Annotated in this window: 57 protein-coding genes and 1 pseudogene (1 of these 58 running past the window's edge); 33 read left to right on the top strand and 25 right to left on the bottom strand. The window is 32.2% G+C overall.

Annotation, left to right across the window (positions count from 1 at the left end; translation table 11 throughout):
* The 3 genes from IKZ35_05590 to IKZ35_05580 all read left to right on the top strand — a co-directional run.
* On the top strand, positions 1-650 hold the 3' portion of the coding sequence (locus tag IKZ35_05590; protein ID MBR4893432.1) for a hypothetical protein. 100 nt of this gene lie to the left of the window's left edge; the window shows 650 of its 750 coding nt (coding positions 101-750); its start codon lies beyond the left edge, outside the window; it ends in the stop codon at positions 648-650.
* Between the two features lie 36 nt (positions 651-686).
* Complete coding sequence (locus tag IKZ35_05585; GenBank protein MBR4893431.1) at positions 687-3,695, top strand: S-layer homology domain-containing protein; 3,009 nt, start codon at positions 687-689, stop codon at positions 3,693-3,695.
* Between the two features lie 269 nt (positions 3,696-3,964).
* Positions 3,965-5,074 carry an S-layer homology domain-containing protein gene (locus IKZ35_05580; GenBank protein ID MBR4893430.1) on the top strand — a complete coding sequence of 370 codons (1,110 nt, stop codon included), beginning with the start codon at positions 3,965-3,967 and terminating at the stop codon, positions 5,072-5,074.
* Positions 5,075-5,137: 63 nt separating this feature from the next.
* Here the strand turns inward: IKZ35_05580 and IKZ35_05575 are convergent, their stop codons facing one another.
* Entirely contained in the window at positions 5,138-5,686 is a 549-nt protein-coding gene (locus IKZ35_05575) for a chromate transporter (GenBank protein ID MBR4893429.1), read from the bottom strand.
* Positions 5,686-6,225, bottom strand: coding sequence for a chromate transporter (locus IKZ35_05570; protein MBR4893428.1), 540 nt, complete (start codon positions 6,223-6,225; stop codon positions 5,686-5,688). Before IKZ35_05570 ends, IKZ35_05575 begins: the two co-directional genes overlap by 1 nt.
* Before the next feature lie 210 nt (positions 6,226-6,435).
* Between IKZ35_05570 and IKZ35_05565 the strand changes: the two genes are divergently transcribed.
* Both IKZ35_05565 and uvrC read left to right on the top strand, forming a co-directional pair.
* Positions 6,436-6,699, top strand: a complete 264-nt coding sequence (locus tag IKZ35_05565) for an HPr family phosphocarrier protein (protein ID MBR4893427.1) — start codon at positions 6,436-6,438, stop codon at positions 6,697-6,699.
* Positions 6,700-6,705: 6 nt separating this feature from the next.
* Entirely contained in the window at positions 6,706-8,577 is a 1,872-nt protein-coding gene (gene uvrC, locus IKZ35_05560) for an excinuclease ABC subunit UvrC (GenBank protein MBR4893426.1), read from the top strand.
* 144 nt (positions 8,578-8,721) lie between these two features.
* Here the strand turns inward: uvrC and spo0A are convergent, their stop codons facing one another.
* Positions 8,722-9,543: a sporulation transcription factor Spo0A gene (spo0A, locus tag IKZ35_05555; protein ID MBR4893425.1), complete on the bottom strand. Its 822-nt coding sequence runs from the start codon at positions 9,541-9,543 to the stop codon at positions 8,722-8,724.
* A gap of 240 nt (positions 9,544-9,783) precedes the next feature.
* Here spo0A and IKZ35_05550 point away from each other — a divergent pair, with 240 nt between their 5' ends.
* The 6 genes from IKZ35_05550 (at position 9,784) to IKZ35_05525 (ending at position 16,691) form a co-directional block, all read left to right on the top strand.
* Positions 9,784-11,577 (top strand): efflux RND transporter periplasmic adaptor subunit, encoded by a 1,794-nt coding sequence (locus tag IKZ35_05550; GenBank protein ID MBR4893424.1) that lies wholly within the window; start codon positions 9,784-9,786, stop codon positions 11,575-11,577.
* Positions 11,578-11,594: 17 nt separating this feature from the next.
* Complete coding sequence (locus IKZ35_05545) at positions 11,595-12,272, top strand: ABC transporter ATP-binding protein (protein MBR4893423.1); 678 nt, start codon at positions 11,595-11,597, stop codon at positions 12,270-12,272.
* A 71-nt stretch (positions 12,273-12,343) separates the two neighbouring features.
* On the top strand, positions 12,344-13,456 hold the full coding sequence (locus IKZ35_05540; protein MBR4893422.1) for an ABC transporter permease: 1,113 nt from the start codon (positions 12,344-12,346) through the stop codon (positions 13,454-13,456).
* Between the two features lie 23 nt (positions 13,457-13,479).
* Positions 13,480-15,708 (top strand): S-layer homology domain-containing protein, encoded by a 2,229-nt coding sequence (locus IKZ35_05535; GenBank protein MBR4893421.1) that lies wholly within the window; start codon positions 13,480-13,482, stop codon positions 15,706-15,708.
* Positions 15,709-16,074: 366 nt separating this feature from the next.
* The gene (locus IKZ35_05530) at positions 16,075-16,317 is read left to right on the top strand and encodes a type II toxin-antitoxin system Phd/YefM family antitoxin (GenBank protein ID MBR4893420.1); all 243 of its coding nucleotides are present in this window, start codon (positions 16,075-16,077) and stop codon (positions 16,315-16,317) included.
* Positions 16,314-16,691, top strand: coding sequence for a type II toxin-antitoxin system death-on-curing family toxin (locus IKZ35_05525; protein ID MBR4893419.1), 378 nt, complete (start codon positions 16,314-16,316; stop codon positions 16,689-16,691). Before IKZ35_05530 ends, IKZ35_05525 begins: the two co-directional genes overlap by 4 nt.
* Positions 16,692-16,802: 111 nt before the next feature.
* On the opposite strand, the pseudogene IKZ35_05520 reads toward IKZ35_05525, so the two are convergent.
* The 4 genes and pseudogenes from IKZ35_05520 to nadA form a co-directional block, all read right to left on the bottom strand.
* A pseudogene (locus tag IKZ35_05520) lies at positions 16,803-17,255 on the bottom strand (transcription repressor NadR).
* A 72-nt stretch (positions 17,256-17,327) separates the two neighbouring features.
* A complete protein-coding gene (gene nadC, locus IKZ35_05515; protein ID MBR4893418.1) occupies positions 17,328-18,179 on the bottom strand; it encodes a carboxylating nicotinate-nucleotide diphosphorylase in 852 nt (283 codons plus the stop codon).
* Between the two features lie 15 nt (positions 18,180-18,194).
* On the bottom strand, positions 18,195-19,457 hold the full coding sequence (locus IKZ35_05510; protein ID MBR4893417.1) for an L-aspartate oxidase: 1,263 nt from the start codon (positions 19,455-19,457) through the stop codon (positions 18,195-18,197).
* A gap of 10 nt (positions 19,458-19,467) precedes the next feature.
* Positions 19,468-20,376, bottom strand: a complete 909-nt coding sequence (gene nadA / locus IKZ35_05505) for a quinolinate synthase NadA (protein MBR4893416.1) — start codon at positions 20,374-20,376, stop codon at positions 19,468-19,470.
* Between the two features lie 167 nt (positions 20,377-20,543).
* Here nadA and IKZ35_05500 point away from each other — a divergent pair, with 167 nt between their 5' ends.
* Positions 20,544-21,218: a DUF421 domain-containing protein gene (locus IKZ35_05500; GenBank protein MBR4893415.1), complete on the top strand. Its 675-nt coding sequence runs from the start codon at positions 20,544-20,546 to the stop codon at positions 21,216-21,218.
* On the opposite strand, the gene IKZ35_05495 is transcribed toward IKZ35_05500, so the two are convergent.
* Positions 21,211-21,387 (bottom strand): hypothetical protein, encoded by a 177-nt coding sequence (locus IKZ35_05495; protein ID MBR4893414.1) that lies wholly within the window; start codon positions 21,385-21,387, stop codon positions 21,211-21,213. The genes IKZ35_05500 and IKZ35_05495 overlap by 8 nt on opposite strands.
* Positions 21,388-21,525: 138 nt before the next feature.
* Between IKZ35_05495 and IKZ35_05490 the strand changes: the two genes are divergently transcribed.
* Together IKZ35_05490 and IKZ35_05485 are read left to right on the top strand one after the other, a co-directional pair.
* A complete protein-coding gene (locus tag IKZ35_05490; protein MBR4893413.1) occupies positions 21,526-21,687 on the top strand; it encodes a hypothetical protein in 162 nt (53 codons plus the stop codon).
* Positions 21,688-21,713: 26 nt separating this feature from the next.
* The gene (locus IKZ35_05485; GenBank protein MBR4893412.1) at positions 21,714-22,601 is read left to right on the top strand and encodes a DegV family protein; all 888 of its coding nucleotides are present in this window, start codon (positions 21,714-21,716) and stop codon (positions 22,599-22,601) included.
* A 250-nt stretch (positions 22,602-22,851) separates the two neighbouring features.
* Here IKZ35_05485 and tgt read toward each other — a convergent pair whose 3' ends face one another.
* From tgt to IKZ35_05400, 17 genes are all read right to left on the bottom strand, one after another.
* Positions 22,852-23,982, bottom strand: a complete 1,131-nt coding sequence (gene tgt, locus IKZ35_05480; protein ID MBR4893411.1) for a tRNA guanosine(34) transglycosylase Tgt — start codon at positions 23,980-23,982, stop codon at positions 22,852-22,854.
* Between the two features lie 202 nt (positions 23,983-24,184).
* Positions 24,185-25,210 carry a tRNA preQ1(34) S-adenosylmethionine ribosyltransferase-isomerase QueA gene (gene queA / locus IKZ35_05475; protein MBR4893410.1) on the bottom strand — a complete coding sequence of 342 codons (1,026 nt, stop codon included), beginning with the start codon at positions 25,208-25,210 and terminating at the stop codon, positions 24,185-24,187.
* 11 nt (positions 25,211-25,221) lie between these two features.
* Positions 25,222-26,691, bottom strand: a complete 1,470-nt coding sequence (locus IKZ35_05470) for a SpoIID/LytB domain-containing protein (protein MBR4893409.1) — start codon at positions 26,689-26,691, stop codon at positions 25,222-25,224.
* A gap of 139 nt (positions 26,692-26,830) precedes the next feature.
* Positions 26,831-27,373 carry an AbrB/MazE/SpoVT family DNA-binding domain-containing protein gene (locus IKZ35_05465; GenBank protein MBR4893408.1) on the bottom strand — a complete coding sequence of 181 codons (543 nt, stop codon included), beginning with the start codon at positions 27,371-27,373 and terminating at the stop codon, positions 26,831-26,833.
* Positions 27,374-27,516: 143 nt separating this feature from the next.
* Entirely contained in the window at positions 27,517-28,692 is a 1,176-nt protein-coding gene (locus tag IKZ35_05460; GenBank protein ID MBR4893407.1) for a nucleotide sugar dehydrogenase, read from the bottom strand.
* A gap of 4 nt (positions 28,693-28,696) precedes the next feature.
* Entirely contained in the window at positions 28,697-29,695 is a 999-nt protein-coding gene (locus IKZ35_05455; GenBank protein ID MBR4893406.1) for an SDR family NAD(P)-dependent oxidoreductase, read from the bottom strand.
* Entirely contained in the window at positions 29,692-31,218 is a 1,527-nt protein-coding gene (locus IKZ35_05450) for an oligosaccharide flippase family protein (protein MBR4893405.1), read from the bottom strand. The genes IKZ35_05455 and IKZ35_05450 overlap by 4 nt, the downstream gene beginning before the upstream one ends.
* Before the next feature lie 46 nt (positions 31,219-31,264).
* Positions 31,265-32,233, bottom strand: coding sequence for a glycosyltransferase family 2 protein (locus IKZ35_05445; GenBank protein ID MBR4893404.1), 969 nt, complete (start codon positions 32,231-32,233; stop codon positions 31,265-31,267).
* A 15-nt stretch (positions 32,234-32,248) separates the two neighbouring features.
* Positions 32,249-33,409 carry a glycosyltransferase family 4 protein gene (locus IKZ35_05440; GenBank protein ID MBR4893403.1) on the bottom strand — a complete coding sequence of 387 codons (1,161 nt, stop codon included), beginning with the start codon at positions 33,407-33,409 and terminating at the stop codon, positions 32,249-32,251.
* A gap of 11 nt (positions 33,410-33,420) precedes the next feature.
* A complete protein-coding gene (locus tag IKZ35_05435) occupies positions 33,421-34,404 on the bottom strand; it encodes a glycosyltransferase family 8 protein (GenBank protein ID MBR4893402.1) in 984 nt (327 codons plus the stop codon).
* Complete coding sequence (locus IKZ35_05430) at positions 34,401-35,522, bottom strand: glycosyltransferase (GenBank protein MBR4893401.1); 1,122 nt, start codon at positions 35,520-35,522, stop codon at positions 34,401-34,403. The genes IKZ35_05435 and IKZ35_05430 overlap by 4 nt, the downstream gene beginning before the upstream one ends.
* The gene (locus tag IKZ35_05425; GenBank protein MBR4893400.1) at positions 35,519-36,613 is read right to left on the bottom strand and encodes a glycosyltransferase family 4 protein; all 1,095 of its coding nucleotides are present in this window, start codon (positions 36,611-36,613) and stop codon (positions 35,519-35,521) included. The genes IKZ35_05430 and IKZ35_05425 overlap by 4 nt, the downstream gene beginning before the upstream one ends.
* 12 nt (positions 36,614-36,625) lie before the next feature.
* Positions 36,626-37,468 (bottom strand): NAD-dependent epimerase/dehydratase family protein, encoded by an 843-nt coding sequence (locus tag IKZ35_05420; protein MBR4893399.1) that lies wholly within the window; start codon positions 37,466-37,468, stop codon positions 36,626-36,628.
* Positions 37,468-38,178 (bottom strand): DUF1919 domain-containing protein, encoded by a 711-nt coding sequence (locus tag IKZ35_05415; protein ID MBR4893398.1) that lies wholly within the window; start codon positions 38,176-38,178, stop codon positions 37,468-37,470. Before IKZ35_05415 ends, IKZ35_05420 begins: the two co-directional genes overlap by 1 nt.
* A 19-nt stretch (positions 38,179-38,197) precedes the next feature.
* Positions 38,198-38,830, bottom strand: a complete 633-nt coding sequence (locus IKZ35_05410) for a sugar transferase (GenBank protein MBR4893397.1) — start codon at positions 38,828-38,830, stop codon at positions 38,198-38,200.
* A gap of 149 nt (positions 38,831-38,979) precedes the next feature.
* Complete coding sequence (locus tag IKZ35_05405) at positions 38,980-39,585, bottom strand: cytidylate kinase-like family protein (GenBank protein ID MBR4893396.1); 606 nt, start codon at positions 39,583-39,585, stop codon at positions 38,980-38,982.
* Positions 39,586-39,598: 13 nt separating this feature from the next.
* Entirely contained in the window at positions 39,599-40,948 is a 1,350-nt protein-coding gene (locus IKZ35_05400) for a citrate transporter (GenBank protein MBR4893395.1), read from the bottom strand.
* 282 nt (positions 40,949-41,230) lie between these two features.
* On the opposite strand from IKZ35_05400, the gene IKZ35_05395 reads away from it, so the two are divergent.
* The 19 genes from IKZ35_05395 to IKZ35_05305 form a co-directional block, all read left to right on the top strand.
* A complete protein-coding gene (locus tag IKZ35_05395) occupies positions 41,231-41,962 on the top strand; it encodes a creatininase family protein (protein MBR4893394.1) in 732 nt (243 codons plus the stop codon).
* Positions 41,963-42,263: 301 nt separating this feature from the next.
* On the top strand, positions 42,264-43,208 hold the full coding sequence (locus tag IKZ35_05390; protein MBR4893393.1) for a sugar ABC transporter permease: 945 nt from the start codon (positions 42,264-42,266) through the stop codon (positions 43,206-43,208).
* Between the two features lie 16 nt (positions 43,209-43,224).
* A complete protein-coding gene (locus tag IKZ35_05385; GenBank protein ID MBR4893392.1) occupies positions 43,225-44,142 on the top strand; it encodes a carbohydrate ABC transporter permease in 918 nt (305 codons plus the stop codon).
* A gap of 134 nt (positions 44,143-44,276) precedes the next feature.
* Entirely contained in the window at positions 44,277-44,735 is a 459-nt protein-coding gene (locus IKZ35_05380; GenBank protein ID MBR4893391.1) for a hypothetical protein, read from the top strand.
* Positions 44,736-44,741: 6 nt separating this feature from the next.
* Positions 44,742-45,569: a DegV family protein gene (locus IKZ35_05375; protein MBR4893390.1), complete on the top strand. Its 828-nt coding sequence runs from the start codon at positions 44,742-44,744 to the stop codon at positions 45,567-45,569.
* Between the two features lie 9 nt (positions 45,570-45,578).
* The gene (locus IKZ35_05370; GenBank protein MBR4893389.1) at positions 45,579-46,253 is read left to right on the top strand and encodes a hemolysin III family protein; all 675 of its coding nucleotides are present in this window, start codon (positions 45,579-45,581) and stop codon (positions 46,251-46,253) included.
* Positions 46,254-46,374: 121 nt separating this feature from the next.
* Positions 46,375-46,803 (top strand): DMT family transporter, encoded by a 429-nt coding sequence (locus IKZ35_05365; GenBank protein ID MBR4893388.1) that lies wholly within the window; start codon positions 46,375-46,377, stop codon positions 46,801-46,803.
* Positions 46,804-46,943: 140 nt separating this feature from the next.
* Positions 46,944-47,138 (top strand): hypothetical protein, encoded by a 195-nt coding sequence (locus IKZ35_05360; GenBank protein MBR4893387.1) that lies wholly within the window; start codon positions 46,944-46,946, stop codon positions 47,136-47,138.
* Positions 47,125-48,516, top strand: a complete 1,392-nt coding sequence (locus IKZ35_05355; GenBank protein MBR4893386.1) for a PBSX family phage terminase large subunit — start codon at positions 47,125-47,127, stop codon at positions 48,514-48,516. The genes IKZ35_05360 and IKZ35_05355 overlap by 14 nt, the downstream gene beginning before the upstream one ends.
* Entirely contained in the window at positions 48,517-48,726 is a 210-nt protein-coding gene (locus IKZ35_05350; GenBank protein ID MBR4893385.1) for a hypothetical protein, read from the top strand.
* Entirely contained in the window at positions 48,716-50,251 is a 1,536-nt protein-coding gene (locus IKZ35_05345) for a hypothetical protein (GenBank protein MBR4893384.1), read from the top strand. Before IKZ35_05350 ends, IKZ35_05345 begins: the two co-directional genes overlap by 11 nt.
* Entirely contained in the window at positions 50,244-50,948 is a 705-nt protein-coding gene (locus IKZ35_05340; GenBank protein ID MBR4893383.1) for a hypothetical protein, read from the top strand. The genes IKZ35_05345 and IKZ35_05340 overlap by 8 nt, the downstream gene beginning before the upstream one ends.
* A 2-nt stretch (positions 50,949-50,950) precedes the next feature.
* Positions 50,951-51,787, top strand: coding sequence for a hypothetical protein (locus tag IKZ35_05335; GenBank protein ID MBR4893382.1), 837 nt, complete (start codon positions 50,951-50,953; stop codon positions 51,785-51,787).
* Between the two features lie 17 nt (positions 51,788-51,804).
* Positions 51,805-52,149, top strand: a complete 345-nt coding sequence (locus tag IKZ35_05330) for a hypothetical protein (GenBank protein MBR4893381.1) — start codon at positions 51,805-51,807, stop codon at positions 52,147-52,149.
* 60 nt (positions 52,150-52,209) lie between these two features.
* The gene (locus IKZ35_05325; GenBank protein ID MBR4893380.1) at positions 52,210-52,593 is read left to right on the top strand and encodes a hypothetical protein; all 384 of its coding nucleotides are present in this window, start codon (positions 52,210-52,212) and stop codon (positions 52,591-52,593) included.
* 3 nt (positions 52,594-52,596) lie between these two features.
* The gene (locus IKZ35_05320) at positions 52,597-54,426 is read left to right on the top strand and encodes a hypothetical protein (protein MBR4893379.1); all 1,830 of its coding nucleotides are present in this window, start codon (positions 52,597-52,599) and stop codon (positions 54,424-54,426) included.
* Positions 54,416-55,627, top strand: a complete 1,212-nt coding sequence (locus IKZ35_05315; GenBank protein MBR4893378.1) for a hypothetical protein — start codon at positions 54,416-54,418, stop codon at positions 55,625-55,627. The genes IKZ35_05320 and IKZ35_05315 overlap by 11 nt, the downstream gene beginning before the upstream one ends.
* A 10-nt stretch (positions 55,628-55,637) precedes the next feature.
* Positions 55,638-56,594: a hypothetical protein gene (locus tag IKZ35_05310; protein ID MBR4893377.1), complete on the top strand. Its 957-nt coding sequence runs from the start codon at positions 55,638-55,640 to the stop codon at positions 56,592-56,594.
* Positions 56,595-56,606: 12 nt separating this feature from the next.
* A partial coding sequence (locus tag IKZ35_05305) for a hypothetical protein (protein MBR4893376.1) occupies positions 56,607-57,671 on the top strand: 1,065 nt, incomplete at its 3' end.

The following is a 57,671-nucleotide window of genomic DNA, read 5'->3' as shown; positions in this document are numbered from 1 at the left end:
AAGACGGGCTTACCCAGTCTTTGGATGATTTAAATAAAAAAATGGAAGATGTAGACAAAAAGCAGAAAGACGCATTGGAAAATGCGGGTAATGTAAATGTCCGCCCTCTTAATGAAGAGGAAAAAGAGGAATTTTCCAAAGGTAATTTAACCGAAGAAGAAGTAATTAAAATTATCACAGGTAAAACTACTATAGAAGAAGTTAAAACCAAGAATGAAAATACTGAGGGGCAAAAACCTCAGGATAAACAGGAAGTGCCTGGCGATAAAACCACTGATTCATCTTTGAATCAACCTTCAAAAGAAGATGCTCTCAGCGAGAGAATATCCGAACTTGTCGGTAAAGTATATGTTCTTGAAGCAAAGTTTAAAACTGAGCTTGGGGCATTGGAGCAGTGGGCAATAAATGAATATGTCTCTGTTAAAAGAGAGGATAGACCTGCAAAGAAAAAAGAACTTATAGCAATAGGTTTCCCAAAACTTGCAGCCCTCGAGAAGGAATGTGATATGGGTGTAAATTCCATATTGGAAGAGCTTACAAAAGTTTTAAAAGACGCAGGTCAGAATACTGATTTAGTAAAACAGATAAAAGAATCGTATGTTGAGAAAAAGCAACTTACCAAGTCATACTATATCAGTGAATATATGTAATGTTTTTAAATACACATAAAAGAAAGGGTGGATACTTTGAGTAAAACATTTAAAAAAATTATTTCAGCCGTATTAGTTCTTTCAATGGTATTAACATTATCTGCTATAAGTGTTAGTGCCAACGGATATCCAAGTGAAGAGTACTGGGCAACCGAAGCTCTTAATGCTGGTGTTAAGAACAATATACTTTACGGAAGAAACAACGGTGACCTTGATCCCGAAACTTATCTTACAAGAGCAGAAGCTGCTGCTATGATTGTAAGAGCATTCGGCGCAACCGTTAAAGCAGACATTTCAGGATATTCTGATATGGATAGTTCCAAATGGTATTATGATGAAATTTCCAAGGCTGTTCATATGGGAGTATTTGTAGGCTCAGGCGACGGGAAAATGAATCCTGACAGTTTTATTACAAGAGCAGAATTATTTACAGCTGTTGCAAGAGCATTAGTTCTTTCTTCAAACGATTATTCTTCATTGGATAAATTTAATGACAGTGCCAATGTAAGCGAATGGTCTAAAGAATTTTTATCTATTCTTGTTAAAAAAGGTTATGTTAACGGCGATAATTTAGGAAACCTTAATCCTAAAGCCAACATAAAAAGAGCAGAAATGGCTCAGTTTATGCATAACATTTTTAAAACCTATTTCTCTGAAAAAGGTACATACTCATCTGTTGAAAAAGACAGCGTAATGATTAACACCCCTGATGTTAACCTTTCTAATGTTATAATTGAAGGCGATTTAGTTATCGGGGACGGTGCAGGTTACGGAACAATTGAACTTACTAATGTTACAATTAAAGGAAGATTACTTGTAAGAGGTTCTAAAAAGGTTAAACTTGTCTATGTAACAGTTGGCGAAGATGTTGTTGTTAAGAATATAAATTCAAATGTTCACTTTGATAATTACAGAAGTGAAAATGTATTTAAAAATATAAATATTATTACTTCTGCTACATTTAAACCTACATCAGGCGGAGGAGGCGGCAGCACACCAACACCTCCAACACCACCGACTACTACACAGTATAATGTTAATTTCTATATGTATGATACAGACCTTGTAGATACTGTTTTAGTTGATGAAAACACAGCGTTTGGTGATAACTTACCTGTTTTAGCAGACAGTGATAAGATAGTTAACGAAGGTTATATTAAGAATACTGACATCTCTGATGTGTATACCGAAGAGTCCGTTCACGAAATTGAATTTGGATGGTGGTATAACCCAACTGGCGAAGAATGGTTACCGTTTGACGAAACTGTTGTAATCACACAGGATACAGATGTATATTACAAAGGTAAAAAAATATCAGTATGGGTAAGCGGTCCACAGGTTGGCGGATCTAACCAATTAAGTGTATGGTATGATAACGGTACAAGACTTTATGATTCTTTAAAAGACTTTGTATATATAGACGGAAACAGATTAGCAATCAATGCAGCAAGACTTGCTACAGATTATGATGATAAAGTTATAGATAAACTTAAAGAACTTAATATTATCGATAATAATAACAATATCTTAGACTTAAGTTTCTTACTAAGATTTTCACAGGTTTTAGGAGAAGCAAATGTTGAAGACTTTATTGTAGACAGTGCTAAAGAAATGTTTAGTACCGGTAGTAATGATGCTCTTAATGAAGGAATTGAAGACTTTATTTCAACAAATAAGCAAGGTATGAAAAACCTTCTTTCTGATGTTACTGTAAGCGCTACTGCAAAAGATTACATTGTAAATCTTGCAGAAACAAAATGGAGCGACTCTTTCTTAACTACAATCGGTTGCCCTGCACTTACAAAGGCTCAGTTTATTGATGCAGTAAGAAATAACACTTATGATGCGTATTCTAAGGTTATAAACTATCTTGTTGACCATAGTGATATTACCCCTGATTATATTGTAAATATTGCTGAATATGTTTCTCACGATAGCGACCTAAGAGATGCTGTTGTTGACGAAATTATAGAAGAAGTATATAGAGCAGACCTTGATTTACTTGTATCTCAGGTTATAAACAACGAACAGTTCAGTGTTACAAATAAAACTTTATTTGTTGCAGAAGGACTATATAATAAACTTTATGAAGATTATTCATATAATGATATACTTACTTTAATTCCACAGAAAGATAAGTTATTTAAAATATATCCTGAAAATAAATTTGAAGAAATCTATCAGGGTGCGTTTGACAATCTTGTAAGTCAGATTCCTACTACACTTGCTGACGGTCAGACTGCATGGATAGACTGTGGACTTAAATTTGTAATTCATCCTGTAGAAGATGTATACGCTCCGCTTTATAATTCATTTGTTACTATATTAAGCGGAAACATAGGCGATAGGTTATACTATGATGGAAATAAATATCTTCAGGAAATGGTTAAATTATTCAGCCCTGATGCGTTATTTGCAGGAAATCAGGACCAGTTAAGATCATTTGAAGAATATTATAATATAATGGTTAAACACACAATTTTAAGCGATGATTTAGTTAAATGGTATAAAGGCGAACTTTCTAAAGACGAAGTTGATGCACTTCTTCTTAACTATGAAGATGTGGTATTAAAATATATAAACATCCTTACTTCTTACTTAGAAGGATATGCTGATGGCAGCATCGACCCATCAAACAAGTATTTTAATGCTGCTATGGATATTATTAAATCAAGATTCGGAAGCATTTACAATAAAGTTCTTGACTGGTATTTAACAAGTCCTCTTAACAAAGAATATACATCAAGCGACTATGCACAGTTTAGAAATATTGTTAAAGAGTTATATGATGCAACAGATATTGAAACAGACGGAATATTTGATGATCCAAGAATAGATACTCTTCTTTCTAAACTTGATGGTTTCTTAGTTGAAGAAAATGCTTCTTATGTAGACTTTGCCGGTGCAACACATAATGGTGTTGATATTTACGGTGTAACTGTTAAAGGAATTACAGGCACATTTGCCGTTATAGGCGATGATATGTATGAACTTAAAGTTAAAGACATTACTATCACATTAGTAAGAGAAGTTACAGCATACTAATCAATAGTACACTTAATAAAACAAAAAAATCTCCGAAAATTTTTCGGAGATTTTTAATTTCCATCATTTACATAACTTAAATTTCATATTGATTTATTAGCTAAATTATGATACAATGATTTCATAAAAGATGAAATCAGCGATATAAATTCCTGACGGAATTTGCGATATGCCTTGCGGTGCGATATATCGCACGAACGAAGTGAGTATATCGCAAAAACAATGTTGCTTAAATTGTGCATTGATTTTAATATATAAAGGAGTAAGTTATGAAAAAAATATTATCATTAGTTTTGATTTTTGCAATGATGCTTTCATACGGCGTGGTTAATGCTAATGTGCCTCTTGCATCATATACCTTGACTTTTAATGATGTAGATGCAAATTCTGCTCAGGGCGAGGCTATTTTAAAATTAGTTGAAATGGGAATTTTAGCAGGGTATGGAGATGGTACATTTAGACCCGATAATTTTCTTACAAGAGCAGAACTATGTAAAATAATAAACCTTGCTTTTAACTATACCGAAAAAGCAGAAGAAGGCTTTAGTGATGTTAAGAGTGATGATTGGTTTTATGATTATGCCTTGGTTGCAAAGAAAGCAGGATATATTACAGGATATGAAGACGGAACATTCAGAGGAAATAATCAGCTTACAAGACAGGAAGCATGTGCGATTATTTCAAGAGTGGCAAACCTTAAGGATGTAACATTTACTGATAAAATTACAGATAAGGTTGATGAATGGGCAGTTTTATATGTAAACAAAGTTCTTGGCAATAAAATTATGTCTTTAGAAGCAAACGGAACTTTCCGTGCAACAGAAAAAATCACAAGGGGCGAACTTGTATCAGTTGTTTATGTAACAATAAATAATTCTACCAAACCTTCAACCCCATCTACACCTTCTACACCTACAACCCCATCTAGACCTTCTACACCTACAACCCCATCTAGACCTTCTACACCTACAACCCCATCTACACCATCTGCAAAGCCTAGCACAAAGCCTGAAATAGATGAAGACAAACAGGAAGAAATGGTAGACAACATTAAACTTTTAGTTGATGATATAGAAACAAATCTTAAGAGATTTACACCAGATGAAAAAGAAATTTTAAACATTATAAAAGATGCTATGGAAGATACTTTAAAAGATGCTAAAAAAGATATAGCAATATATGAAGAAAACTATGTAACAAAAACATATAAAAAAGATATAAATAATGCAAAGGCAAAATATGACGCTATGTCAGAAGTAGATAAAGGTGGGTTCAGAAACAGAATAATTACATATTTAAGTACTTATGTAATAGAAGAACTTTCAAACACACTTTTTGGTATGAGCATTGAAGATTTGATTGAAAGTCAGAAAGATTAATAAAATATAAAAACATTCAAGGATAAATTCCTTGAATGTTTTTTGTTTTTCTTAAGTTTTAGATTATAAGAAAAATACTCCTAAAATTCCTGCGCCGAGAATAAAAAATATAGGATGTAGTTTAATTTTTTTCATCAGTATAAAGATAATTATAAAAAGTATAATTTCTTTAAACTTAAAAAAGTTAAAGATGTTTTGTGCATTTAAATTAATTAAAGCAACTTTAACTATCTCATAGGTTGCAGCGCACAGAAGTCCGCATACTGCCGGGCGAAGACCGTCAAATGAATAGTTTACATATTTATTGCTTTTAAATTTATTAAGAATTGTTGAAATTATAAGTATAATAATTATAGAGGGTAGTATAAGACCAAGGGTTGATATAATACCACCTAAAATTCCTGATGCCGAAAAACCTGCATAGGTGGACATATTAACACCAATCGGTCCGGGGGTAGACTCTGATACTGCAATCATATCTATTAAGGTTGCCTTATCAAACCACGGATATTTTTCTGCTATATTGTACAGAAAAGGCAGGGTTGCAAGTCCGCCGCCGACAGCAAAAAGCCCTGTTTTAAAAAATTCTAAAAAGAGGGTTAAATATATCATTATTTTACCTCCTTTTTAATATTTGCTACAATTCCTGTAACTATTGCTGCTAACACGATAAATACAGGGGAAATATCTAAAAATACTATAAGTAAAAAGGACAAAATTGCTATAATAATTCCCAAATAGTCTTTTATGCCTTTTTTAATAAGACCTAAAACCGAAGAGATAACAAGGGCACACACTGCAACTCTTATTCCGCCAAAAGCGCTCTGCACATAGGATATAGATGTAAGGTTTTTTAGAAAAGAAGCTAGTATAAGTATTATTATAACAGATGGGAACACAACACCTAATGTAGCAAATATACCTCCCATAACACCCTTTACCTTATGACCGATAAATGTGGCAGTGTTAACTGCTATAATGCCCGGTGTACATTGACCGACAGCGTAATAATCAATAAGTTCTTCCTTTGTTGCCCACTTTTTATTATCAACTATTTCTCGCTCAAGAATGGGGAGCATTGCAAGTCCTCCTCCAAAAGTCATTATTCCTACTTTGAAAAAAGAGGCAAAAAGGGTAAATAACATTTTCATAAAATCATTCCTTTTTTTTAACCTTTAATATACTTATTCATATACTATAATAACAAATAAATTATAAAAATAAAACTATTATTTTTAATATTTGTGTAAATTGCTAAAATTTTAAAAAAGTGTTGACTTTATTCGATAAATTTAGTATTCTAATAGTAACAATTGAATTGATAAGTTCAGATGTTTATAAGAAAAGGGAGAGGTAAATCTATGTATTCCAAAGAAGTTGTTGTTCAAAATCAGATAGGGCTTCACGCAAGGCCTGCTACTTTTTTTATTCAGAAGGCTAATGAATATAAAGCATCTGTCTGGGTGGAAAAGGATGAAAGAAAAGTGAGCGCAAAAAGTTTACTTGGCGTTTTATCTTTAGGAATTACCAGAGGCACTAATATCACTATTATTGCTGAGGGTGCAGATGAAGAATTGGCTGTTAACGGTTTGGTTGCGCTTATTAATTCAAATTTTGGGGAATAAAATTTTATGGGGCTGTTTTTAACAGCCTTTTTTTATATAGTTATGATGAATGAGATTATTAAAGACAAATTAAAATCGCTTCCTGATAAGCCTGGCGTTTATTTAATGAAAGATAACCTTGGCAATATAATATATGTAGGGAAGGCTAAAATATTAAAAAACAGAGTGCGTCAATATTTTGTGAAGAATTCAAACCATAACAATAAAGTTTTAAAAATGGTAGAAAACATTTTTGATTTAAACTGGATTGTTACCGATTCTGAAATTGAGGCACTTATTTTAGAATGTAATCTTATAAAGAAATACCGTCCTAAATACAATATTTTATTAAAGGACGATAAAACCTATCCGTATATTAAAATAACTACTTCCGAAGATTACCCTCGAATTTTTATGACAAGAAGAATAGACTCAAAGGCTGATAAGTTTTTTGGCCCTTATGTAAGTGGAAGTTCCGTAAAATCTGTTATTGAACTTCTTTGTAAAACTTATAAAATACGCACCTGTTCTAAAGATTTATCTGGTAAATGTAAGGGAAGAGAATGTCTTAACTATCATATAGGTCAATGCTCTGCCCCTTGTGTAGGGTATATAGATAAAAAGGCATATTCTGAGGCAATCAAAGAAATCATAAGGTTTTTAGAGGGTAAAAAAAGCAATATATTAGAAAAACTTGAATCTGAAATGCTAAGTGCAAGTAATGATTTAAAGTTTGAACTTGCAGGGGAGTTAAGGGACAGGATAAACCACGTTAAAGCCATTATGGAAAAACAGAAAATTTCTGCTCCTAAAAACTCGGATATTGATATAATAGGAATTGACTCTGATGATGTAAATACCTGTATAACTCTTCTTTTTGTAAGAAACGGTAAAATGTTAGGAAGTATAAATCACTTTTTTGATGTATCGGATGACAAAAACGAGGTTTTAGAAGAATTTATAAAACAGTATTACGGGGAAGATGCATTTATCCCCAAAGAAGTTATTATACCTTATGAACTAAGCGAATCAGAACTTCTTAAAGAATTTCTTTCAAATAAAAAAGGGTCAAATGTAGTTTTATATAAAGCAAAAAGAGGAAATAAAAAGGAACTTTTAAATCTTGCAAATTCCAATGCAAAAGAAGGGCTAAAACAGAAAAAAAGCAGTATTTTTGCAAACGGGCTAAAGGAATTAAAAGAAGTCTTATCTTTAGATGAAATGCCAAAAAGAGTAGAAGTATATGATATATCCAACACAGGAGGACAGGATATTGTAGGGTTTATGACGGTTTTTTATGACGGTAAGCCAAAAAAGGATGAATACAGAAAATTTAAAATAAAGTATACCGAAAATCAGGATGATTATCTTTCTATGTATGAGGTTATATACAGAAGACTTATGCATTACTTAGAGGACTTAATTAAACTTGAAAATGGCGAAAGCAGGGATAAATTAAAGTTTATAAATCTTCCTGATCTTATATTTGTTGACGGTGGGATAAATCATGTTAAGGTTGGCAAAAGGGCAGTAGATGCATCAGGCTTAAATGTTAGTGTTTTCGGCCTTGTTAAAGACAGTAAACATAAAACCAAAGATATATGTGATGACGAAAAAGAATATGGAGTTAAAAGGTACCAAGGTGCATTTAACCTCGTTTCCAGAATGCAGGAGGAAACTCATAATCAGGCAGTAAAATTCCACCACCACCTAAGAACTAATAACTTAATTAAATCTGAACTTTTTAGAATAGACGGTGTGGGGGAAAAAACAAGAGAAAAACTCTTTGCACATTTTAAAACTATCGATAATATAAAAAATGCAACCATTGATGAACTAAAAGTTATAGTAAACAAAAATCTCGCAGAAAAAATATATAACTTTTATCATACAACTTAACTTAAAAGAGTATTAAGAAATAAATTTCTTAATACTCTTTTTTATTGTAGAGAAACACAACAAGGTTCTTAGAAAAACTCAAACTTTAAGTTCGATAGTTTTTCGTGAGGTTCTTATAGTGCAGTACTACTGCACTATGCAATATCACTTTGCAAGTATGCTTTGATTTTGCAGTCTTAATCTGTCTGCTATCATTGCAATAAATTCAGAGTTTGTAGGTTTGCCTTTATTTGACTGAACGGTGTAGCCGAATATTTTATTTAAAGTTTCTTCTTCCCCTCTGTTCCAGGCAACTTCAATAGCGTGTCTTATCGCTCTTTCAACTCTTGGAGGAGTTGTGTTATATGCTTTTGCAACTTCAGGATAAAGTTCCTTTGTAACAGAATTTATAATATCTTCATCAATAATCGTTTTCTTAATTGCGCATCTTAAATATTTATATCCTTTAATATGAGCAGGAATTCCTATTTTGTGAATAATTGAGGTAACCTTATTTTCAATAATATCTTCAATATTATTTGTAATGTACGAATTTTCGTCAACTACATCTTTATTGACAGTGAAAATACTGTTGTCTTCTATATCGTCGGTAAGTTTTTTGATAATTTTTATAAGATTTGATAAATTGCAGGGTTTTGCAATAAAATAATTTGCACCAAACTCCATACATTGTCTTATAATTTTATCCGTGGTAATAGCAGATGCAACAATTATCATAGGCATTTTTCTTAAACTTAAATTCGATAATTCTTCTAATATTTCAATACCGTCTTTAAACGGAAGAATTAAATCACATATCACAATATCAGGCTGAATGTTTTTAATGGTATCTATAACATCTCGTCCGTCAGTTATATGACGGATAAGTTCCACATCATTTTCCTTTTCCAATGCTTTTTCAAGTTGCTCCTTAAAGGTAATACTGTCATCTGCAAGTAATATCTTGATTTTCTTGTTCATTTTAATTTCTCCTTTTTAATAGTATTTATTGGATGTATTTCCATTATATACCAATTTTTTCGGGAAATCAAGAGAAATTTTACAAAAATGGAAAAAAATAGAAATTATTATTATAATCGTTGAAATTTTTGGATATTTGGTGTAAAATAGAAAAGTGTTTACAGATTGTTAATAAATATTACATACTATTATCACATAATGATATTAGTATAAACTGTGATAAAGTATCTTGGGAGGCTATCTTAAATGAAAATATCAAAAATTACTGACATTAAAGAATATTTTAAATCTTTATTTAATAAAATCAAGTCTTTGGAAAATAAGAAGTTAAAAAAGATTATTTTAATTGTTCTTATAGCATTAATAGTTATAGGCGGGTTTACTACATATGCATTTTTAAAGAAAAGCAAAGAAGCGCAAGGTGCTATTAATACTGCTACGGCAAGAATAGGAAATGTAAGATATGTTATAAGTGCATCGGGTACAGTTGAGCCTAAAAACTTATACAAGGTTGTATCTTCTGTAAGAGGAGATGTAATTAGTGATACATTTGAAGTGGGCGATGTAGTAGAAAAGGGAGAAATTCTTTACGAACTTGACAAGGAAGATTTTTCAGACACGCTTGAAAAAGCAGAACTTTCTATGGAAAAAACAAGAGACTCTTATAATAACACAATGGACTCAGTTTCTGATTTAAATGTTAAAGCGCCTATTTCAGGCGTAATTTCCAATATGTATGTTAAAAAAGGGGACAGCGTGTCAAACGGAGCAAAGATATGCGATATAATAGATAAATCAAAAATGGTGCTTACCATACCTTTTAATATGGCAGACATAAAAGATATATATGTTGGAAATAATGCAGAAGTTATACTTTCTGATTCATTTTATAGATTAGATGGTATCGTTACAAGGGTTTCATCAGGTTCTCTTATAAATGAAATGGGTGTTGCAGTATCATATGTTGATATTGAAGTTAATAACCCAGGTGGAATTACTCCATCTCATAAAGCCACAGCAGTAATAAATTCTATCGGATGTAACAGCGAGGGAACTTTTGATTATTATAATAAAAAAACTGTTACTGCAAAAACCTCAGGAGATGTTAAAAACATAAATTTTGATTTAGGCGATAATGTTACATATAACAGTACAATATTAGTACTTGAAAGCGATACAGTTGATGACAATATAAAAAATGCTAACAGAAGTTTAAGAGAAGCACAGATATCTCTAGATAATACATATGAACAACTTGAAGATTACACAATTAAATCAAAAATTGACGGTACAGTTATCGAAAAAACCATAAAAGCAGGGGACACTCTTGATAATACCAACGGTAATACTACTATGTGCGTAATAGCAGATATGTCAATAATAAGTTTTACAATAAATGTAGACGAACTTGATGTTGACAAAATTAAGCTTAACCAAAAAGTTGATATTACAGCCGATGCACTCCCAGGAAGAAGATTTGAGGGGCATGTTAACAGTATCAACATAAACGGTACAACTGCAAACGGTGTTACTACCTATCCTGTTGAGGTTATAGTGGATAACCCTGACGGAATGCTTCCTCAGATGAATGTTAATGCCGAAATTGTTATAGAAGAGAAAATAAATGTTTTAACCGTACCTGTATCTTCTGTTATGAGAGGCAATTTGGTATATGTTAAAGAAGAAGATGCCAAAAAGCATGAGAACAATAATGAAAAATCAAATGCACAAACTGATAGCAGTAAAGATAGGGGAACAAGTGATACAAAGGCCAAATCTGGCATGATGAATTTACAAGATGTGCCTGAAGGGTTTGTTCCTGTAAGAGTTGTAACAGGCTTAAATGATGAAAATAATATAGAAATTATAAGCGGACTTAATGAGGGGGATACAGTTTATGTTAAATCTGCCCCATCTGGTATGACTAATATACTTGGCATTCACGGAATGGGTGGTATGTCAGGCGGCATGGGTGGTATGTCAGGCGGCATGGGAGGAGCAAACCGTACATTCCCATCAGGCGCCGGTCAAAGAAATTAAGGGAAGGACAGATAATCTTGATAAGATTAGTTGATATATATAAAATATATGAAAGCGGAGAAGATAAAATCCATGCCCTTGACGGAATTAACCTACATATAAAACAGGGCGAGTTTACTGCTATTGTAGGGCAGTCAGGAAGTGGGAAATCTACTGCGATGAATATTATAGGTTGCCTTGATGTTCCTACAAGCGGGGAATATTATCTACTTGGAAAAGATGTAAGCCGTCTTAATGAAGATGAACTTGCAAATATAAGAAATAAAACCTTAGGCTTTATCTTTCAGCAGTATAATCTCATTCCTAAACTTAATTTACTTGAAAATGTTGAACTTCCTTTGGTATACAGGGGAATTCATAAAGATAAAAGAAGAGAAATGGCATTAAAGTCGTTAGAAAGAGTTGGACTTTTAGGAAGAGAAAAGTATTATCCGTCGCAACTTTCAGGCGGACAGCAACAAAGAGTTTCTATTGCCAGAGCACTTGCAGGGGAGCCATCAGTTATCCTTGCAGACGAGCCGACAGGTGCGCTTGATTCAAAAACAGGCAGAGAAGTTTTAGACTTTTTAAAGGAACTTCATAAAGAGGGTAACACTGTTGTTCTTATTACCCATGATAACAGTATTGCCAATGAGTGTAACCGAATAGTAAGGTTACAGGACGGTAAGATTATAGCCGATAATATATTAAGGTAAGAAAGGTAAAAGGCAGGATGAATTTTAAACAATCTTTTATTTTAGCAATAAAAAGCCTTATGGCAAGTAAAATGCGTTCATTTCTTACTATGCTGGGTATAATCATAGGTGTTGCATCGGTTATTATCTTAGTAAGCGTTGTAGAGGGAATGACCAATGAAATAAAAAACACTTTTGAGAGTATGGGCACAAATCTTATAACAGTTTCAGTAAGAGGAAGAGGCTCGTCAAGAACTGTATCAGCAGATGAAATGATAGAATTTGCTTTTGAAAACAGTGATGTTTACTTAGGCTGTTCTCCCAATGTTCAGTTTTCTCAGACAGTTAAAGTTGACAGCGAAAATCTTACAACCCCTGTAATCGGTGTAAGTGAACAGTATAAGGATATAAGAAATGTTGAAGTATCCGAGGGAAGATTTATTGAATATATTGATGTTGAGAAAAAACAGAAGGTGTGCGTTGTCGGTACATATATAGTAAAGGAACTCTTTAACGGGCAGTCGCCGCTTATGAGCAACATAAAAATAGGCAACGATATTTATAAGATAGTCGGAGTACTTGAAGAAAAAGCAGACAGTAAGGAAAACAGCGACGATCATAAGATAATTATTCCATACACCAATGCTTCAAGAATGGCAATGACATCTACTTTTTATTTTAGCGCCAACGGGGAAGATAATGTTCAAAAGGCTATTTCAACTTTGCAGAATTTCTTATATAAGAAGTTTTCCAACACTAATGCATATACAGTATCCTCTATGGATGAAATGGTTGATATGTTAGATGAGGTTACAGGCAAGATGACCTTAATGCTCTTTTGCATAGCAGGTATTTCTCTTTTAGTAGGGGGTATAGGTATTATGAATATAATGTTAGTATCAGTTACCGAAAGAACAAGGGAAATAGGAATTAGAAAATCGCTCGGTGCGATGCATAAGGATATAATGAGCCAGTTCGTAGTAGAAGCGGCAACCTCAAGCGTTATGGGTGGAATTATTGGAATTATACTCGGGGCAATACTTGCATACTTTGCAGGAAGACTGCTTAATTTGACTGTTGTGCCATCCTTTAGTGCAGTTGCTATTGCGTTTTCGGTATCAGCCATAATCGGTATAGCGTTTGGATATTTTCCTGCTAAAAAGGCGGCAAGGTTAAATCCTATTGACGCACTAAGGCACGATTAAATTTTTAGGGAGGGAAGAAAAAGATGAAAAGAATACTGTGTTTTATGTTAGTAGTAAGTATGTTTTTACCATTAGGCCTATTAAAAGTTTCGGCTAAAGAATATACGCCTTATGATATGGCAGACTTTCTTAACAAACTTGATATTATACATGGAGATGCTTCAAAAGGAGGAGATTATGACCTTGATTCTAATCTTACCCGTGCGCAGTTTGCTAAAATTGTAGTAGCATCATCTAATTATAAAAACAGCGTTCCGATAGGAACAAATACATCTCCTTTTGCCGATGTTCCACGCACACATTGGGCAGCAGGGTATATAAAGGTTGCAGCGACAAACAGGCTGGTAACAGGATATCCTGATTCAACATTTCGCCCTGACTCTTATGTGCTTATGGAAGAAGCTGTAACTATTGCCTTAAAACTTATGGGCTATACAAGCGAAGATTTCGGCTCAGAATGGCCATATGGGCAGATAGGCCTTGCAACAAATATTGGAATTTTGGATAATGTAGATGCAAAGGTTGGAGAGCATCTTACAAGAAAAGATGCCATAACTATCATTTATAATACCTTAAATGAAGAGGGAAAAAACGGAACCACTTATATTGAAACATTAGGATATAAACTGATAGAAGATGTTGTACTTGTTTCTTCATACTATCAGGATGCAAGTATTAAAAAAGATACTGTTGTAACATCTTTGGGAACTTTTAATGTAAAAGATAATTTTGATTTTTCTAATATAGAAAGCCAGGGAGATATAATAGTAAAAAACAATAAAGACCTTGTAGGCTTTTTTGCTGACAATAAAAACGAAGAGGTTTATGCAGTAGCAGGTGTACTTAGCGACGATATAATTGTAAATAAAAACGGAAGAAATGAAATTATTAACTTAAGTGATGATGTTATTACATATTATAAAAACAATCAGTCAACATACAGCGCAGTTTTACCTAAAATAACTGTGGGAAACAGTATAAAGGTAATAAAAGACAGTAGTGGGCAGATAAGATATATATTTGTTGATGATGAAGATTTAAAAGGGCCAATCAGAGTATCAGGCGTAAGTATCTTTGCTACCTTACCTGTTAATATTGACAGTGCGACTATATTAAAGGGTGGAAACAAGGTAAATAAAAACGATATAAATATAAACGATATTATCTATTATTCTAAAAATCTTAATACAATCTGGGCATATTCAGAAAAAAGAACAGGTATATTTGAAGAGGCAATTCCAAATCAGGAAACTCCGTCTTCTGTTAAAATTTCAGGTGTAACCTATGAAATAGAGGGAATAGATGCGTATACAAAATTCTCTTCTTTGGGCACTTTAAAGTTAGGTCAGGCAGTTACAGTGCTTCTTGGAAAGGACGGGAAAATAGCCGATATCCTGTCAGGCGGAGCTTCTTTTGAGACAATTTATGCATACGCTCTGTCTTCTGGCTTAAAAGAATACACTGTAAATAATGAAAAGTATACTTCTTATTATATAAGCGTTGCCACACCGGACGGAAACACTTATGAATTTGAAACCAGTAAAACATATGACAGTCTAAGAGGAAAAGTTGTAAAACTTACATTTAAAGACGAGATTGCAACTGCTCAGGCAGTAAATTACGGTGGGGCGTCAGGTTTATTTAACTATCAGTCAGGATATTTTGGCAATTTAAAAATTGCTCCTGATATTTCAATTATTGATGTTAAGGATACTAAAGTATCCGAAAACGGAGAGTATTTAAAAATTTACCCTCCAAGACTTGACGGTGTTACAATAAAAGAGAGCGATGTGTTATATTGCGGTAAAAATGAAAAGGGAGAAATTTCATCTTTAATATTAAAAGATGTAACAGGCGACCTTTACAAATACGGTATGATAATTTCTGCATCCGAAATAGGAGGAACACGCTACCTTGTAGACGGTGTGGAAAAATCAACAGGCACATACTTTACATTTAATGCCAAAACATTTGGAAAATTTGATATAAGAAATAATCAACTTGAAGGCATTTATGCAATGTCATCAGTTGATAATGTAGAAGAACTTTCCTATGGATATTTGTACGACTCAAAAGGGGTAAAACATACTATATCCGATAATGTTACTGTATATACAGTAAATTCTTCTTTTGATTATGTTCTTTCAACCTTAACAGAGGCAGTAACCAATTTCTCAAAATACAGAGTTCAGGCTTTCTATGACGCATCTGACAGTTCTGGTGGAAGAGTACGAATAATTATTTTAAGATAATGGGAGGTTTTGCGGTCTGCGACCGCAACGATATAAATTCCTGCGGAATTTGCGATATACCTTTCGGTGCGATATATTACTTCGTAATGCGATATATTTTTGAATATTCTCGCCATAGGCGAGATATGTCAAAAATGAAAAGGAATTTATAGCATATCGCAACGGAATGAAATGGAGTTATATCGCATTTGAGAGGAGCGAAAATATATCGCACGAACGAAGTGAGTATATCGCTAAATTGATTAGCATCTAAATTATGCAGTTTTTATAAAATTACATGTGAAATTATAGGTTGACATTATCCTACAATTTGTATATAATACAAATTGTAGGATATATTTATTGTATAAAAAATAGGAGGTAATTATGAATATAAATACTGAAACCATTACAACAATGACAGAAGCAAATCAAAATTTTTCGAAGGTTGCTAAAGTTGCGGAAAATAATGGTCAAGCGGTTATATTTAAAAACAACAAACCCAAATTTTTGCTTATTGATATAGATTCAAATTCTTATTTTGATATTACCGACGATGAGAAAATTGATGTAGCTGCAAAGAGAATTATGAATAGATTCAAACCTGCCTTTGAGGAGTTGGCTAAATGATTAAGTTGAGTAAAGAAAAGGTTTTGCTTTTGCATCAATTAATAGCAGAAGAAACGGGAGGCAGTGTTGGCGTAAGGGATATTGGACTTTTAGAAAGTGCTCTTAACAATGCCTATGTTACATTCAGCGGAGAAGAACTATATAAAACAAAAGAGGAAAAAGCAGCAAGTCTTGGTTTTTCTTTAATATCTAATCATGCTTTTGTCGATGGAAATAAGAGAATAGGTGTATATGTTATGCTCACATTTCTGGAAGCAGAGGGTATAAAAATGAATTGCACTAATGCAGATGTGGTTGACTTTGGTCTATCAGTTGCATCAGGTAATATGAAATATGATCATATTTTAGAATGGATAAATAAATTCAAAAGATGATTTTTTGTCCCTTATATCCATTATAAGAAATTTGCTGTTTTTGGCAAATATAACAAAGACGCACTTCTTTAAGAAAGTGCGTCTTTATATGTTGAACAAAGATAAAGTTTTTTAAATTTCAGGTACTAAGTAGTTTGCACTCTTTAGTGCTTCTTCTATTTTGTCTAAAATTTCCTGTGAGTCGGCTTTTACGGTGTGATAATGGTATCCGTCTGTAATATGCATAAGTTCGGATGATTTTCCGCTTTTTATAAGGTCCATATATTTATCTATCCCTGTATGAGAAAATAAATTAAGGTCAGCCTTTACTTTACCATATACTTTATGCCATACAAATACATCTGAAACTATTCCACCACAATTTACAATAAGGGTAAGTTCATCCTTTGTTTTATCGCTTTGATGCCTTACTTTAAAAACGCGTTCAGGAAGTGGACTTTTATTTATAATATACCCCTTATTTGTGGCAATAATATCATACCCCGAAGCCTTTAGCATTGCAATATCAGAAACTATAATCTGCCTTGAGCAGTTTAGTTTTTTAGCAAGTTCACTGCCTGATATGGCATATTTCTTAGAAGTTAAAATTGCAAAAAGCTGTTTTCTTCTTTCATCGGCTTTCACAAATATATCCTCCTATATAGCATGTAAATTTTTTAAGGATAAGTCAAGAATCGGAGCAGAGTGGGTTAGAGCACCACTTGAAATATAGTCTACTCCAATATCTAAAAGAAGTTTTATATTTTCTTTGGTAACATTACCACTGCATTCGGTTTCTGCTCTTCCTTTAGCCATTTTAACTGCTTCTTTCATATCCTCGACACTCATATTATCAAGCATTACAATATCTGCACCTGCATCAAGTGCTTCTTTTAACATATCAAGGTTTTCAACCTCAATTTCTATTTTTCTTACAAAAGGAGCATATTCTTTTGCCATTTTAACAGCATTTGCAACGCTTCCCGCAGCGCCGATATGGTTATCTTTTAAAAGTATACCGTCGCTTAAATTATATCTGTGGTTATTTCCTCCACCTGCTTTAACAGCGTATTTTTCAAAAATTCTCATATTAGGAGTGGTTTTTCTTGTGTCTAAAAGTTTTGTTTTTGACCCTTCCAAAAGAGTTACAATTTCTTTAGTATAGGTTGCAATACCACTCATTCTTTGAAGATAGTTAAGAGCAGTTCTTTCTCCTGATAAAAGAACTCTTATATCTCCTTTAATAATACCTATTAAATCTTTAGGTTTTACTAAATCTCCGTCTTTAAAGAAAAATTCAAATTCTGTGTTTTTATCAAGAAGTTCAAAAACTCTTTTAAATACATCAAGTCCTGCAATTACACCCTCCTGTTTTGCAATAAGTTCTACCTGTCCTTTCTGATAGTGGGGCATAACAGAATTTGTTGTAATATCTTCGCTGGTTATATCTTCTTTTAATGCGTTTAATATAAGGTCGTCTGCATTTAGTAACATAGTGATACTGTTCATATAAATTTCTCCTTTTTAAATCTCATTTTTTATTATCTTTTCATATTCTTCTTTATAGTTATCGTAATCTTTAATGTTAATTTCAAATTTCTTATTCTCAATTTTTTGATAGTTATTATTTATATGGGTTGCCGCTCTTTTTGCAAATACCAAACTTTCTAACAGAGAATTACTTGCAAGTCGGTTTTTACCGTGAACATTGTTACATGCTGTTTCTCCTGCTGCATATAACCTTTTATTTAAGGTGCAACCGTCAAGGTCTATTTCTATTCCACCCATATAATAATGCTGGGCAGGAACAACAGGAATTTTATCTTCTGGTAAATTTATGCCCCTTTCTTTGCAGTAATAGTAAATATTAGGAAAGTGGTTTATAATTTCTTCCTTTTCTATATTTTCTAAAGAAAGCCACATAAAATCTTTCTTTTCTTTTTCCATTTCCTTAAATATAGCATCTGCCACAACATCCCTTGGCAGAAGTTCATCAACAAATCTTTCTCCTTTATGGTTATATAAAAGTGCGCCCTCTCCACGCACCGATTCGGATATTAAAAAACTTCTTTCCTTTTTATCAGTATAAAAAGTGGTAGGATGAATCTGGATATAGTCAACATTTTTAAGAGGAATATTATGCTTATAACATATTGCAAGAGAATCTCCCGTAAGGTGAGGGAAATTGGTTGAATGGGTAAAAAGCCCTCCGATACCTCCTGTTGCAAGAATGGTATAATCAGCATATATTATGTAAAAATTCATATCTAAATCGTGGCATACTATACCGTAACAAGTGTTATCCTCTGTTAATATATCAACCATTGTATAGTATTCCAAAAGTGTTATATTATCTCTTTTTTCAACTTCTGATAAAAGGGAAGAGGTTATTTCTTTCCCCGTTTCGTCTTTATGATAAAGAATACGCGGCTTAGAATGTGCACCCTCTTTGGTATACTCGAAATTACCATCTTTATCTTTATTAAATCTTACACCGTATTTTTCAAGGTCATTTATTATATCAACTGATGAGTTAATCATAGTTGTAACAGACTGAGGACTGTTTTCGAAATGTCCTGCCTTTAGTGTATCTTCATAAAAACTTTCAAAATCATTTTCATCTTTTTTAACGCAGATTCCACCTTGCGCAAGGAAAGAATCGCTCTCTTCTTTTTTTGTTTTAGATAAAATTATTATTTTTTTATCTTTTTTAAGGTTAAGAGAAGCGTACAGACCGCTTACTCCGCATCCTGCTATTACAATGTCGGTATAAATTTCTTTAATCATAACTTAACTTTTAATTCTTTCTTTCAAGCATTCTGTCAAGAGGCAGTAATGCATCCAATATGTCTTCTTTATTTAAAACTACTTCGTTTTCTTCATTTTTAAGCACATTTAATATTTTATTAAGTGTGTTAAGTTTCATATCTTTGCATATAGGCGCAGGGTCTGTAAAATAAAATTCCTTTTCAGGATTATTCTTCTTTAACTGATATAAAACTCCCACTTCGGTAAGAATGATATATTTATTACAAGAATCACTATTTGCATAGTTTATAATATCTAAAGTGCTTCCCAAAAAGTCTGCCATTTTGCATACATCATCATTACACTCAGGATGGGCAAGTATTTTAGCATCAGGGTATAGGGCCTTTAGTTTTTTAACCTCATCTACGCTTATCTTTTCGTGGATAGGGCAGTAACCGTCATTTAATATGATATTTTTATCCTTGATATTATCTTTAACAAATCTTCCTAAATTTTTATCAGGAATAAAAAATATGTTTTTATTAGGAAGTTTTTTTACAATATCAAGAGCATTGGAAGAGGTTACACAAACATCACTTAGTTTTTTTAAAGAAGCAGTTGAATTTATATAGCATACAACTGCAAGGTCTTTGTATTCTTCTCTTAGTTTTTTAATTTTTTCTTTACTTACCATATGAGCCATAGGGCAGTCAGCAGTAATATCAGGCATAAGCACCTTTTTAGACGGGTTTATTATTTTGGCACTCTCGCCCATAAATAAAACTCCGCAAAATACTATTATCTCACTGTCAGTTTCCTTTGCAATTTTTGCAAGATAGAAAGAATCTCCTACATAATCTGCTATTTCCTGCACTTCTTTTGGCGCATAAAAATGAGCAAGAATTATGGCGTTTTTTTCTTTTTTTATTTTATTGATATCGTAAATTATCTGATCCATTCTCCCTAAATCCCTTTGTTTTTCAAATTTATATACAGTGTATAGTATAACAAAGTTGTTTACAACTGTCAAGTCAGGTGTAAAGTTTTAGTGTAAAAAAATATAATAAAAAAAATAAATTATGGAATACTATGGAAAGATAAAAAAATTTTAGGAAGTGTTTCTTTATGGAATTTATAAAAATTTTATTAACCTCTTTGTTATCGGTGGTTTCTTTATTTGTTATGGCAAAAATTATGGGACATAAACAAATGGCTGAACTTGATTTTTTTGATTATATCAGTGGTATTACTATTGGTTCAATAGCAGCAGAACTTGCCATAGATTCAGAAATGTTTTGGAAACCTCTTCTTGCTATTATAATATACGGAGTGGTATCGATAGGACTTTCATGGATTACACTAAGATTTCCCAAAAGCAGAAAGTTTATTAACGGAACGCCTACTATTATTATGGATAACGGGAAATTATACAGAAAGAATATGAAAAAAGCCAAATTAGAATTAAGCGAATTTATGGTAATGTTAAGACAGGAGGGATATTTTAATTTAAATGATATAAATACAGCAGTATTTGAACATAACGGGCATCTTACCATACTGCCAAAAAGCAGTAAAAGACCTATTACACCCGAGGATATGAATATATCCGTTAAACAAGAGGAAATTAACACCGAAATAATTATGGACGGACAAATTATGCATGAAAATTTAAAACGCCTAGGGTTTAATATAGAATGGTTAGAAAAACAGTTAAAAGACCAGAGATTTAAAAGCGCAAAAGAAATTTATCTTGGAATATGCGATAAGGATAACAATGTAACCTTTTTTCCTTTTAATTAGCAGATGAATTATTATTTTTTTCAAATGCTTTATGTGTTGCAATAGTTGCTAAAGTATCCCCTAGCTGCACAAGAACTGCTGCCAGATAGGTTAATTCCTCTTCGCTTAGTTTACAAGACAGAGAATTTGCAAGAGTTGTTATAAAGGTTGTTAATGTGCAGGAATTCATATTATCACTCTCTTTTTAAAAATCTTCTTACAATTATTTTATGAATTTATTATAAATGTGTCATAGCATATAAAAAAAGTTGACACTATATTAAGAATTATATATAATAAAAGTATAAAAATTAAGGAAGTAATTTAAGTGGAGCCAAAAGATTATATTGTTACAAAAATTGAGGGCGAATATGCCTATTTAAAAGACGAAGAGGGTAATGAGATATTTATTGCGATGGCGCTTTTACCGCCTAATACTGATGTAGGAAGTAAACTCCATTACGAAATGTTCTCATATACTTTAATATAACCTGCGATAAAGGAGGCACTTAAAATATGAATGATTTTATATTAGCATGTGCAACAACTGCAGATATGCCAAAGGCTTTTTTTAAGGAAAGAGATATTAAATATTTATATTTTCATTTCCTTTTGGATGACAAGCAGTATGATGATGATTTTGGAGAAAGTTATCCGTTTAGTGATTTTTATCAGAGAATAGCAGACGGAGGAATGCCTACCACCTGTCAGATAAATGTTGATGAACATATGGAGTTTTTTGAAAAGTACTTAAAAGAGGGAAAAGACATACTCTTTATTTCCTTATCTTCAGGAATTTCAGGCTCATTTAATTCCTGCCAGATTGCAGCAAGAGAACTTAGTGAAAAATATCCTGACAGAAAAATACTGGTAGTTGATTCATTGGCTGCTTCTTCAGGATACGGTTTATTTGTTAAAAAAATTGCCGATTTAAAAGATGAGGGAAAATCTATTGACGAGGTTTATAACTGGGCAGAAGATAATAAGCTTAATGTTCATCACTGGTTCTTTACTTCTGATTTAACTCACTTAAAAAGGGGAGGAAGAGTATCATCTGCGTCTGCGCTTTTAGGCTCACTCCTTGGAATTTGCCCTTTGCTTAATGTAAGTTTTGAAGGAAAACTTGAAGCAAGAAAGAAAATAAGAGGCAAGAAAACTGTTATTAAAGAAATTGTTGCCACAATGGAAGAACATGCTAAAGGCGGTGCTTCATATAACGGAGAATGTTTTATTTCTCATTCAGATTGTATAGAAGATGCAAAGGCAGTAAAAGACCTTGTAGAAGAAAGAATACCTGCTCTTAAAGGTAAGGTTTTAATTAATGATATCGGAGCAGTTATAGGCTCTCATACAGGAAGAGGAACAGTAGCGCTGTTCTATATGGGTGATAAAAGAATAGATTAAAAAAAGGGAATGTTAAAAAAGTCTGAAACGATTTTAACCGTTTCAGACTTTAATTTTTTAAGTGATATTCTTTACTTTGTAAAGAGTGATATTTTTACCAAATGGTAAAAGTGATATTAAAACTGTTAGTTTTAGTGGTATTTGCTTATGTTATTACATAAGCAAACTAATTGCCAAAGGCAATATCACTTGCAGAGCAAATATCACTTGCAAGGCAAATATAACTCGCCGTCAGGCGAATATAACTATATTATAGTCTTCTGGAGTAGTTTTCAACTGCTTCTTTTTTAAATTCTAAGAATGTATCTTCTTTGATATGTTTTCTTATATCTTCCATAAGTTTATTATAAAATCTTAAATTATGGGTAACTGCAAGTTTTAGAGCAAGTGCTTCCTTTGCTTTAAACAGATGTCTTATATAGGCTCTTGAATAGTTTTTACATGTTTCGCAGTCGCAATTTTCGTCAATAGGCGAGTCGTCTAATTCATATTTTTGGTTCATAAGATTTATAATACCTTTTGATGTGAAAAGATGAGAGTGCCTTGCATTTCTTGATGGCATAACACAGTCAAAGAAATCTACCCCTCTTGATACTGCCTCGATAATATTTGCAGGAGTGCCTACCCCCATTAAATATCTTGGCTTATCCTCCGGCATAAAAGGCTCAACAACATCAATTATATGATACATTTCTTCGTTAGATTCGCCGACTGCAAGTCCGCCTATTGCAAAACCCTCACAGTCAATTTCTCTGATTCTTTTCATATGCTCTATTCTTAAGTCATCAAATGTTGACCCCTGATTTATGCCAAAGAGCATTTGTTTTTTATTTATAGTATCATCCAAACTGTTAAGTCTGTCCATCTCTTTTCTGCAGATTTCAAGCCATCTGGTAGTTCTCTCTATTGAGTCTTTAACATATTTATAAGGAGACGGGTTTTCTATACATTCGTCAAAAGCCATAGCAATAGTAGATGCAAGATTTGACTGAATCTTAATACTTTCTTTAGGCCCCATAAAAATTTTTCTTCCATCTATATGAGAATTAAAGTAAACTCCCTCTTCGGTTATCTTTCTTAACTTGGAAAGTGAGAAAACCTGAAAACCACCACTGTCTGTAAGAATTGGTTTATCCCAGTTCATAAATTTATGAAGACCGCCTAATTTTTTTATAATCTCGTCTCCAGGTCTTACATGAAGATGATAAGTGTTTGAAAGCTGAACCTGAGTGCCCATATTTTTTAAATCGAGTGTTGAAACCCCGCCTTTAATTGCAGCACAAGTGCCAACATTCATAAACACAGGAGTTTCAATAACGCCATGTGGAGTGTGAAACTCTCCCAAACGGGCTTTGGAACACTTTTTAATAAGTTTAAACATAATATATATCCTTTTTATAAAAAATAATTTTATTCAATAAACATTGCATGTGCGATGTTTATGGTTTATGTGATAAAAACTACAAAATCAAAGTTTATAGGTTATCGTCATTTTTATTTTTTTGTTTTCGCAACTGCGAAAACCTACCGCACTTTTTTCACTATTCCTTATTACCTATTACCTTGTTTATTCAATGATTTTATCATTGAATAAACATTGCGTCGCCGAAACTGAAGAAACGGTATTTTTCATTAACTGCCGCCTTGTATGCCTTAAATATTGTGTCTTTATCAGATAAAGCACATATAAGCATTAAAAGGGTAGATTCAGGCAAATGAAAATTGGTTATAAGTTTATCTACCACCTTGAATTTATATCCGGGATAGATAAAGATTTCGGTATCTCCCTCGCAAGGCTCTAAATATCCGTCATCTCTTGCAACTGATTCTAAAACTCTTACCGAGGTTGTTCCCACTGCAATAACTTTATTGCCATTCTTTTTAGTTTCGTTTATCATATCACAGGTGGACTTATCAATAAAGAAATGTTCACTGTGCATTTTATGCTCTTTGATATTATCGCATTTTACAGGTCTGAAAGTTCCAAGACCGACATGGAGAGTAACAAATGAAATTTTAACCCCCATATTTTTAATTTCATCAAGAAGTTCATTTGTAAAATGAAGACCTGCAGTAGGTGCAGCAGATGAACCCTCATGTTTTGAATAAACCGTCTGATATCTTTCCTTATCTTTAAGTTTTTCTTTGATATAAGGCGGAAGAGGCATCTGCCCCAGTTTATCAAGTATATCTTCAAATACACCGTTATAAGAAAATTCTACTATTCTGTTACCATCTTCTTTAACCTTTATAACCTTTGCATTAAGCAGTCCGTCGCCAAATGAAAATTCTGCGCCCTCTCTTGCTTTTTTGCCAGGTTTTAAAATAACTTCCCATTTAGTTAGGTCAATACGCTTTAAAAGTAAAAATTCAATTTTCGAGCCTGTTTTACTCTTTATCCCATACAGTCTTGCAGGAATAACACGCGTATTATTTAAAACAAGCAAATCGCCCGGATTTAAATATTCTTTTATATCTTTAAATGTTCTGTGTGATATATCCCCGTTTTCCTTGTTTAACACAAGAAGCCTTGAACTTGTACGGTCTTCTAAAGGAGTCTGAGCAATAAGTTCTTCGGGTAAATCATAATAAAAATCACTAAGTTTCATATTTTCCAATATTATTCTCCCTCTATTTCGACACCCTGATAATAGTGTTTTAAAATAGTTATGTAGTCCCATCCTTCGTTTTCGGCATAGCCCATTGCACCATGCTGAGAAAAGCCTACATTATGTCCGTTGCCTTTTCCGTAAATTGTATCATCATTTAATTTTGGTGCTGACACTGGCGGTTTTTTACCTGCTAAAAACTCTGCATATTCTTTAAGTGTATATTTAGTCTGATTAGCATCAACGCTTACTTCGTTTCCTGATGGAATAATAAAATTCTGGCTTTTAACTCCGAGAATTGTTCTTACACTTTCTCTTAAAAATTCTTTCTGCCCGTTTGTTCCTTTGATTATTATTCCGGTAACTGTTCCTGTATCTGCCATTTTGGATATTTTAACCGATGTAACAGTTCCTAAATTATATCCTTTATCATTCATTTTTTTTGTAAGGTCTGAGTAGTTTATTTTTACTTCCCATGAATAGTCTGTGCAGTATTTATCTTCAACAGACTTTAAATAAGGATAAGGGTTACCCCATACATCTTCCACATTGGCAGTTCTTCCGCTTGAATGAGCAAAATAAACTGCGCTGATAGGTTTTCCGTTATAGGTAATTATCATATTTTCTGTTTCATCAACTGCTTTGTTGGACTGCGCTCTTTCCCACTTTGTGCCGATATACATCTGACAATGTGTTGTTGCACAAAGGGAAAAACCGTCTGCCTTATGTCTTTTAATGTTTTCTTCGTAATATGTTCTTGCACATACTGCCTGAGCCTTTTGTGCTTCAAGAGGGGCAGATGCACCTATTTCAGCAGGAACAACGCTGTAAAGATAATGTTGCATAGTAACATTGCTTATTATATTAAAAGCGTTACCTTTTTTAACAAATTCTATAACATCTCTGTAAGTTTCTTCTTTCCCGAAATCTATAAGCCCGTCATCCGTTGCGCCTATACCTAAATTATAACTTTCTGTCTGGCAAAACAGTAAAAGAGTTTTTCCAAATTCATCAGTTACTTTTATTAAGTTGCTGTCAGGCTCTACTATAAATGCAGTTTCGTTAAAAGACCTTGCAGTTTCAAGATTTATTGAAAGTTCTTCAGGTGTATAAATTTCTTCCATTACTGCGCATATATTTTCGTCTTTAATATAAGGCACAAGATTTTCTCTTTTATTGCAATATTCCAAAGCAGCGTTTATACTTTCAAACTGAGACTGTTCAACGATTAAGTATGATAAAGAAGAAGAGATGCTGACCTTTTTTGCATCAACACTTCCTATATTATAAACATCTTCATTCACACTGTAAAAATCAAAAGATTTTGTAGTGGATGATACGGTTGGGTTGCCTATGGCACTGCTACCATATTTAACACCTATTCTTACTCTGTCTGAAACATCATATGATGCATTAACATAAGTAGAAAAGAGAAAAAGAGACATAATATTTATTATTAAAACAAAAAATAATTTTTTCATATGTAATCTACCTCATATTTGCAAAATAAGTCATTCTTATCATATCATTTTATATATCTAATGTCAACAATGTAAGTACTGCACTAAAAATACAAAAATGCTGAACAAACCAAATTGTTCAGCATAAAATTTTAAAAGTTTAGTTTTCTATAATTTTTCCTAAAACTGTTGCAGAAGTCTGTGCAATTTTTTCTTCCGTTTCGCCTAATTTTTTGTTAAGGTCCGGAAAGATTATGCCCACCATTCCGACAGGCTCGTTCATACAAACCACGGGACAGGCAAGGCTTACTTTATATTTATCAGTAGAATCTATAAGGTTAACACTTTCTTCCCCCTCAACATATCCATAGGTCATTCTGTCGTCTATTATTTCTCTTAATTCATAAGATAGATTTTTACCAACTAATTCTTTTTTAGGTATGCCACAGGCAGATACAACATTATCTTTATCGGTAACAACCGTAACATAGCCTGTAATGTCATTTATAGCCTGAGCATATTCATCGGCAAACTCACTTATATCGCCAACCTGAGAATATTTTTTAAAAAGGACTGCCCCCTCATTATTGGTATAAATTTCTAATGGGTCGCCTTCTTGTATTCTCATAGTTCTTCTTATTTCTTTTGGGATAACAACCCTTCCCAAATCATCAATTCTTCTTACAATTCCCGTTGCTTTCATATAAAAACTCCTTTGTTATTCATTAATCATTCAATTTTATATTGGTATTTTGTGCAAACAAGGAATTTTTATGTAAAGAAAAAAATGGTTAAATTTAAAAAACCATGAGAGTAAATTTCTCATGGTTTTTATAAAAATAAATTTTAGTCTCTGAAATATAAATCTCTTGTATATACCTTATCAAGACAGTCAGCAATTTCTTCATTATATCTGTTTGCAATTATAACATCAGACATCTTTTTAAATTCATTTAAGTCTTTTATAACTTCAGAATTAAAGAATAATTCATCTTCCAATGTTGGTTCATATACAACTACTTTGATGCCTTTTGCTTTTATTCTTTTCATTACACCCTGAATGGAAGACGCTCTGAAATTATCTGAATTTGATTTCATTGTAAGTCTGTATATTCCTACCACATTCGGATTTTTCATTATGATTCTGTCTGCAATAAAATCTTTTCTTGTACGATTGGCATCAACTATTGCGCTGATGATATTATTCGGGATATTGTTATAGTTTGCAAGTAACTGCTTTGTATCTTTCGGAAGGCAATATCCGCCGTAGCCAAAGGACGGGTTGTTGTAATGGCTTCCTATTCTTGGGTCTAACCCTACTCCTTCTATAATTGACTTTGTATCTAATTCGCGTGTTTCAGCGTATGTATCAAGTTCGTTAAAATATGCTACCCTTAAAGCGAGATATGTGTTGGAAAACAGTTTAACAGCTTCCGCTTCGGTAGTATTCATAAAGAGGGTAGGGATATCTTCTTTTATTGCGCCTTCTTTAAGAAGTAAAGCAAACTGTTCTGCTTTATTTCTAAACTCTACATTTGAGCCTACTATAATTCTTGATGGATACAGGTTGTCATAAAGAGCCTGCCCTTCTCTTAAAAATTCAGGCGAGAATAGTATATTGGAACATCCGTATTTTTGCTTTATCCCCTCAGTATATCCAACAGGTACGGTTGATTTTATAACCATTGTTGCTTTTGGCTCAATTTCAAGAACGGTTTCTATAACCTGTTCTACGCTTGAAGTGTCAAAAAAGTTAAGTTTAGGGTCATAGTTGGTAGGTGTTGATATAATAATAAAATCTGCATCTTTATATGCTTTATGGCTGTCCAGCGTTGCAGTAAGATTTAAATTTTTATCTTTAAGAAATGCTTCGATTTCCTTATCTGCAATAGGAGATTTTTTATTATTAATCATTTCTACTTTTTCGCCCACAATATCTACTGCCCACACTTCATTATTTTGTGCAAGAAGCACTGCCATTGATAGACCTACATATCCTGTTCCTGCGACTGCTATTTTCATAATATTACTCCTTTATATAAAAATCTTTATACCACTTTGCAAAACGGTCAAGCCCTTCTTCTAAAGATGTGTTTGGCTTGAAGTCAAAATCTTTTATAAGTTCATCAACATCTGCAAAAGTCTGGTAAACATCTCCAGGTTGCATAGGTAAAAACTCTTTTTCTGCTTCTTTTTTAATTATTCCGTATTTCATTAATGCTTTTTCAAGAGTTTCAACAAAATACAATAGATTTTCAGGATTGTTGTTTCCTATGTTATACACCTTATAAAATGCATCATCTTCATTCTTTAGCGGCGGTTTTTTCATAACATTAACGATTCCTTCTACTATATCGTCAACATATGTAAAATCTCTTTTCATATCGCCGAAGTTGAAAATCTGAATTTTTTCTCCCTTAATAAGTTTGTTGGTAAAACCGAAATATGCCATATCAGGTCTTCCCATAGGCCCATAAACAGTGAAAAATCTAAGGCCTGTTACAGGTATTTTATAAAGTTTGGAATACGCATGTGCCATAAGTTCGTTTGACTTTTTCGTTGCAGCGTATAAAGACACAGGGTTATCAACTTTATCTTCGGTTGAATACGGAATTTTCTTATTTGTTCCGTAAACTGATGAACTTGATGCATATACAAGATGCTTAACAGGGAAGTTTCTGCATGCCTCAAGAATATTGAAGAAACCGATAATATTACTGTTTATATACGCATCAGGATTAGTGATTGAGTAACGCACACCTGCCTGAGCAGCAAGGTTTACCACAATTTCAAAATTATATGTTTTAAATAACTCAAAGATAAAATCTTTATCTTTTAAATCACCTTTAATAAAAGTGAATTTATCATATTTCTTTAAAATGTCAAGCCTTGCTTCTTTAAGGGTTACATCATAATAATCGTTAAGGTTATCAAAACCTATAACTGTTTGCCCTTCTTCAAGAAGCCTTTTTGAAAGATAAAAGCCAATAAAACCGGCAGCACCTGTAACTAAAATGTTTTTCATTTCTTCACCTTTTTCTTTAATATTTTATTTAAAGGAACTAAAATAATATTTTTTTCAAATTCATTCATTCCAAATAAGAATACGCTTATGGAATACAGTACAAACATTATAAATGCCTGAGTAATAAATTCAAAAATATTAGTTATCACAAAGAATCTGTTTACAAAAATACCATAAACTGTTGGTATTATAAAGGACGGGAAAAGAGATAGTATCTTTTTCCAGAAATCTATTATATCAATTCCTACTTTTTTATGGTAATAGATATTCATTATAATAATGTTACCCACAATAAGTGAACCTGCAGTACCAAATGCTGCTCCCAAAGCACCATAGTATTTACAAAGAGGAATGGATACAACAATATTTGCAAGTGCTATGTAAAAATACACTAAAGTTCCGAATTTATGAATGTTTTTTGCTCTTTGAATTTCTATCCCAAGATTCTGGATAGATGGTACAGTTACACAGGTTAAAAGTACTGCACCTACTAAAAAAGAATCTGCAAATTCAGGACCTGCCCAGATGGTTATAAAGTATTTTCCGAAGAAGAAGTACATTTCCAGAACAAGTGCAAGAATTATAAACTGAATTCTTCCTACCTTTGTGAAAAGGTTGGTAAGCAGATGATTTCCCTTGTCAGATGCGACTATATTATTTATTCGAGGAATAAATACATGGGAAAGTGAGTTTGATATATTTAAATAAAGATTATTAAACTGAGCAGCAATACCGTATATCGCAACTGTTACAGACCCTTTGAACATACCAAGCAAGGTTTTGTCCACATTCCAGTTTACCTGTTCGGTTATAATATTTAAGAATATCAGTGATGAAAATGCCCATATTTCTTTTAGTAAAGAAAAGTCAAGTTTTTTAAAGGATATTTTCATTCCTATTTTCTTAAAGCAGTAATAAATATTTATTACATCTGCAATAAGATTAACAATAAGTGTGGTAAACACCATTCCGATTGAACCGTAACCTAATAGCAATATAGGCAGATTCATAAGAGGGCTGAATACCACTTTTATCATATTGGTAAACTTTAGAAATATATATTTTTCATTTGCTGTAACAAAACAGGTAAAAACACTTGCAGGAAAAGATATCGCAATATTTACAACAAGTATTTTCATAAGTACTATTGCAGTCTTGATTTCCTGTGCTGTCAAACCTTCTTTAAAGATAGTTTCAACATTTGCAACAAGAAAACCACCTGCTATAAGAGTGATAATTGCAATAACTGTAAATACACACATAAACATTCCGTTCAGTCTTGCAATATCCTCTTTGTCATCTTTTACTTTATATCGTGAATAAAAGCGAATATAACCACTTCTGAAACCGAAACTCAGTATACCGAGATTTGCCACTACGGAGTTAACCAATGTATAAAGACCGTACTCTCCCTGACCTAATATACTTATCATTACAGGAGTATAGGCAAATGATATAAGCATAGTTAAGAAGGTTGACATATATGTAAGAACAACTCCTGCTTTCAGTTGATCAATCTTCATTATTTTTCTCCTTGCTTTAAAAATGTATTAAAAGACTGGTTTTTTATTATATTCTTTTTAATAATACTACCTTAAGTTTAAAATAAACAAACATCAAAAGTCTTAAATTATTAATGTATAAAAATTTGAAAACTATGTAATCAATTCTTTTTGGTTGTGCTTTTCTTATTTTTTCTAAAAGCAAACTGTGATTTGTATATCCTGCGATAAGTTGCTTTAACAATTTTTTGTTGTTTTTTGCTGTATCAAAAAAGCAGGAATGAATAAGTTTTAAATACAGTTCATACATTCTTTTTAACTCACAGTCTGGCCCATATATGGATTTTAAGAAATTTTCTTCTGCTTTTCTTTGTTCAATTAAAGAGTCAACTTTATCAGTCTTTGGCATTTTGTTTAGTGCCTTGTCATTATCAAGGCGGACATTATAAAGGCATTTTGATACTGAAGTAACCGTTGTAACATTTTTCATATAATTAAGTACAAACATAGTATCTGCGCCTAAAGTTAAGTCTTCCATAAACTGTTCGTCAATAAGACTTCTTATGTATAATTTATTACAAGGACCAAGATTTATTTTTCTTAGTTCAAAATAATAGTCTATTCTTTTTCTTAAATTATATGTTTTATGTTTTATATGGTGTTCTTTTAAAACCTTATCGTTTTTATATATTTTTATTCCGCAGATAGCCATATCTGCATTGGTTATCGCATCAAGAAGTTTTTCGCACATATCAGGCTCAATAAAGTCATCACTGTCAACAAACTGAACATATTTGCCTCTGGCATTGTAAAGCCCTAAGTTTCTTGCTTTTGAAACGCCCTCGTTCTTCTTGTCAAATACTCTTATTCTTGAATCTATGGTTTCGTATTTTCGGCAAATTTCCAAACTCTTATCCTTTGATCCGTCATTAATAAGAAGTATCTCTATATCCTTATATGTCTGATTAATAATACTTTCTATGCATTTGTCAAGCCATTTTTCCGCATTATATACGGGAACTATAACAGAAATCATTTTTATACCTCGTTTTTATATGTTATTTAAAAGATAAGTAAATCTTTCGCAGTAGTTTTCTATTGAAAAGTTACAGGATATTTTTTTTGCTTCTTCTCCCATTTTTTTAATATCAGCCTCTTTCATATATAAAAGGCAATTTTTTAGGTTGTCAATGTAGTTTTTGTCATATTTTGCGACTACTGAAAAGTTTTCATTAACCAATTCTTTCATTGCGCCCAGATCGCTTATTATAAGAGGGATGCCATTAGATGCAAATTCGATAACTGTAAGGTTAAAAGCATCCTGGCAGACTGACGGAACAACACCTACATCTGCTAATTGATACAAACAGTTTATTTTATCATATGGAACAAACCCTGTAAGAATTATTCTTTTATCTTCCAATTCTTTGATTTTTAATAATGTTTCATTAGGCGCATTGGTACTGTATCCTGTGCCACCTGCAATTATTAGTTTTATATCAGGGTCGTCAATCTGGGAAAAAGCCCTGCACAGTTCATAAGCACCTTTGTCTTTTGTCAGTCTTCCGCAATACATATATACAAAGTCATCATCTTTTATAGAGTATTTTTCTTTCATAACCTTTTTTAAATTTTCGTCTTTTGAAAACTTATTAAGATTGACTCCATTATAAAGAGTTTTAACTTTATTGGTATTTTCAATAGTTTTAACAAGACTTCCCAATGTATCGCTTATTGTATAAACAAAATCATAGCAGTTAAGAATTTTTTTTGCATTTTTAGTATTCTTATTAAGATAATCGTTATGAAGATGCAAGATAAGTTTGTTTTTAAATTTCTTTCTTATCTTTAATCCAAATTCAGGTGCATTTTCAATTATTATGGCATCATATTTATTAAAATCTTTTTCATTTCTTATTACTTTTGAAATGTATGTATTCCCAACATAAATTTTAGTGTATCTGTTGATAATATGCCTTGCAATTCGGTCAAGTTTATCAAATATACTCTTAATTTTAATAAACTTAAACTCGGTAAATTTATATTCCTTGGACTTAATCTTAGCATCATTATCAAAAATTGAATAAAGAGTAATATCGTGAAGATGATTTTCTTCATTGTATTTTAAATAAGAATTTACAAGATATTCTACTGCTCCGCCTTTAACATCAGGTATTGGTAATGCCTGATAGTTAATAAAAAGAATTTTCATGGTTTTATTTTTTAAAAATGTCTTGTATTAACATTTTTTCTCCTTTTAATATTAAGAGTTTTTTCACATAGTGAATAAACAAAGAAAGGAAAGTGGTTAAATATAAACTTTCTGATTTTTATTTTTTTGTTCAGCTCACCGTCAAAAAGTTTAACTTCAAACGGAGTTTTTTTAAGATTTTCTATATATAAATCTTTTAACGGATGTGTACAGCTTTTAAACCATGGCCTGTTATAAAACTTTGTTATATAGTGAATAATGGCAGGGTTTTTAACCGCTTCATCAAGTTCAGCTTGAGTGTAGTAATTTTCTATATCATAAAGACTCTTAATCTGGTTTGCCTTAGTGTCAAAAAATTGCGACATTGTATTAAATTTCGGATGAAGAATTTTTATTTCATCTTTAAAAACACCGTTTATAATACCCTGGTCGTGATGAGGAACAAAACCGTTATAATCTTTTATCATTTGAAGAATTCTTTCTTCTGCATTTTCTTCACGCCATTTTTTTAAGTTGATAAGAAGAACTCCACCGTTTATATATCTGTGTTTTCTTGTCATTCCTACCATTTCAAGTGAATGGAAGGCAGGGTTGTCCTGTACACCGGCAACAATATAGTCTTCCATTTCGGTTTCCCATAGTTCTTTTAAAGAACCGTTTACGATAGTATCACAGTCAATATATAAAATTTTGTCTTTATCACAAATTTTAGAAAGAAAAAGTCTTGCATATCCTACTTGGGCATATCCTGTTTTATCGTTTAATTTAAGATTTTTGCTAAGTTCTTTGAACGGATAAAAAATAATTTGAGAAATCGGAAATTCTTTTGAAAGAATGTAAAATTTTTCTTTACACTCATCAGAAATATTATCATCAATTATGTAAATATTTATTTTCTCAAAACAAGAGTTGTTTTTAAGAAGAGAGTAAATTGATGCGGCAGCGTGCTGGGAGTAATTACTATCGGTAGCATAAAGAACATTTAATTCATTCATTTTTTCATTTCCTCCGTAACATTTATATAAAAGTTTTCAAGTTTTTTTGCAGTTTCTAAGATATTATATCCTGCTTTATTTATATTTTCTGTAGATTTCTTATAATCTTCTTTATCGTGTGCATGTTCTATAATAAACTGAGCCCAGTCTTTTGCAGTTTTATCAAGGGAAAGACCATACACATTTTTGTTTATATATAAGTCCTGCGGTAATTCTTTGTTTATAAAACAAGGTATACCGTGAGTCTGTGCTTCTATAACTGCAATTCCCAAGCCTTCGTGTAAAGACGGGAAAACAAAACAGTCCATTATATTAATAATACTGTTAATGTCATTTAAAACACCTGTAAAAATTATTTTATCAAGGATGTTTAAAGATTTTGCTTTGGTTTTTATCTGTTCTTCACATTCTCCTTCACCTGCAAGAATTAAAACAGAGTCTTCATTCATTTTAGTAATTTCAGAAAAAACTTCAAGCAGGAAGGAATGATTTTTTGCTTCGGTAAATCTTCCTATATGACCGATAACAAGTTTATTATCTATGTTATATTTGTTTTTTGTTAATTCGCACAGTTTAGTATCTGGTGTATATTTATTTATATCTATTGCATTTTTTAATACTGAAAAGTTAGGTTTATTAATAACATTCTTCCCGAATCGAACTATTCCTGCATCTTTAGAACAGGCAAAAAGATAATCGGAACGGTATCTTTGTGCATATGTTGTAAGTTTAAACAACATATCCTTTAAAGATTTTCCCCCGCCTTTTTTATTATGGCTGTGGGATATAACATATCTTTTTAACTTTTTGGCTATTTCTGTATAAATTGCCGAACTTGATGCAATATGCCCATGGATAATGTTATGTTCAGGATGTTCTTTTAAAAAAGATTTAAGTTTTTTTATGTATGAAAATGTGTTTTTACCATTCCAGCGTGGAATATAATAAATTCTGCCGCCAAGTTTTTCTATTTCATCATCAAAAAAACTTTTTTTTGTAGTATTTACAAGAAAGTCAAACTGAATTTTCTCTCTGTCAATATTCCTTAATAAACTCATTATCATATTTTCTGTTCCGCCACAGTTCATAGCAGAAACTATATGCAGTATTCTTATCATTTTTTTTCAACCTTTTTTATTTGTTCAAGATATTTTGAAACTACGATGTTTCTGTCAAACTCTTTTTCTACCTTTAATCTTCCGTTAAGCCCCATTTGTTTCTTTTCTTCATAGGATAGATTAAGGAATTTCTCAATCTGCAAAATAAGATTGGACGAATCTTTTTCTTTACATATATAACCGTTTATACTATCTTCTATAACTTCTCGGCATCCTGCTCTGTCGGTAGTGATTAAAGCCCTGCCCGAAGCAGCGCTTTCTAACAGAACATTGGAAAGCCCTTCAGGATAGTATGTAGGATGAACGGTACAATGAACATCTTTTAATACATCTCTTACATCGCTTACCATACCGTGATAAATAACAGTACCGTTATCTATATATTCATTAAGTTTACCCTTGTATTCAGCTTCACAAAATCCGCAGATGTGAAAATCTGTGTTTTCGTATTTTCCTTTTATATATTTTGCCGCTTCAAGATATTGGTCAATTCCTTTTTCTTTCATTATTCTTGAAATAAATACAAAGCTTGTCTTATTTTCATCAGGATATTCAAGCAGTTTAAAATGAGAAAGATTAACTCCTGAACCCGGCAAAAGAGTATAAGGAGAATTTAATATTCTGTGTTTTTTCATAAACTCTAAATTTTCAGTATTCTGGAAGAAAATATGAGTTGCTTTCTTTAAGCCCAGTTTATAAAGCATTATAAAAACAGGTTGCAACGGTCCCTTGTTTTCTACAGCAGTGCCAAGACCTGTTATATTCGGGAAGAAAGGAATTTTTAAAGAGTTACATACCATTCCTCCGTATATATTCGGCTTAATTGTATAAGAAAGAACAATATCAGGTTTTAATTCTTTCAATATTTTTTTATAATTACTTATAAGTTTTAATTCTTTTAAAAAATCTGTGCCATGTCTTTCAAATGGGATATCAATAAATTCGCATCCCATTTCTTTTAGTTTTTCAATTTTTTCTCCGTAACTTAATATAAGAACAATTCGGTGGCCTTCGCTTATAAGCGCCTGAATAACTTCTTTTCTGAGATTATATGTCCATGCGTGGTCGTTTGATAATATGGCAATAGTCATATATAATTCCTCCTATAAACTTTGTCCTAAAGAATCTTTGGTATCTACTTTACAGTATGAAAAGTTCCATTCATCGTCAATTTCATATATAAGTGTGCCGAACGCCTTTTGAATTTTAGATACAAAAGGCATCATAATCAATACTCCAAAACCAAATAAAAAACTAAAATAGATATTTTTTCCGTTTTTGGCTGCAATTTCTTTTACAATATCCAGAGTTTTAACATATTCTCTGTTCTGAGGAAAGAACAAACCACTTTTTTCATTTTCGATTATAAGTTTTACAAACTCACATAAGTTGTTTATGTAAATCATACTTCTTTTATTGTTTACACGCGGAAAAACAGGCAATATCTGAGCAAGTTTTTTAAGAAGTTGAAAATTACCCTTGCAATCTTTGCCATATACCATCGGAGGTCTTAAAACTGCGACCTTAAAATCAGGGGAGGACAGAGCATTTATTTTTTCCTCTGCCATAAGTTTCGACTTTCCGTAATTTGAAACAGGTGCAGGAATGGTATTCAAAGTGATTATACCTGTATCTTTTCCGTAAACGCTCATACTGCTTAAAAATACAAACTGATCAACTTTTTCATCCTTTGCTTTTTTTGCAACTTCATATGCTAAATCACAATTAACCCTGTAATAAAGCGAAGCATTTTCTTTTGTTTCCTTTATATGAGCAATACCCGCAACATGAAAAATCGCGTCATATCCTGAAAAGTCTTTTTGCGCCCAGTTTTCATCAAGCATATCAAGAGTATCCACAGAATAGTCGCAGTAGTTATTTAAAATATAATTCTTAAAGGTTTCGCCTATGTAACTTCCTTTTCCGGTAATAAGTATTTTTTTCATCATATACTCCTGTTTTCAAAATAATGTGTTCTGTAATCTTCTTCCATATTAAGCCATGCAACATAATCAAATTCTTTTTCGTATATTCTGAATCCGTCTAACTTTATGTTTGCAAAAGAGCCTACTACAGGTTTTTCTACTGTGCTTTTTAATAAAAAGCAGTAATCCAGCTCAGAATATTTATGGTTTGTAAACACAACAAGTCTTTTGCATTTTATTTCTTTTAATTCGCATAACTGATCATAAGTCAACTGGTCTGAACTCATTATAATATACAGGTTGTCAAGATTAACTCTTTTTTTCCTGTCGTTCCACTTTTCTTTTGCTTCATTAAATGTTTTATAATGATTAAAATAAATTTTTATATCTCCGAGAATACCTGTGGGATATCCACCTGCTGGATACGCCTGGTCTTTTCTGTATTCACCCTCTGTAAGTTCCAAAGAAAGATAATACTCGGGGTTTTTAATAAATTTTATAAAATACTTATTTTCAATAGTAAGATTCACAGTCGGAGAATTAAACTTAAGGCCTAAATTGTGGTATATAAGACCGCCTGCACAGTTGCAGGAAAAAATTGTAGGCGATTCATTAAGCATGAGTCTGTTTTGCATAAATTTATGGAAAGCATCTGTCTTTCGTTTAACAAAATAATTCTTAGTGCATATGTTTTTAACTAATGTTTTTAATGCATACTTAACAGGCATCATAATATATCACCCTTTTTAATTATTTCGAAATTTCTTCTTTTTTACGGCTTCCTGTACCGCCTTCGACAACACCGTCAGATTTTAAAACTTTAAGTATTGTTCCGAAGAAGCATTTTGTGTCCATTAAAAATGCTTTAAAGCCGCCTTCGTTTAAAATTTTTGCATATTCTCCGTCTAAAGATGCTTTTAAGTCTATTGGAAGTTCATCTCTTCCGTTAATCTGCGCCCAGCCTGTAAGCCCCGGTTTAATGTCGTTAGCACCGTATTTATCTCGTTCCCAAAGCAAATCTTCCTGATTAAAGAGCGCAGGGCGAGGGCCGATAATTGTCATAGTTCCTATAAAAATACAGTAAATCTGGGGAAGTTCGTCAATGGAGAGTTTTCTAATAAGTTTTTGAAATTTGGAAAGAGAATCTTCTGCATTAAAAAGATGAGTTGGCATATCTTTCGGAACGGTTACTGGCATACTTCTGAATTTTAGAATTGTAAATTCTTTTTTATGTAATCCAACCCTTTTTTGTTTAAATAAAACAGGGCCTTTAGAGTCAATTTTTATCATTATTGCAACTATCAGCATCGGAATAAGTAAAACCATTATTCCTAAAAAAGAAAGGATAATATCAATTGCCCTTTTTACATAATTTTTATACATAACCTAACTCCTTTTATATAAATATATATAATAAACCATAATATGATTATAACATTCATATTTTAAATAGTCAAGAAATTAAAAAAGCATCTTTAAATTCAAAAAACCTTCCGCAATATGATTTTGCGAAAGGTTTTTTGTTTTTTATTTTACTGTTCGTTAAGAGCCTTCTTTTCTTTAACAAAATTTTCGATAAAATCTACTGTTTTCTCAATTCCAAGAACGCTTGAGTTAATGGAAAGATGATAGTTTCTTGAATCTCCCCATTTTCCTTTGCAGTAGTGGTTGTGATAACTTTTTCTTGCAAGGTCGTTTCTTTTAGCCATAGCTTCTGCTTCCTTGTAAGATAAGTTGTAAACTTCCATAACTCTTTTTATCTTTTCTTCTGTATGTCCGAGTACAAAAACTGTAACCATATTTTTGTTGTGAGATAAGTGATGCTCTGCACATCTTCCAACGATAACAAAAGATTCACCGTTATCTGCCTTGTTCTGCAAAAACTTAAACTGCATTCTAACAAGATGGTCTTCCATAGAAGTTGAATGACCTCTTACTTTTCTTGAAAAAAGAGTAAATCTTGGTTTTTCATCATACTTTTTAAAGTCATGGTCTTCAATTCCCATATCTTCTGCAATATGGTCAAGAAGATTATGGTCATATAGCGGAATATTAAATCTTTTTGATAATTCTTCGGCAATTACATGCCCACCGGAACCAAACTCTCTGCCTATTGAAATAATAAGTTGATTATTCATAATAAACCTCCTGTTAAATATATCTTAGTGAGATTATAACGGTTGATATTACAAGCACTATAACAGTAGCAGGTACTGAATATTTACAGAATTTACCCCAGCCGATAAGATGACCTTCCTGTGCTGCTGCAGATATTCCCACAACATTTGCACTTGCGCCGATAGGAGTTGCACTTCCGCCGACGTCTGTACCCATTGATAAAGCCCAGGCCAGTGTGTCAAGAGATACACCGGATGAAACAGACAGTGTTCTGATAACAGGAATCATTGTTGCCGCAAATGGAATGTTATCTACAAATGCACTTGCAATGGCAGAAACCCAGATAATGATTCCAATAAGAAGATATGTATTTCCTTCGCTTAGTATTGCAATATATTCTGCGATAAGTTCCAATATGTGAGTCTGCTCAAGACCTCCGACTACAATGAATAGTCCAAGGAAGAAAAGAAGTGTTTTATAGTCAACCTTTTTAAGTATAACACCACAGTTTTTCCCTGCAAAAAGTAAAGTGAAAACAGTTACAAACACCCCTATTGTTGAAACTGTAAGCCCTGTTATAGAGTGGGTTACAAGTAAAACAACTGAGGATAAGAATATAATTACACTTACTGTAAAATCCTTTTTGTTTTTTATAACATCTTTAGCATCAGGGTATGAAACATTCTCTTCTTTAATGTTGCTTTTTAAATCTTTTTTAAATGAAAGATAGAAAAACAGCATAACAAACGGTAATGATATAAGAGCAATAAGCCCTGTGTTTAAAATAAAGTCAAAGAAACTGTATCCTAAAGATGTTCCTATAATAATGTTAGGCGGATCTCCACACATTGTTGCAGAGCCTCCAAGATTTGCACAAAAGATTTCTGCAATGATAAGTGGTGCAGGTTTAAATTTTAATATTTTAGCAAGCTCCAATGTAGCAGATGCTAAGAATAAAATAACTGTAATACTGTCAATAAACATTGCAAGAACTGATGACATAAGCATAAATGCTATAAATAAAGGAACTACTTTGTATTTTACAAGTTTTGCAAGGCCTAAACAAAGCCATCTGAAAAAGCCTGATTCTCCCATTCCTTCAACCATTATCATCATTCCGGCAATAAACACAATAGTTTCCCAGTTAATACCATGAGATACTCCGTGAGACTCTCCGTTTGAATACCAGAAAGACGGACTTATCATACTCTGGAAATTTAATGTTTCCCATATAGCAGGAAAACTTTTCATACAAAGCCCGAACACGATAAGTATCATAAGTAAGCCTGATACAAGTGTTACAATATGTCTTTCAATCTTATCCATAACAATGGCAAGAAACATAGCAATAAAAATGATAACAGCAATAACTGGCGCTGCCATTTTTAAACATCCCCTTTTTTATTTTTAAGTCTTACAAATTATAACAAAATAACTTTTAAAAGTCAAATGAATAATAACTAAAAAAGTAAGCATTTTTAAAATATATTCAGTTGTTTTTCATAAAATAAGTAAGGAAAAAATAAAAGAAAGGAAATTTCAAAATGAGTTTTAAGAATATTCTTAAGCTCATTTTTTAATTTAATATAAAAAGGGTTGAATTATAGGTTTAAAATGTTATAATGTTAATACATAAAAAAGTATTATATAAAGGAGAAAATAAAAATGCTAAATTATAACAATACAGCAGACGAAATTGTAGAAAAATCAAGCGACCTTGCAATACTGCCTATTGGCTCAACCGAGCAGCACGGGCCTCATCTTCCACTATGTACTGACAGTGTGGTTGCCACTGAAATTGCAAAAAGAGTAGCAGAAAAAACAGGAGCATATCTTCTTCCTACTCTTCCTATAAGCACCTGCTATGAGCATAAAGGCAAAAAGGGAAGTGTATGGATGAGCCCTTCCACTTTTTATAATGTTATATCCGATATAGTTCTTTGCTTAAAAGGGCAGGGGTTTAAGAGAGTTGCCATACTTCTCGGGCACGGTGGAATATTTATTGCAACCCCTGTAATAAGAGAACTTAATGCAATGTATGATGATTTAAAAGTTGTTAAAATAGATTTGTTGCAGTTTTTTTCAACAAAGGAAATGAATGAGGTTTTAGAAAGCAAAAACAATCTTCATGCCTGTGAATATGAAACTTCACTGATGCTTTATTTAAAAGAAGAACTTGTTAAAAAAGATAAAATAGACGGAGCAGATTTTGTTCCCGATTATCCGAGAGATTATTTAAACTACATTTCCCTTGTAAAACTCAGCGATACAGGCGTTTGGGGAGAACCATCTTTAGGAACTAAAGAAAAAGGCGAAAAGGTGGTAAAAATTCTTACCGAAAAAAGTATAGAATATTTAAATGATGCCTTTAATAAAATGGAATATAAAGCTTGGTAAATTTTTAATATATTGTTTGACTTTTTTAAAATATTGTGTTATATTAGATGTATAATTGATGCATAACGACTAATTTTTTGTTTTTTTTATTGTGAAAAATTCACATATTTTAAAAAAATTATAAAATGCCAGAATGCACTGAAATTGCGTGGTTTAAGAGTTTTTTATAAAATTTTTTGGAATTTTTTTTATAAAAATTAAAATATCGTGTTTACAAATGGGAAAATTTGAAATATAATTGTACTGTTAAATACGAGACTTTATAAGTCGTTACAATGCTTATTTAGAGGGGGACAAAAAAATGGCAAAAGTTTCATCGACAGTTGTTGTTAAAAAGAAATCTTTAGCGAAAAGAATTGCTGAAGACTGGCAACTGATTCTGTTAGCCCTGCCTGGTATTATTTTCTATCTTGTTTTCAGATACGGGCCAATGTACGGAATTCAGATTGCGTTTAAAGATTACGGTATTTTCTTAGGTGTAATTGAAAGCCCTTGGGAAGACCCTTGGTTCCACAACTTCCAGGTGTTCTTCACTTCAGGTGACTTCTGGCCTTTACTTAGAAATACATTTATGATTGGTGTTTTATCTTTAGTATGGTCATTCCCTATACCTATTATTTTTGCTTTGTTCTTAAATGAAATTAAAAATGTTTCTTTTAAGAAAACAATTCAGACTGTTACATATTTACCTGCACTGTTATCAATGGTTGTTGTATGTTCAATGGCTATCGATATGCTTTCTCCAAGTTCAGGTATCTTCAATAAACTAATTGAAGCATTAGGCGGCGAAGCAATATACTTTATGGTTAAGCCTGAATGGTTCAGAACCATCCTTATCTTTATACAGGTATGGCATGGTTTCGGTAGCGGTGCTATTATTTATATCGCTGCTCTTGGCGGGGTTGACCCTCAGTTATACGAAGCAGCAAGAATTGACGGTTGTTCAAGACTTAAGAGTTTATGGCACGTTTCAATTCCTGCAATTTTACCAACAGTTGTTACTATGTTCATTATGAAATCTGGTAACATTATCAAAGTTGGTTATGAACAGGTATTGTTACTTTACAACCCTGCTACATATGAAGTTGCCGACATATTCGGTACATTCGTTTACAGAAAAGGGATTCTTGAAACAAACTATGCTTATTCTACAGCAGTAAGTTTATTTGAATCTGTAATCGCATTATTCTTCGTTGTATCTTCTAATACAATCAGTAAAAAAGTTAACGAAACAAGTTTATGGTAATAGGGGGAGTAACGAGATGAGTTTAATTAAACCAAAAAAGAATGCTGAAGAAAAAGCATTCCGTAATAAAAAGAATAAATTAGACAGATGGACATTCTTTGATTATTTAAATGCTTTTGTACAAGTGTTCCTTATATTTATCACATTATACCCTGTTTGGTATGTATTATGTGTATCATTAAGTTCCACTCAGGCTATTAACGCAGGTCTTGTTTCTTTCTGGCCTGTTGACATCAACATCGATGCTTATAAGGAAATTCTTGAAACACCTAAAATCCCAAGAGCGTATTTCAACTCTATTCTTTACACAGGCGTTGGTACAGTTTGTTGTATGATTATGACAGTTATGTTAGCCTACCCTCTATCAAGAAAGAACTTTGTATTTAGAAAACCAGTTATGATTATGATTGTTATCACAATGTTCTTCTCAGGCGGTATGATTCCTGGCTTCTTACTTGTTAAGAGTTTGGGAATGCTTAACACTATGTGGTCACTTATCATTCCTAACTTAATCTGGACATATGACCTTATCGTTATGAGAAGTTTCTTTGAAACAATTCCTAACGAAATATACGAAGCGGCAATTGTTGACGGTGCAAGTGAAATGAAAATTCTTGTTTCAATCTTTATTCCTCTTGCTAAACCGGCTATCGCTTCTATCTCACTATTCTATATTATGGGACAGTGGAACAGTTTCCTTATGCCTTCAATTTACTTAACAGATGCTGAAAAATATCCTTTACAGGTTGTTTTAAGAGATATGTTAGTTAATATGACAGGTCAGAACGCTAATAACGAAGAACAAATGAAGTTTACTCCGGAAGCATTAAAGAACGCTACAATCTTTGTATCAGTTCTTCCATTCTTGGTTGTTTATCCATGGCTTCAGAAATACTTTGTTAAAGGTCTTACACTTGGGGCTGTTAAAGGTTAAAATTACATATTATGTTTATTTTAAGCACCTGATAAATCAGGTGCTTTTTTTACCCTTATTTTTGTTGACAACTCAACAAACGGGTGGTATAATAAATTTGTTGACAACTCAACAAAAGTAAAAGAGGTGATAAAATGCTCTCGCGTTATGAAGAGTTTACAACCAAGATTAATCTTGCGTATAAATACATAATGAAAATTAAAACCCATGAGATGAATAATCTTGATTTAAAAGCGGCGCATCTTAATGTTATATTTTATCTTGGCAAAAGTTCAGGAGGGCTTACAGCATCCGAACTTTGTTGGCTGTGTAAAGAAGATAAGGCGTGGATATCAAAGAATTTAAACTACCTAAAGAAAAAGAAACTTATCGAAAAATATAATGAGGATAAGGATAAAACGTACAGAGCAAAATATTATATGACAAATGACGGTATGGATATATATAACGAAATTATAAGAATAATTACCTTTATCAGTCATAAAAGCGCCGAAGGGTGTACGAAAGAAGAACTTGATGTTTTTTATAAAGTGTTCGGAAGAATAATCAGTAATTTAAGTGAATTTTATAACAGAATAGAAAGTAGAGAGTAGAAAGTTATGTTTAAGATTGTATCAGATTCATCATGTGATATTTTTAATTTAGACGGAGTAAATTTTACATCTGTTCCTTTAAAAATTATTGCAGGAGATAATGAATATATTGATTTAGAGGGAGTAGACACCAAAGAAATGATAGACTTTTTAAAGGTGTATAAAGGGAAATCAGGCTCTTCTTGCCCGTCATGCGCAGACTGGCTGGATGCATTTGATGGCGCTGATGAAATATTTGCAATTACTATAACCAGTGGTTTATCAGGAAGTTATAATTCTGCTTGTGTTGCAAAAGATATGTATATAAATAAAAACCCTCAGGCAAAAGTATATGTAATAGATTCTCTTTCTGCTGGGCCTGAGTTAACTTTAATAATTGAAAAAATAAAAGAATTAAAAGAAGAAGGACATTCTTTTGATGTAATATGTGAGAAAATTGAAGAATATAAAAGTAATACAGGGCTTATGTTTATTCTTTCATCATTAAAAAATCTTGCAAATAACGGAAGAGTAAGCCATGCAGTAGCAGCAATAGCCAACATTTTAGGCATCTGCCTTATAGGTAAAGCAAGTGATGAAGGTACACTTGAGCCTGTGGGAAAAGTAAGAGGCGAAAAAAAATCAGTGTCAGCCCTTGTAAAATCTATGATAGAAAACGGATATTCCGGTAAAAAGGTTATAATATCCCATTGCTTTAACGAAGAGTTAGCAAGTGAATTAAAATCAAAATTATTAAATTTATTTGAAAGCGCACAGATAAAAATTTTAAAAACAGGAATACTGTGCAGTTTCTATGCAGAACATGGTGGAATGCTTATAGGTTATGAAAAATAGGAGATAATAATGACAAGAACAAAATTAAAAGACAGAGTTTTACCCAATTATTCAAAAGGTAATGAGATATTTAATTCAGTTACTCATATGGTGGGCGCAGCCCTTGGAATAGTTTCTATTGTCTTATGCGTGGTATTTGCTGCAATTAAACAATCAGTATACGGTGTTATAGGTGGAGCAATATTTGGTGCGAGTATGACGGTTATGTATACTATTTCTGCAATCTACCACCTTTTAAGCCCGAAACTTACAGGGAAAAAAGTTATGCAGGTTTTAGACCACTGCACAATTTTCTTTTTAATAGCAGGAACATATACGCCTGTTGCTCTTTGCAGTATAAGAGAATACAGCACATGGCTTGGGTGGACAATATTCGGCATTGTGTGGGCAGCAGCAATTGTTGGAATAGTATTTAATTCTATTGACCTTAAAAAATACAAGAAATTTTCAATGATTTGCTATCTTGCTATGGGATGGTGCGTAATTATAATAATAGATAAAATTCCTCTTATTATGCATCCTATGGAATTTTTACTTATATTATTGGGTGGTATATCTTATACCATAGGAGCAGTTCTTTATGGAATTGGAGCAAAAAGACCTGTTATGCATGCAGTTTTTCACATATTTACTGTAATTGCAAGTCTTTTGCATTTTTTAGCAATTTTACTTTATACTATATAAGAATTTTAAAAAACGGAACTTTTAAGTTTCGTTTTTTTTAATTTAAAATTTGCCATATACACTTTTATAAAAAAAAGAATATTTACTTATTTAGGGAAGATAATATAGTAGAGGTGTTGATATGGGATTTATATTTGCTTTAATTTCAGGAGCGTTGATGAGTATTCAGGGAGTGTTTAACACTCGTGTAAGTGAAAAAATAGGACTTTTTGAATCTAATCTTATTGTTCAGGGGTCAGCATTTTTACTTGCAATTATAAGTATGTTTTTATTTGGCAAAGGGGATATATCAAAAATTGGTGAGTGTAATAAATTATATCTTTTAGGCGGAGTTATAGGTTTTTTTATAACAGTAACCGTAATGCTTTCAATAGCCAACCTTAGCCCAACTATTGCTATTTCGGTAATACTTATTTCTCAACTTGTTGTAGCCGCATTAATTGATGCATTTGGTCTTTTCGGTGCACAGAAAGTACCTTTTGATGCTACTAAGTATATAGGAATAATTCTTATGGTTGCCGGAGTAATAGTTTTTAAATACCGAAGCTGACAAAATGTCGGCTTCATTTTTTTAAAAAGAGTAAAAATAAGTTTTCTAAAAGGCTTTACAGAGCCTTTTTTTTAATATCCGAATATGAGAAAAAATAAAATTTTAAAAATATATAATAAAATCACGGGAGGAGGAAAGAAATGGATAAAGAAAAAAGATACGAAAAATATACCGAAGAAGCACTCGAAGCCTTAAGCCAGATAATTTACGGCGCCGAAGACTTAAAGGTAAAGATAAGTGCTGCAAAGGAAATTTTAAGTATCACAACCCTAAAAGGAAAAAAGGATGAAGGATCTTTTCCCACAGTAATTTTTAAAGGGGATGTTTGCGATTGAGAAAGTAGTTGTAAACATAGGAGAAACTGTTGGGAAAAACTATAAGGAGTTCTGGAATTTTAAAGGAAGATACAGAGTGGTAAAAGGAGGAAGAGGAAGTAAAAAGTCTACAACCTCTGCACTCTGGTTTATATATCATCTTTTAAAATATAAAAATGCCAATCTTTTATGTGTAAGACAATATTATAACAGTTTAAAAGACAGTCAGTTTTCCGAACTTAAAAAAGCATGTGAAAGGCTTAAGGTAACACACCTTTTTGACTTTAAAATTTCCCCATTGGAAATAACGGTTAAGAGTACAGGTCAAAAGATTTTGTTTCGTGGGTTTGATAACCCCGATTCCATAACCTCAATAACTGTAAGCCATGGATACTTGTGTTGGGTATGGATAGAAGAAGCATATCAGGTAGACAATGAAGAAAATTTTAATAAACTTGATTTTTCCATAAGGGGAATTTTGGACAAATCTCTTTTTCCGCAAATCACCTTAACTTTAAACCCCTGGTGTGAAATGTGGATAAAAAAACGGTTTTTTGACAGGAAGGATAAAAATATTCTTGCAATAACAAGGAATTACTATCACAACGAGTTTTTATCAGAAGATGATACTAAGATGTTTGAAAAATTAAAAGTTGAAGACCCTCTAAGTTATAAAATTGTAGGAGAGGGCGAGTGGGGAATAGCATCAGGAAGTTATTTTAGCGAATTTTCCTATAATCTTCATACAGTAGAAGATATGGAAATTTCATTTGACAGCGAATATGACTATTATGCATCTTTTGACTATGGGCTTGATATGTTTGCCTGTTACTTTTACAGGGTGGACAGATTTCTTAATGTATATGTATACAGAGAGATATATAAAAAGGATATTATAGTATCCAAAGCCGCAGAAGAAATAAAAAAATATATACAAAACGAGAATATAAGATGTGTTTATGCTCCCTTTGATATGTGGAACAGGCAAAGAGAGAGCGGAAGAAGTATTGCGGATATATTTTTAAGTTATGGTATACCTTTAGTAAAATCAAGCAAAAACCGTGTTAACGGATGGCTGTCAGTAAAAGAATTTCTAAAGCCTGTGGTTTGTGATAATAAACTTACCTCCCGACTAAAAATAGCAAGAAGTTGTGTAAATCTTATAGATTCCATCCCTAAACTTTTAAAGGATGAAAAAAATTTATCAGATGTTGCAAGGTTTCCCCACGATATAACACACGCACCTGATGCTTTAAGATATTTTTTAGTAAATATTTTATCAGGGCCGGAATATGAAAGTGAGAAAAATTTATTTTATCACGACTTTAGTTTTAACAATAATAAAAAGGAGGAAGAACTGTTTATTGATGAAGATGTAATAGATAGTTTTTATGATTAAATGGAAATAGTAGAAAATTTAATGTTTTTATCTGTAAGTTTAATTGTGTTTTTTGCTTACAGACAGGGAATAAAAGACAGTTTTTATATAAATAATAATCTGCCCGTTACAAAAAGGGAAGAAAAGGCTAATGACTCTAAATTTGCCAAAGAATATGAAGAAATGCTAAATTATGAATTTGAAATGGCAGGTGAGGAAAATGTTCAGTAATTCTCCCAACGATATTTATACACAATATGAAAGAGGCGTTGCCTTTAAAAACAACATAAATTTATATAAAACTGTAAATGAAGCACACAGGCTTTTTAACGGAGACCAATGGGCAGGTCTTAATGTTAAAAATATGCCTAAACCGGTGTTTAACTTAATTAAAAGGGTTATTCAGTATAAAGTTTCTGCACTAAAGTCAAATCCTACATCAATTACTGTTTCTTCCGGGTCGCTTGTAAAGGATGACTTTAACGGCGACCAGATAGGTATTGTTCTTACAAAACTTATAGAAACCATATGGGAGAGACTTAAGATTGATAAGAAAAACCAGAGTGGTTTAAGGGATGCTGCCCTGTCAGGAGACTACATACTTTATTTTTACTGGGACTCTAATATAAAAACAGGGCAGGAATATATAGGAGATATCAACTGCGAAGCAGTGGATAATGTAAACTTTTTTCCCGGAAACCCTAATGTAGCGGACATCCAAAGACAGCCTTATATAATTATTAAGGTAAGAGAACTAACATCCAACTTAAAAAAAGAGGCTATAAAAAACGGATGCACAAGGGAAGAGGCTGAACTTATTCTGCCCGATTCGGACGATTTTTACAGTGCAGGGGATATGTCAAAAATTGAACTTGAAGGACTGGACAAAACTACCGCACTTATAAAATTCTATAAAAACGAAGACGGAACAGTATTATTTAAAAAGGTTACAAAAAATGTAGTGATAAAGGACGAAACAAATACCAGGTTAACCCTTTATCCGATAGCCTTTATGAACTGGGAGGAAAGAAAGAACTGTGTTCATGGTCTTAGTGAAGTATACGGTTTAAAACCAAACCAACTTTTTATAAACAAAGCCTTTGCTCAGGCTATGCTTAACTCAATGTTATTTTCCTTTCCAAAGATGATATATGATAATTCCCGTGTGAAAAAACCTACAAACACCATTGGAGGAGTGATATCTGTAAACGGAAATACAGAGGGGGCAGTAAAATATTTAAACCCACCGTCTGTTTCTTCCGATTTGTTCAGACTTATTGATTTAACCATTTCTTACACCAAAGAAATGATGGGAGTTAACGATGCATCTTTAGGTAATGTTTCTACCAATAACACAAGTGCTTTTATAGCAGTAAGAGAAGCATCAAATGTGCCTTTAGACAGTATAAGGCTAAGATTTTATCAGATGATAGAGGATATGGGAAGAATAATAATGGACTTTATTTCATCCTACTATAAAACAGGCAGACTTATTTCTTATGATGATAACGGAAAAAAAGTTATAACAACTATTGACTTTTCCAAATTAAAAGACAATGTTCTTAATTTAAGAGTAGATGCAGGACCGTCATCCCAGTTTAGCGAACTTACATCTATTGAAACGCTGGATAAACTTCTTATGGCTGAAAAAATCAGCTTTACTCAGTATTTGGAAAGAATTCCTGACGGATATTTACCGTCAAAAGAAAAACTTATTGAAGAAAATAAAATTAACGGAGGTATTTTAAATGAGTGAAAAAATTAAAAATGAGCCTTTTATGGAAGTTACATATAACGGAGAAAAAATTCCTCTAACTTATGAAGATTCCGTAACTCTGGCGCAAAAAGGAATGAACTATGACAAACTTAATGAGAAAAACACTAAACTTTCAGAAGAAATTAAAAATTTAACAAAAATAAACGAAGGTTTAGAAAAGATTGCAAAAAAACTTAATATTTCTTCCGAAGAACTTATTTTGGGTCTTGAAGAAGAAAGCGTAAAAGAAGATATCTTATCTTTCTCAAAAGACAATAACATTCCTTTTGAATATGCAAAAAAATTAAAGGATATGGAAGAAAAAATTACAGCACTTGAAAAAGAAAAGGAAGAACTTATTCCAATTAAGAAAAAGAATGACGAAATAAGTGAGTTTAAGAAAATTTATCCTGATATTGACGAAAGGGAAATCGACCCTGAAATTTTAAAAGAATGGGAAGAATCTAAAAGACCTCTTAAGGATGTTTACAGTGAACTTACACTTAAAAAAATGCTTAAAGAAAAAAGCGCAACAAACAGCAATAAAGAAAATGAGGATTCTTCTTCAGGCAGTGTTGCAGGTCTTCCTGAAAGGGAAGAAGAGTTTACTGACGAACTTATAAGAAATATGTCAGATAAGGAATTTAATAAAAATTTCACAAAAATCTTAAAACAGTATAAAAAAGGAGACAGATAATTATGGCAAACGGAATACAATCAGGAAAAGAGTTATTATACTCTAAGAAAATAGAAATTTCCCGTAAAGGAAATGCAGTTGCAGCAGAAAATTCATACTTAGGCTACAGCGAAGAAATGAAAAACAAAGGCGACACTATTAAAGTGGTAACTTTAGGTCAGGTAGACCTTATGGACTATAACGGTCAGAATATAAATTTTGATAATATTGATGATGCTGCAGTAAATGTAAGACTTACCGAGCAGAAATATTTTGCAAAAAAAATTGACCGTGCAGACAGAGTTAAAACAGATATTGACTATGAAACAGCACTTTTAGAAGAAGCAGGAAGAAGTATTGCAGTTGATACAGATAGATTTATCTATAAATCAATTTACAATAATCTTAAAAAATCAACTTCCAATATTATTGATGCCGAGGGTGCAACAAGCAAAAATATATTTGATTATATTTTAAATGCTCAGACTCTTCTTAATATGGCAGACGCACCGACAGATAAAAGAGTTTTAGAAGTTTCCCCTTTAATGTTTGAAAAAATTCAGAAGATGTTAGTTACAACAGATACTAATAATTCTGAAATTTTAAGAAAAGGTTTTTGCGGAAAACTTCTTGATTTTGATGTATATATGACAAACAACATTTATAACGACGGTAATTTCGATTACTGTATCGCAAGAACAACCACTGCATATGCCTTTGCTCTTACATTAAAAGAGATTGAAAGAGTTAAACCATCCCATCTTTTTGCAGATGCTATGAAAGGGCTTGTTGTATATGGTGGAGAGGTTATAAGACCAAAAGAAATCTGCGTTATTAAGTTTTCAAAAGGCGAAGAATAAAAAGGAGGGCGAAATAAATGAATATTACAACAACATCATTATATAATCTTACAAGTGCCGAAGTTGAATTTTCGGCTTGTGAAGATACTGTGAAAATAAAAGTGCCTGACCATGATGAAGGGTTTGGAATTATTGTAAAAAACAATGCCACAACTGACGGTACAGTTACTATAAAAGGCGGTAACAGTGTACTTGCAATGGGAGATATGGCAGTAGATGTTAAAAAAGGAAGCGAAACTTTAATCAATTTAAAAGATACAGGAAGATTTAAAAATGTTCATGGAGAAGATGCAGGATATATTGTTTTAAATATTTCTGGGGTTGCCTCCAGCAGTATAGAATTGTTTGCATTTGGCCTATAATTTATATAAGTAAAGCAGGATTTTCCATAAATCCTGCTTTATTTAAAAAAAGGAGGATTTATGACAATAAATGATATATATGATATTTCTTTATATATTGCTGAAAAAACCGATGATGCAACAGGTTTTATAGACAGCGAATATAAGAATAAGCATAAAAAGAAAAGTGAATTTTTAATTAAACATGCAATAAGGAAATTTGCACATCTTGAAAACAAAAAAATAATTGACCCTGATTTTTATAAAGAGGGGGAAGATGTTCCTCTTGATAACTATGTTTTAAAAAATATTATTCCTTGTTTTGTAGGTGCCATGCTTTGTGCTTTTGACAGAGAGAATGATAAATATAATCTTTTAATGTATGAATATCAGCATATGATTGAAAATTTTAAGCATAATGAAGAAACAGTATCAAGCGATGATGCTATTGAAGGGATGTGTTAAATAATGTATCCTAATTTGGCGTATAAGCCTTTAAACTATACTGTCGCAAGTTTAAACGGTGGCATTATGATAGATAAAAGTGAAAATAAAATTTTTGATAATATGTCGCCCGATATGCTCAATATGTACTATGAGGGAAATATGCTTAAAAAAAGAGAAGGGCAGTTAATGCTTTTTAATGAAGAAGACGATATTATATCCTGTGCAAAAGAGGGCTTTTATAACTTTTTTATATATCATGCAGGAAGTAAAATCAAGGCATATAACTATATAACCAAAGAAACAGATATCTTAATTTCCAAGGTGGAAAAAAAGAAAGGCACTTTCTTTATATATAATGGCTATATGTATTATATAGGAACGGGCGAGTATTATAAAATAAGTGTAAAAGAAGAAAAAGTCTTATGCGAAAAGGTTACAGGATATATTCCAACCGTGCTTATAAACTGCGACTCACAAACTATCGGCGACGAACTTGAAAGGCATAATTATATATCCCCTTATTTTAAGGTTACATATAATACAACTTCATCCACATCAAAAATATTTCTGCCGGATTTACCGATAGATTTTTCTGATATTGAAATTTCTTTTCAGTCAAAAAAAATAACAAATTTTACGGTAAATGAAGACAGGCGATATATAGAATTTTCAAGAGAATTGGAAGAAGGGCATAATGACCTTGAAATAATATATAAAAGAACAGATGTTTCAAACGAGCGAATGATGATAACAAACTGCACCATAGCAGAAACTTTTGGTGGCTTAAGTTCAGGAATCAGTGAGGGAACAAGAGTATTTTTATCAGGAAACAGTGATTATTTAAACACCTTCTTTTATTCTGATGTTAAAAACCCTGAATATTTTCCCGTTAACCAGTTCGATATTTTAGGAGACGATATTGACCCTATAATGTGTATGGGAAAACAATATAACGGGCTTGTTTTCTTTAAGAAAAAAAGCATATATATTGCCTACTATGAACTGACAGATTCAGGTGTTAATTTTAAAATTTCCAAACTTAACTCGGATATAGGGTGCGACTGTAAATATACCCTTTCAACAGTTGATAACCAACTTGTGTGGCTTAACAGTATCTGGGGAGTGATGACTCTTTCTTCCACCAATATAAAAGACGAAAAAAATGTTAAATGCATATCCGAAAATATAAACGGAAGAACAACCGATAAAGGATTGCTGTCCTGTAAGAATTTAGAGGAAAGCGTTGCATTTTCTTCAAGGGGTAAGTTTTATATAGTAACCCCCCACTATACTTATGTTCTTAATATAAGCACAAATTTTTATATTGGTATGATGCCTGAAAATATGAGTTGGTTTTTAATGGATAATATCTATGCAAAAGATTTTCTTTATTTTAATAAAGAGGTATATCTTGCAGGTAAAAACGGGTTTTCCTACTTTAAGGATGTGCTCTATGATTTTGATATTAAAGAACCGATAAGGGCATATGTAACCACTAAAGCCTTTGACTTTAATGCACCACAGTATTTTAAAACAATATATGACATATCCTTGTCATTAAAGTCTATACATAATTCTTATATAAAACTTGAGATATTTGATGAAAACGGAAAAATAAAAAGAGAAAGCGAGTTTCACTTAAATAAGTTTAACTTCACTAACTTTGCATTCCCTAAATTTACATTCTGCGGTAATCTTTTTTCCTTTATTATTAAAAGGAGAGTAACAAGCAGGAGAACAAAATATTTAATGATAAAACTCTCAAACGATAAGGAAAATTCGCAAATGAATATTTCCGATATAAACATAACTTATTCAATAGAAAGGAGTGTGCGTTTTAATGGAATTTAAAAAGTTTAAGTTTGAACCTGAGGGAGGGTTTTTAGACGGGGATTTTTACGAAGACACACCTGCAAATGCAAGAGAAATTCTCCAAAGACAGCACAATCAGACAAGAGATTTTATAAATGGAGTTGTCAACACTTTAAATTCTAGTAAAGAGGGAGAAAGTGGAGGCGAATATATTAAAAGCCCTAAAATAGAGGGAGTAGCAGGGGATAATCTTTTTACCCAGATAAAAGATGTTAAAAGACAGTTGAATGATATTTCCCTAAACCATGTGCCTGATGGGTCTATTGACGAGTATAAACTAAAAAATGAAAGCGTAACGAAAGAAAAAATAAAAGACGGAGAAATAACTAAAGAAAAGTTTTCGACTGACGCAGTTGTACCTTTTAGCAATGATACTTTAAATATAAATAATATACCGTCTTCCAACTATTTACCAATAGGTAAGACGGGGGATATAAATATATATAAAGACTATATCGGACCTTATACTCTTTCTTCAATATGGGGAAAAACAAAAGGAAATAAACACTATGTAAAGGCAAGCAATACTCTTTATGAGGTTAATTTAGAAACTGCAGAAACCGTTAAAATTTCAGATGAAGAGTTTAATAACTATAAAACTTATTATATTGATAATGACGAAAATATTATCATGGTAAAACTTACGGTGGTATCAGGTGAGGGAATACTTGAATTCTTTAAATATGTCAGAGAAGATAACGAATTTAAGTTATATAACAGTATATCTATTTTTCCAAGATATGGGGATAGTTATCTTCTTTATGATGCAAATACAGACGGCGATAATATCTATGTAGTTTTTACAGATTTATACGATGAGACGTGTTATATATATAAAATAAAAACACTAGGCAAAGACTTAGAATCATATGAGATTTTAGGAAGCTTTTCAAAAGTGAATAATTTTAAAATACTGATTACCGACGAGGATATTATCTTAGGCGAGAAAATATTAAAAAATAAAGACTTTAATCAGATGATTACTCTAGATTACAGGGTAATTGGCTATGATAATGGGAATTTGCTAATCTTAAATTCCTATGTGCTTGTGCTAAGTGATAAAACATATATTCCAAAAGTGATAACAACTACGAAGAGTGATTTTATTGATTATTTTTTAAAGGACAACTTTTTATATAAAAGAATAGACAATCATCTGGTGAAAACAAGATTGCTTTAAGGAGGAGAATATGAATAATATAAACGAAAAAGAATTTAAACCGTATGATGCAAGAGAATACTTAAAAAATGCAACCGACTCCATAGTTAACTCTCAGAATAAAATAATATCAAATGCCGTAAAAAGTAAGGTTTCAACTTTAAAGGAGGAACTTAAAAACATTCCTAAAATTTATAATAAAATGAAAGATAACCTGACTTTATCAAATGGCAAACAACTTAAAAAACTAAAAGAAGATATTGCAAATACAGGTAATCACACAGCCGGAGGATATGCAATTTCTAAAAGACTTGATAATATGAATGAGTATAATAAAGGCTTAAGAGAAATTGACGAAAAGAGAGAAGAACATAAGAGTAAAATAGAGGGTGAAATAGAAAGAGCATATTTTGATGCCGAAGCGGAAATGGCGCGTAACAAAACTGATATTTTAAAGAACACTCTTAAAGAAACTCTTAATGAAGGAAGAAGACTTGACGATTTAAACTTGGAGTATCTAAAATTTAATGAGCAAAAAAACAATAACGCCCGTAAAGCATATTTAGATGAAAGGGATGATTTAAGAAAACAGGGAAGTTATGAAGTTGAGATGAAGTACAAGCCTCAAATGTATGAACAGGAGTTAATAGAAAGAGGCCTTAAAAATGAACAAATACAAGTGCAGACTCAGAATTTAATTAAATCAGGACAAGCCTCTTCATCTAACAAAGGCCAAAGTTCAAAGAGCGGTTCGACAAGCGGCACAAAGAATGATGATGTTTTATCTAAAATGTCTTCCAAAGATATTGCCGAAAGTATAAAAAACCAGATTGGTTCAGTTCATTACGACAGTTACGGAAACAGAACCATAAAGTTTTCTACCGACGAGGCATTTAAGTTATTAAGGAGTTGGCAACATAAGTATAATATTTCTGACTATATAATTAACGATGCTGCCATATATTTAGGTATTCAGGACTATATGTAAAGGGGGGAGTTTATGCATATTATTGAGATTATTGTAGAAAAAGACAGAAGTGTGAAATGTGAAGAAATTTATGGCGGAATAAACGGAGAGAACTCGGTTACACAGCTTAAGTTTATTATTCCCAAAGAATATAAAAATTTCTATAAATATTTAGATATTTTAAAAAGCGACGGTGTAAAAACACAAACAGTTGTAGGAGATTTGGAAAACGAAATCTTTTATTTCACTCTTCCGTTTTCACTCACTAAAGAGAAAGAAATAGTTATTCAGCTTGTTTTAAAGTTAGGTAAAAAAGTGTTTATGTCAAATATGATTTCTCTTTATTTTAATGACAGTCTTAACGCTACGGAAGTAATTGATGATAATTATCAGGATACAATAGAATTTATTATGGAAAATAAAACTGACCTTTCTTTTTCAGAGGAATTATCTAAAACAGTAAAGAATAAAGCAGACAAATTGGATGTTTATAATCTTGATTTAAGGGTTACAAACCAACTTAGCGAGAAGACGGATAATCTGGAGTTTAAAGACTTTAAAGAAGAAGTTTTAAATGTTCTTCATAATAAGGTTGATAAAGAAAAAGGTATGGGGCTTAGCGAAGAAAACTATACAATAAAAGAAAAGGAAAAGTTAAATAAACTTCCGTCAGAAGAAGAACTAAACCAAAGAATAAACTACATAGACTTAGGCGTATTAGACGAATTTGATATAGACTATCTTCCAAAAGTTAATAAAGTACAGGAAATTGCTGTAAGTGAAGGAGTGTATCATATAAAATGGGCGTTTGATGAAATAATGGGAATAACCGATTATGCTGCAGACGGTCTGTTGTTTAAAACAATGTTTTACGGAGAACCTGCACTATATCTTTATGTTAATGGTACAAATTATTACTGTAAGGGTGCACAAGATATATGGATAAGGGCAAATGTGGGCAATATTATAGACTTAGGAGAAGCAGAGATTACCGGTTATAATTTCCCTCTGGAAGACTTTGAAAGGATTATGAGTGAGAAATACTCGCAATTTACAAGAAAATCAGGTGTATATCAGGTAAGATGGACTCTTACTATG

The organism is Clostridia bacterium (assembly GCA_017554615.1).
Taxonomy (GTDB): Bacteria; Bacillota; Clostridia; order UMGS1840; family HGM11507; genus SIG450.
This window is presented reverse-complemented; position numbering and strand designations above follow the sequence as displayed.

Excerpts from the sequence above, each read along its gene's own strand:
- IKZ35_05580 (MBR4893430.1), top strand. The coding sequence starts at position 3,965 with ATGAAAAAAATATTATCATTAGTTTTGATTTTTGCAATGATGCTTTCA.
- IKZ35_05575 (MBR4893429.1), bottom strand. The coding sequence starts at position 5,686 with ATGATATATTTAACCCTCTTTTTAGAATTTTTTAAAACAGGGCTTTTT.
- IKZ35_05570 (MBR4893428.1), bottom strand. The coding sequence starts at position 6,225 with ATGAAAATGTTATTTACCCTTTTTGCCTCTTTTTTCAAAGTAGGAATA.
- IKZ35_05565 (MBR4893427.1), top strand. The coding sequence starts at position 6,436 with ATGTATTCCAAAGAAGTTGTTGTTCAAAATCAGATAGGGCTTCACGCA.
- uvrC (MBR4893426.1), top strand. The coding sequence starts at position 6,706 with ATGGGGCTGTTTTTAACAGCCTTTTTTTATATAGTTATGATGAATGAG.
- IKZ35_05550 (MBR4893424.1), top strand. The coding sequence starts at position 9,784 with ATGAAAATATCAAAAATTACTGACATTAAAGAATATTTTAAATCTTTA.
- IKZ35_05540 (MBR4893422.1), top strand. The coding sequence starts at position 12,344 with ATGCGTTCATTTCTTACTATGCTGGGTATAATCATAGGTGTTGCATCG.
- IKZ35_05535 (MBR4893421.1), top strand. The coding sequence starts at position 13,480 with ATGAAAAGAATACTGTGTTTTATGTTAGTAGTAAGTATGTTTTTACCA.
- IKZ35_05530 (MBR4893420.1), top strand. The coding sequence starts at position 16,075 with ATGAATATAAATACTGAAACCATTACAACAATGACAGAAGCAAATCAA.
- IKZ35_05525 (MBR4893419.1), top strand. The coding sequence starts at position 16,314 with ATGATTAAGTTGAGTAAAGAAAAGGTTTTGCTTTTGCATCAATTAATA.
- nadC (MBR4893418.1), bottom strand. The coding sequence starts at position 18,179 with ATGAACAGTATCACTATGTTACTAAATGCAGACGACCTTATATTAAAC.
- IKZ35_05510 (MBR4893417.1), bottom strand. The coding sequence starts at position 19,457 with ATGATTAAAGAAATTTATACCGACATTGTAATAGCAGGATGCGGAGTA.
- nadA (MBR4893416.1), bottom strand. The coding sequence starts at position 20,376 with ATGGATCAGATAATTTACGATATCAATAAAATAAAAAAAGAAAAAAAC.
- IKZ35_05500 (MBR4893415.1), top strand. The coding sequence starts at position 20,544 with ATGGAATTTATAAAAATTTTATTAACCTCTTTGTTATCGGTGGTTTCT.
- IKZ35_05495 (MBR4893414.1), bottom strand. The coding sequence starts at position 21,387 with ATGAATTCCTGCACATTAACAACCTTTATAACAACTCTTGCAAATTCT.
- IKZ35_05485 (MBR4893412.1), top strand. The coding sequence starts at position 21,714 with ATGAATGATTTTATATTAGCATGTGCAACAACTGCAGATATGCCAAAG.
- tgt (MBR4893411.1), bottom strand. The coding sequence starts at position 23,982 with ATGTTTAAACTTATTAAAAAGTGTTCCAAAGCCCGTTTGGGAGAGTTT.
- queA (MBR4893410.1), bottom strand. The coding sequence starts at position 25,210 with ATGAAACTTAGTGATTTTTATTATGATTTACCCGAAGAACTTATTGCT.
- IKZ35_05470 (MBR4893409.1), bottom strand. The coding sequence starts at position 26,691 with ATGAAAAAATTATTTTTTGTTTTAATAATAAATATTATGTCTCTTTTT.
- IKZ35_05465 (MBR4893408.1), bottom strand. The coding sequence starts at position 27,373 with ATGAAAGCAACGGGAATTGTAAGAAGAATTGATGATTTGGGAAGGGTT.
- IKZ35_05460 (MBR4893407.1), bottom strand. The coding sequence starts at position 28,692 with ATGAAAATAGCAGTCGCAGGAACAGGATATGTAGGTCTATCAATGGCA.
- IKZ35_05455 (MBR4893406.1), bottom strand. The coding sequence starts at position 29,695 with ATGAAAAACATTTTAGTTACAGGTGCTGCCGGTTTTATTGGCTTTTAT.
- IKZ35_05450 (MBR4893405.1), bottom strand. The coding sequence starts at position 31,218 with ATGAAGATTGATCAACTGAAAGCAGGAGTTGTTCTTACATATATGTCA.
- IKZ35_05445 (MBR4893404.1), bottom strand. The coding sequence starts at position 32,233 with ATGATTTCTGTTATAGTTCCCGTATATAATGCGGAAAAATGGCTTGAC.
- IKZ35_05440 (MBR4893403.1), bottom strand. The coding sequence starts at position 33,409 with ATGAAAATTCTTTTTATTAACTATCAGGCATTACCAATACCTGATGTT.
- IKZ35_05435 (MBR4893402.1), bottom strand. The coding sequence starts at position 34,404 with ATGAATGAATTAAATGTTCTTTATGCTACCGATAGTAATTACTCCCAG.
- IKZ35_05430 (MBR4893401.1), bottom strand. The coding sequence starts at position 35,522 with ATGATAAGAATACTGCATATAGTTTCTGCTATGAACTGTGGCGGAACA.
- IKZ35_05425 (MBR4893400.1), bottom strand. The coding sequence starts at position 36,613 with ATGACTATTGCCATATTATCAAACGACCACGCATGGACATATAATCTC.
- IKZ35_05420 (MBR4893399.1), bottom strand. The coding sequence starts at position 37,468 with ATGAAAAAAATACTTATTACCGGAAAAGGAAGTTACATAGGCGAAACC.
- IKZ35_05415 (MBR4893398.1), bottom strand. The coding sequence starts at position 38,178 with ATGATGCCTGTTAAGTATGCATTAAAAACATTAGTTAAAAACATATGC.
- IKZ35_05410 (MBR4893397.1), bottom strand. The coding sequence starts at position 38,830 with ATGTATAAAAATTATGTAAAAAGGGCAATTGATATTATCCTTTCTTTT.
- IKZ35_05405 (MBR4893396.1), bottom strand. The coding sequence starts at position 39,585 with ATGAATAATCAACTTATTATTTCAATAGGCAGAGAGTTTGGTTCCGGT.
- IKZ35_05400 (MBR4893395.1), bottom strand. The coding sequence starts at position 40,948 with ATGGCAGCGCCAGTTATTGCTGTTATCATTTTTATTGCTATGTTTCTT.
- IKZ35_05395 (MBR4893394.1), top strand. The coding sequence starts at position 41,231 with ATGCTAAATTATAACAATACAGCAGACGAAATTGTAGAAAAATCAAGC.
- IKZ35_05390 (MBR4893393.1), top strand. The coding sequence starts at position 42,264 with ATGGCAAAAGTTTCATCGACAGTTGTTGTTAAAAAGAAATCTTTAGCG.
- IKZ35_05385 (MBR4893392.1), top strand. The coding sequence starts at position 43,225 with ATGAGTTTAATTAAACCAAAAAAGAATGCTGAAGAAAAAGCATTCCGT.
- IKZ35_05380 (MBR4893391.1), top strand. The coding sequence starts at position 44,277 with ATGCTCTCGCGTTATGAAGAGTTTACAACCAAGATTAATCTTGCGTAT.
- IKZ35_05375 (MBR4893390.1), top strand. The coding sequence starts at position 44,742 with ATGTTTAAGATTGTATCAGATTCATCATGTGATATTTTTAATTTAGAC.
- IKZ35_05370 (MBR4893389.1), top strand. The coding sequence starts at position 45,579 with ATGACAAGAACAAAATTAAAAGACAGAGTTTTACCCAATTATTCAAAA.
- IKZ35_05365 (MBR4893388.1), top strand. The coding sequence starts at position 46,375 with ATGGGATTTATATTTGCTTTAATTTCAGGAGCGTTGATGAGTATTCAG.
- IKZ35_05360 (MBR4893387.1), top strand. The coding sequence starts at position 46,944 with ATGGATAAAGAAAAAAGATACGAAAAATATACCGAAGAAGCACTCGAA.
- IKZ35_05355 (MBR4893386.1), top strand. The coding sequence starts at position 47,125 with ATGTTTGCGATTGAGAAAGTAGTTGTAAACATAGGAGAAACTGTTGGG.
- IKZ35_05350 (MBR4893385.1), top strand. The coding sequence starts at position 48,517 with ATGGAAATAGTAGAAAATTTAATGTTTTTATCTGTAAGTTTAATTGTG.
- IKZ35_05345 (MBR4893384.1), top strand. The coding sequence starts at position 48,716 with ATGTTCAGTAATTCTCCCAACGATATTTATACACAATATGAAAGAGGC.
- IKZ35_05340 (MBR4893383.1), top strand. The coding sequence starts at position 50,244 with ATGAGTGAAAAAATTAAAAATGAGCCTTTTATGGAAGTTACATATAAC.
- IKZ35_05335 (MBR4893382.1), top strand. The coding sequence starts at position 50,951 with ATGGCAAACGGAATACAATCAGGAAAAGAGTTATTATACTCTAAGAAA.
- IKZ35_05330 (MBR4893381.1), top strand. The coding sequence starts at position 51,805 with ATGAATATTACAACAACATCATTATATAATCTTACAAGTGCCGAAGTT.
- IKZ35_05325 (MBR4893380.1), top strand. The coding sequence starts at position 52,210 with ATGACAATAAATGATATATATGATATTTCTTTATATATTGCTGAAAAA.
- IKZ35_05320 (MBR4893379.1), top strand. The coding sequence starts at position 52,597 with ATGTATCCTAATTTGGCGTATAAGCCTTTAAACTATACTGTCGCAAGT.
- IKZ35_05315 (MBR4893378.1), top strand. The coding sequence starts at position 54,416 with ATGGAATTTAAAAAGTTTAAGTTTGAACCTGAGGGAGGGTTTTTAGAC.
- IKZ35_05310 (MBR4893377.1), top strand. The coding sequence starts at position 55,638 with ATGAATAATATAAACGAAAAAGAATTTAAACCGTATGATGCAAGAGAA.